We start from the raw sequence: 57,671 nt of genomic DNA, 5'->3' as shown, positions 1-57,671 counted from the left end.
AGCGGGAACATCAGTCGCGGAATACACATGCGACACCTGCCAAGTCGTGTCCGCTAACGGCTCCGACTGCGCACACCCTGATAACACACAAGCCACAGCAGCAATCATGCCCACACGCAGGCGAACCATCACATATTCTCCGAATCTTTCAGTGCGTGCAAAAACGCATTCGCCCACACATTAACATCATGATCAACAACCTGCGTATGCAGTTGACGCATCCGCGCCCGCGCGGAGTCCGGGTCCTGCGCAAGCGCCTTCGTTGAATGCTGCAACTGGCGCTTAATCGACTCCACATCAAAAGGATTACACAAATACGCCTGCGCTAACTCCTCAGCCGCACCAGCAAACTCACTCAACACCAACGCGCCTGAACCATCACCGTGGCACGCAACATACTCCTTAGCCACCAAGTTCATCCCATCCTTAAAGGGAGTCACCAGCATCACATCGGCGGCACTATATAACTCCACCAGCCGCCACTTCGGCAACGACGTGTGGTGATAACTGACCACTGGGCGACCAATCTGGCCGAAACGACCATTGATTCGGCCAACCGCCTGCTCCACCTCGGCACGAGTTGCCTGATAATGATCAATCCGCTCCCGCGACGGCGTCGCAATCTGCAAAAACAACGTATCCGGCTCCAAGGCACCTAACTCATGCATCTCCTCAATGGCATGCAGGCGTTGCAAAATGCCCTTCGTATAATCCAGCCGATCCACACCCAAAATCAGCACACGAGGATTACCCAACTCGGCGCGAATCTTCGCCACATCCACCTGCTGGTTGAGAAACGGTGTCGGATCGATCGAAATCGGAAACGCCCCCACATGCACCCACCGGCCATCACTGGCCTGCACCTTGGCGCCCGCTTGACGCACCCCCACCTGGCCTGCGACCTCAAGGCCAGACACATGCTCAACCACATGTATAAAGTTGCGGGCATTGGATTCCAAATGGAAACCAATGACATCTGACCCCAGCACTCCGCGCACAATCTCTTCCCGCCACGGCAACTGGCGGAACAAATCCGGTGCCGGGAAGGGGATATGCAGGAAAAAACCGATGGTCAGGTCAGGGCGGATCTGACGCAAAATACCGGGAACAAGCTGCAGCTGGTAGTCCTGCACCCACACGGTCGCGCCCTCGGCCGCAACGGAAGCAGTCTCTCTGGCAAACTTTTCGTTGACTTCACGGTAGGCTTCCCACCACTGGCGGTGATACTGGGGTGGAACAATCAGATCGTGGTACAGCGGCCACAGCGTGGCGTTGGAAAAGCCTTCGTAAAAGTTCTCAAAATCTTCCGCGGTCAAAGTCACAGGGTGCAAAAGCACGCCGGAGTCGGTGCGGAAAGGTTCGGGGGCCTGTTCAGTGGTGCCGGGCCACCCCACCCAGCAGCCGCGGTGCTTCTCCAACACTGGGGAGAGTGCGGTAACTAATCCACCTGGGCTGGGGCTCCACGTGATCGCTCCCTCTGGGCTGACGCTTTGGTCGACGGGGAGGCGGTTAGCAACAACAACGAAATCGTTGGTGCCAACGAGTTGGGCGGGTGGTTTGGGCGTTTCCATACTGTACGACGTTAATAGAAAAAGTCGGCACACCGAAAAGGCAATGCCGACGCATCAACAAAGTCTCAGAAAGCTTTAAGCCTTCTTTGTGGTCTTCTTTGTTGTTTTCTTCGCTGCTTTCTTTGTGGTCTTCTTCGCAGCCTTCTTCGTTGTCTTCTTGGCTGCCTTCTTCGTGGTCTTCTTCGCACCACGCTTCGTCGCCTTCTTCGGCGCAGCCTTTTCTTCGAACTCCGCTGATACCTTACGGTACGACAAACCTTCAGGTTCCACGCCGAGCATGCACATCAACGTGACACCATCGAAGAAATCTTCAGAATAGGATGCAACGACTCTACGAGCCGCCGCTGCGGTTTCCGCCTCGACCGCATGCAGGGATTCGGCGGGGGTACGGGTGTCAGTGACCTTTGGTGGCAAGGCCGCCTCCTTCAAAGCAAGACTTGAGACTTTCTGTGCGAAGTTCAAATTGTACGGTATTTCGCACCAAATTTCCAGACACAAAGCTCACAGGTGGGGGTGAAGTTTAAGGCTCTTTCCGCTTCTTCTTCCACTGGCTCTGCCGCATCGGTGCAGGGAAGTAGCGGTAGAAGTTAATGCTTGGCGGGCGGCGCAGACGCCTGGCCATCCATTCACCTAACACCACACCGCTGGCAAGGGCGGCGGCGATCGATAATGCCAGTGCCATATTGGTAAAGCCCACCAGCATTTGCGAGTTCAGCGCGGCAAACATCCCGCGGTAGAGTGCAAGGCCAGGCAGCAGCGGTGTGATGCCCGCGATGGCGGTAATGAGTGGTGGGGTGAGGAAACGACGCGCCATCAAACCGCCGGCGAAACCGATCACTGTCGCCGCGATGGAGGTGGAGATAATCACGCTGATCTCACCTGGCAGTAGCGCAAAATAGTAGATAAATGCGCCCAAGCCACCGGTGAGTCCGGCAACAAAAATACTGGCCCCTTCCGCGTAGCTGGCGACTGCGAAGCTTATCGACGCGCAGGCACCGGCCACAATCTTCACCGAGGCTGAGCTTAAACTCAGCTCTGCCAGGCTTTCGAGCGGTGGGAGGGAAATGCCGATGAATTCACTGGCTTGGATGCCCGCACCCACACCCGCAACCACCGCGGAAGTGAGCAGGAGGGTTTCAAAGAAGCGGGCGCTGGCTGTGACCGGTGCGCCAGTGATCCCATCTTGGATGGATTGGACAAAGGTTAAACTCGCCAGCATTACCACGATGCCTGCGGCAATGATGTGGGAAGGGGTGATGAAAATATCAAAGTGGTGCGCCACTTGGTAGGTGATCGCGGCGGGGACAGTGGCAATGAAGCCACCGAAGATGTTTTGGAAGAAGGGCGGGAGTTGGTGCCGTGCTAAAAATGTGGAGGCGACCATGATCATCACGCTGATGATGAAACTGACTAGTGCCACCAGCACACCTCCGCCGAGCATCACCGATACCGAGGCCCCGAGTCCACCCCAACCCATAAGGGAGGTCTTGAATCCGTAGGAGGCTGGGGAGCGAAACAGCCCGTCGAGGATGTTTTCGGCAACTTCAGGTGGGGTGGCTCCGGATTGGATGGAACGCACCAGCCGGTCGACTTCACTGAGTTTGGAAAAATCGGTAGCCATCCGTGAAACCACTCGAAAAACGCTCACGGGCAATTTCTTCTCGGTGCCGATGGTGGTGAAAACAGTAATGGTGTTTAAGGTGATATCAACGTGGGCGTAGTGCAGGCCGTAGGCGGAGGTGACGGCGTGAACTTGAGCAACAGTATCGCGGTTTGAGGTTCCGGAGGAAAGTAAAATATCGCCAATGCGGGCGGCTAGATCCATCACGCCTGCAACTTGGGCGGGGTCGGTGAGATCAACAGGTGCCAGCGGGGAGGGGGGCGGTGCGGCTTTGACGGCGTCGATGGTGGCGATGCGTCCACTTTTGTTGGTGGTGCTTTTCAGCCAGTGCCACATTTTCACTGTTCGACCCCTTCGCCATGGTAGATGAGTTGTTAGTGGCTAATATACGCAACCGTTGCGATTTCGATGTGTTTGTGCAGGGTGGGGGTGCACGTTGAATTATTGGACAGTTGTTTAGTAAAGTATTCCGCAGTGCTCAACACTAGTAGTGCACTGTGCTGGAGTGGCGCAATCGGTAGCGCACCTGTCTTGTAAACAGGTGGTTGCGAGTTCAAGTCTCGTCTCCAGCTCAAAAATACAAGGTCACAAGCTTTTTGGCTTGTGGCCTTTCGGTATTTTTGGCGGTAGGTGACCGTTTAGTGTCCACTTTTTGAGTGTTGAGAACGTTTTCCGATCAGGCACTCGTGTCAATCTGCGACGAATGGCGGAGTTTGATCGCAACAATCAACCAGCCGACGGCACCACTCATGCACATTGTTAAGCCGGAAATCATAGGCGTTGAATGTAAAACCAACCAGGAAATGGTTGCTGGAACGGCTATGGCGGCGAAACCGCCCGCGATCATAAAAAGAGCCATGACTCTGCCCTGAAGATTGACAGGGGTCAGTGCGAATACATCAGTAAACAGCCCTGCATTGAGGGCAGGCGAGAGAACCATCATCACTGCTGCGCTTAGAACCATCCACACAAGTGTGCCACTACTGAGCATGAATAAGACGCAGCCTACGATTTGCCACAATAGGCCAACCGTAATTAACTGTTGACTTCGGAAACGATCCGTTAATCGTGGGGCGATGGTTGCCCCGACGAGCCCGCCCAAGGCAAAACCAGAGACGACGAGCCCCACGTGTTCGGAGCCGTAGCCGTTGAAGGGGAGAAAATATACCGGCCATGACACAGCAGCAAAGTACATGAAATTAATAAATGGGGTAGCGAGAAGGACTCGCCGCAGCTGTGGGGTAGCGAAAAGAAAGCTCAATGCATCCCTGTACTTAGCACCAGTGGTGTGTTCAGCTGCATGTGGTTGGAGAAAATCTTTGATAGTGCGCAGTATTCCCACAAAAACGAGTGCGCACAGGCTACGCAGGAGAAAAGGCAACCACGGTGCGATTGAAAAGACCAATCCAGTAGCACTAGGTCCTACGAGACTAAGCACGGAGCTTCTGGCCTGTGCTGCGGCAGTCGCTCGTGGAAACTGTTCGGGGGTGATGAGCGATTTTAACGCAGCATCGTTGACAGGTTCAGCCCCAGCGAAACTGATAGCGCTTATCAAAACTAATAACGAAACGATAAGTAGCGATGGGTTGTGGGACAGTGCGGAATAAATTGTGACGCCAATACTTGAGAGCGCAGCAACAGTGACCACGCTGAAGAGCAGCCGAAACCGCGAGTATTTATCAGCCCAGAAACCACAGCACCAAACGGCACACAATTCAGCAGCCGCAACAACAGACGCAATTATTCCTGCAGTGCTCACCGAGCCCCCAACGTGAATAATTAAAAGAGGCACAGCCACCGATGTGGCAGCGCCAATTGAGAGCGCAGTTTCAGCACTAAACCAACGCCGAAAAGTGGCATTTCCAAAAGGATTCTTCGTCAATGAAGAGTGCCTCATACCGCCTCCTTACCGTCACATAATTCAACCCGCAGCTCGTGCCCTGGTTGTGATGAGGCGACGTGTTCTCGTTGTGTTTAGAGGTATCGTGATTGGAAAACACTCGCGTCTTGTGCGCTGGCATCCGATTCAGAATCGGACAATGCCGAGGCGGATTCAACCCAGTACCCCATGAATTTTTGTGCCCACATCGTATCATTGCGCACTAATGCGCACACTAAGGCACATAAGCGTTGGCGAAAATGACTGTGAGGAAGTGCTACAACATAACTCTCAAGTTCGTTCACACAGAGGGGATGGTGTGCGACGATGACCTCGGCTAAATCTATTAATGAAAGTGCATGCGGGGCTGAGATGGTAGCAGCAGTTGTAGTCAACGCAATGCGCACAGCCAGTGCGGGTTGATCATTCCTCCACAACGCATAGGCGGCCAGTAGTGCACTTTGGCTACGCAACCCCCACTCGCCACAAGAATCCGCCCTCATCCATGCCTGCTGCGCATACACACTTGCCTGACGGTAATCCCCGCCCAGTGCCGCCCGGTATGAATGAAGAAGATCGATGAGAATCCTAGGGTGAGCTGAATCTGGGAGATGTGCACACATCTGGCACAAATAATCCAAGGCACCCTCGTAGGAATCAGGCGAGGTATTGCCCAAAGCTTCGTCCAGTTTCTCGCGCGCACTGTGCCACAGACGTCGAACAACCGGTGAGTGGTGATTGTGCGCATGTTCGTCACATACAGTGAACACGGTTGTGAAGCGCTGCTGATCGTGATCGAGCTGTGCAGGTGCGACGGGAACAATCTCACCTACTAGTTGATAGTGGTGCGCAACAAATTGGCTACGACGTACACCACTTAGCCACGCGCTTCGAGCATAGTCTGTGAGCATAGTGGCACAAGCTTCTTGCAGCTGGGCACAGTCATCGTGGTAGCTAGGAGCCACATCATACTGAGTTGCCAGACGCGCGCATTGCTTAAGTAAAAGCTCACTTGTCGCGTGGGAAAATTCACTAACGATGGGATCTGCAATGCTGCACGAACGATAACCAAGCCCCACATAGTAATACGCTTCATTCCACAACACGTCGAAAGCGCAACCAGGATCGCCACTGTTTTCATATTTTTGAGCCACCGTTGCCGCACAATGGCGCAAACCCCGATAATCGTTCAGGCTCATGAGGCTTTCGATGATCGGGGAAATAAGCAACACATCATCAGCGAAATGAACGGAGTCCATCGACACACGCACAGCAGCTGCATGCACAAGTGGCGCTAAAAATACGGCATGATCCGAATCCACACGTCGTGCCAGAGACTCAATCACCTCAGCACTGAGGCCTGAAAAATCCGCTTTCCTACACATTGTGTCAGCTTCTCTGGAGTGGTCGATTAACTGCGAATAAGCGCCTGAATATCGGCAACAGTATGCGGTTGGACAAGCCCTGGGCGGGCGTCGAAACGCTGCGCGAGCTGCAACGCCAACTCCTCACACCATTGGGCAGCCTCACGCACCGTCGGCTCCATCAAATCCGGCATCGAACCCCACGGCAAACAATCACCCTCAAAGCGCACCTTACGCATCCGACGCCCCGAACTACCCACCCGATACAACATACGAGCAGCACACGCAGCAGTCTCCATCAAAATACGCGGAGTCTCCACCTGCGCCCAATGCTTAATATTCGAGGCGAAAAACGCCCGACCCAACCGCAACCCACGATCCTGCTTCGCATCCGCAAAATCCGCAAAAAAACGATAATGATCCGGCAAAAACTCACCCCCCAACGGATCAATCAACGCCGACAACAACAACACCCGATGCCGCTTCTTCGCCAACGATATCTCACCCAAATGCACCCACGCCTGCAACAAACTCATATGCAGATTTAACGGCTGCGACTGGCAAAACTCCTCCGGGCGGGCCAACACCTGCTCACCCAACTCAGCCGCCTCAGCAAACCGCCCCTGATAAGACAACTCCCTAATCTCATGAATCGGCAAACAACTCGGGCACTCCGAAAAACGCCCCTCCTTCGGCTCCACCTGCCACGCAGCAAACGCATCCGCCGCCAACTGAAAATCCCCGAAATCACGGTAAGCATAAAACGACCGCAAATAATATTCCTGCATGCAGCCATCCTGCTCCACCATAAACTCCCGCAACTGCTCCAAACGCGCCACCAACGCCGACACCGGAGTGGCAGGATGATCTGTTTCAGCCAACAACACAAACTTAAAACAACACCCCAAAATCTCAATCACCATCGGCCGAGACTCAAGATGCAAATGCCCCTCAATAAACGCCAAGGTCTCATCAAACAACTCCGGCAACCGGTACAGCATCCCCGAATAGGCATAAGCCAAACACAGCTGTGCCATCGAATACGCAACAGCATCCTCATCACCCAACGAACGCGCCACCCCCAGCGCCTCCTCATGCAACAACACCCGCTGATAAGAAAACTCCTCAGCCTCAGCTTGAAGCATCAAAGACTCAAAATCTTCAAGGGAATACGAAGAATCCTGCATAATACCTCGATCACCACTCCTAGAAAGCTAAACGAAAGATCCGTACACGGAATCTTAAAAGAAAAACCGCACCTATGTAGCCCAAATCACCAGCCAACAGCCGACACTAACGCTCCACAGTCACCCCACGCCACACCGTTTGGGGTTTAGCGAACCTGCGGTGAATCTTCAGGCCCAAACACTCCCCGACGACGCGCCATCATCGTGGCCAAACGCACATAACGACCCAAGCCACGCGGCCGCCGAATCCGCCTAGCCCACCACTCCCCAAAAAACACACCCGCCGACAACGCCGTGGCAGTAGCCAGCGCCACCGTTAAATTAGAAAAACCCACCAAAATCTGTTCATGTAACAACCCATACATGCCCCGATAAATAGACAAACCCGGCAACAACGGAGTCACCCCAGCAATCGCCACAATCAACGGCGGAATAAGATACCGTCTAGCAATCAAACCACCACTGACACCAATAAACACCGCCACCAACGCCAAAGCCGACACGCTGCCAACCCCAGCAGGAAGAAACACATAATAAAACAGCGACGAACCCAAAAAACTCACCACACCCGACACCAGCGTCGAAGGCCAATCAGCCAAACACGCCCGCGCAAACGCCGCCGAAGCCACAGCACCCCCAGCCACACGAGCAGTTGCCGAGGCAAAATTAGGCACCGGCTGGGTCTCCATCGGCGGCAAAGAAAAACCCAAATGCGCCGACAACTCAATACCAATACCCACCCCAGCAACAATCCCGCCAGTAATAATCACCGTGTCAAAAAACCGCGCATTACCCGTCACCGGGGCAAAAGTTACACCATTTTGAATCGCCTGCACCAACGTCAACCCCGCCAACATCGCAATAATACTGGTCGCAATCACCATACTGGGCCGAAGTGTGACACCAAACTCAATCCCCACCCGATACGCCACACCAGCGAGCAAAGCAGCAAAAACACCGCCCAAAACATTGTGGAAAAACACCGGCAAACCCCAGCGGGTCAACAACGAACTCGTACCAATAATCACCGCAGCAGCAACCATGCTCAACAACGCCACCCACACATCACCGCCGAGCAAAACAGACACGGCAGCACCCATGATCGCCCAACACACCAAAACCCCCGGCAACCGCATCGGAGGATCAGACACAGCAAGGGCGTCGAGACGCTGCTGCGCAGCAGCCAAATCCACCCTGCCAGCATGAATATCCCGAATCAACTGATCGGTGATCGTCAGCTGATGAAAATCATTCGGCGGCGAAGAAATCACCCGCACCACCGTCACCGGATCAACCCGACTCCCACCCACCTGAGCAAACAACCGAATCCGGTTATGCGTAATATCCACATGCGCACCCCACACACCAAAACTCTCCATCACCGCGGACACCTGACGCATCGCATCAGAATGCGTCGAACCCGCCGCAATCACAATCTCACCAATCCGCGCCGCAGTATTCAACACCCCACTGACCTGCGCATGATCATGAAAATCCACCGGCGCAACCGGAGCAAGCGGCGGAGCCTGAGCAACATCAATCGTTGCAGACGACGCGACGTGCGAACGCGCCGAAAAACCCAACCTTGATGCTACACGCCTGAGGAAAAAGCCCATGCTTATACAGTCTAGCCCCCTGAAACCGCACACAGCACAAACCCTCCTTGCCAAAAACACCAGGACAAGGAGGGCAAGAAAAATAAGGAGAAGTTACGCCTTCACCGAATCCTCAAAAGGAGCAAGTGCCGGGCGTGGCTCACGCACAAAGATCAACACACCAGCACCAGCAAGCAGCACCAAACCAATACCCAAAATACCGGCACGGTCAGTACCAAAAATCCACACAAAAGCAGTAAACGCAAGCGGTGCAAGCCAGCTCACAGCACGGCCAGTGGTGGCATACAAACCAAACATCTGACCCTCATGCCCTACCGGAGCCATACGCGACAAGAACGTGCGGGAGGACGATTGAATAGGGCCGACAAACAGGCACAGAATCAAACCGAAAATCCAGAAATTCTTCGGGCCTTCCACCACAAACAAAATCCCCGCCGTGACCACCATGGATACCAGCGAGACTAAAATCACCGGCTTCGGGCCGAACTTATCATCCAAATACCCAGCACCGAGCGCACCGAAACCAGCAATGAGATTCGCAGCAATACCAAACACCAACACATCACTTGCGCTGAGCCCAAAGACTGAGACCGCAAGAATCGCACCAAAGGTAAACACCGCGGCCACACCATCGCGGAAAATCGCGGAAGAAATAAGGAAGAACACCGAGGAGCGCTGCTTGCGCCACAACGTGGCAATCGTGCGAAACAGCTCCACATAGCTGGTCTTCACACCACCGGACATGATCGACGGATTCGGGGGAACCTCCGGCACCCGAAACATCACCGGCAGGCAGAAAATAATGAACCACGCAGCAGCGAAAATCGCCACCATGCGCACATTGAATCCGCCCTCAGTAGGGAATGCAAAAAGGCCACCGTCACCGGCAATAAAACCGAAATAGCAGACCGCCAGCAAAATAATGCCCCCGAAATATCCCAGTGACCAGCCGAAACCAGAAATGCGGCCGACGTTTTTCTCCGTCGAAATCTGATTCAGCATGGCAAAGTAGGACACTTCGGCTAACTCGTAGGTCACACTCGCGATCGCCATGATGCTAATACCCACCCAGAAATACATGGGGGCGTCATCGCGGATGAAAAATAGGGTGAGCATGAGTATGAAAGTCACCGTGGTCCAACGCCGCACGCTCTTGCGGCGCGTGCCCCTGGCGTCGGAACGCTGCCCCAACACGGGTGCGAGCAACGCAATAGCGATACCGCCCGCAGCAATAGCGAGGCTGTACCAGGAGGAGGCGGAGAAGCGGGAGTTAATGTTTTCGCCTACCGAAGAAATCAGGTAGACGGAAAACACAAAGGTCACCAGCACAGCGTTGAAGGCGGCGGAACCCATGTCCCACAAAGCCCAACATAAAACGGTCGTTTTATCGGTGCGACGGGTAGCGCTGAAGTCGGGTATTTCCGAGGAAGGAACCTCGCAAGGCTCAGTGGGAGTGCAGCTAGTCATGAGAATACTTTAAACCCTCACACTCGCTTTTGCGCACCCAACTACCCCAAGGGTGCGAAGAAAAATTTAAGATTTTTCTTTGGTTTTCGGTTCGATGTATTCATCAAAGATAGCCAGCGCCCGCTCGATCAGTTGGGTGCGCTGAGTGGGCGAAAGCTTCACACCATTGATATGGTCGTGCACCCACAACCCGTCCGCCAAAATTTGGAACAGATACAGGTCGGGGTTTTCCTCCACCATCTTTACGGGCACACCCCAGCGGTCAAACACTTCCAACCACGGGGAAGACATGGCGGGGTTGGTGGCTGCGTCTAAGCTCATACGCAGCTCAGCACGGGTGGCGGAGGCGGACATGGTGCTAAAGCAGGCGTGCACCCGGGTATGAAAACTCACCTCTTCCGCTCTCCCGCCGGCATAGGCGATCATTTCTTCTTCCCAACACTGAGCTAGGTGGGTGTTGATATCCAGCAGCAAAGCGTCGCGGGTGGGGAAGTGGTAGATCAACCCGGATTTGGAGAAGCCACTGGCTTGGGCGAGGCTGTCGTAGGTGAGGGCGTCGAGTCCTTTGGCTTCGACAATAGCAATGGCAAAGGTGAGCAGTTGGTGTTTCTTATTCGTGCGCATACTCGGTTTCTTTCGGGTTGCCTTTGATGATGATCACAGTCAGTACTGCAGCACTCAGTGCGGCGAGTGCTGCGATCGTGATGGTGCTGAAGTAGGCAGCATCGTAGGCGGGTGCTGATGGTTGTGTGTTGAGGTAGCGGTTGTAGAACCAGGGGCTGAGCGATCCCAAGATGGCAACTGATAGCAGGGTTCCGAATTCGTAGGAGACTGCTTCAACGGAGCTTGCCATGCCAGAGCGGCTGGCGGGCGCTGAGCCGATGATGGCGGTGGAGGTCACGGACATGACTAAGCCTGCGCCGGCGCCGGTGAGGACGAGGCCTGCGATGATGGTGCTTAAGGTGGCTGGTCCGAACGCGATCAGCCCGGTGCCGGTGGACATGACGAAGAATCCGCCTGCGATCAGTGGGGTGAATCCGACGCGGTGCAGGATGGCCCCGCCGAGTACGGAGGTGGGGAAGGCTGCGAGTGCGCCGGAGGCGACAAGCAGGCCGGCTTCCAGTGGGCTGAAGTGTTGGGTGATTTGCATGCGTTGGGTGGTCAGCAGTTCGGTTCCAGCGAGGACGAACATGCCGAATCCGGCGCCCGTGACACCGACCACGAGCAGTCGGTTGTTGAAGATGTCCCAGCTTAAGGTGGGTTGGGCAAGTGTTGCTTGTCGACGCTGAAACAGCACCCCAGCAATCAGTGCGGCTATCAGTGCGCAGCCGAGAACGAGATAGTCGGTGGGGGCGTGGGCGAATTCTTTGATGATGATCACAAGCCCGGCCATGGCGATCATGGCGTAGAAGGAGGAGAGGAAGTCCCACTGTTTGCTTTGGTTGGGTTGGTTGGCAGGGCCGAGTGCGAATGTGGCGATGAGGGTGAAGATGACGACGGGGACGTTGATAAGGAAGACCGATCCCCACCAGAAGTGTTCGAGCAGTAATCCGCCGATGAGTGGGCCGATTGCGGCGCCTAAGGTGGCCACTGAACCCCAAATTCCGATGGCGATATTGCGTTCGCGCACGTCGGTGAAGGTGTGGCGTAACAGGGCGAGGGTGGCGGGCATGAGAGTGGCTGCTCCGATTCCTAAGAGTCCGCGGGCGGTAATGAGGGTGGCGGGGTTGGGGGAGAAGGCGGCGATGGCGGAGGCGGTGCCGAAGATGAGAAGGCCGATGTCGAACATGCGGCGGTGGCCGATTTTATCGCCGAGGGTGCCGGTGCCAAGCAGGAGGGCGGAGACAACTAACGGGTAGGCGTTGATGGTCCACAGCCCTTGGAGTTCGGTGGTGTTGAGTTGGGCTTCGAGGGTGGGCAGGGCGGTGTAGAGGATGGAGTTGTCGACGCCGACCATGAAGAGGCCGAGTGAGAGGATGGCGAGGAAGAGCCATCGTTGTGAGTGTCTGAGTGTGGGTGGTGGGGTGTGTTGAAGCGCCATGGAAGCAAACTATACCGAACGGTCGTTACAGTTACTACTGTGGATTCACAGGCTGCTGGCAGTTGTATCCCAGCCTTCGCAGAGTTGGGGGTGCTTAGATTCTGTGGGAGCCTGACAAAGTAGCGGCTTCGAAAAACTGCGCAGTTTTAAGGAACAATAGAAGAATGAGCGAAAAAAACACCAAAGTCCTCGTTGTTGATGATGAGCCCAATATCGTGGAGCTACTCAGCGTAAGCTTGCGTTTTCAAGGCTTCGAGGTAGCCACGGCACATTCGGGGATGCAGGCGCTGGAAGTAGCGCGTGAGTTTGAACCCGATGCCTTCATTTTGGATGTGATGATGCCAGGCATGGATGGTTTCGAGCTTTTGCCGAAGCTACGTCAGGAGGGCTTTGAGGGGCCTGTCCTGTTTTTGACAGCCAAGGATGCGGTGGAGCATCGGATCCACGGCTTGACCATTGGCGCTGATGATTATGTGACCAAGCCTTTTAGCTTGGAAGAGGTGATTACGCGACTACGGGTGATTTTGCGCAGGGGCGCGAAGGTGGAGCAGCCGGAGGACAATCCGGCGGTGCTGAGCTATCACGATCTGGAGCTCAATGACGATACCCACGAAGTGACGCGGGGTGGTGTGGTGATTGATCTGTCGCCGACGGAATTTAATCTGCTGCGCTATTTGCTGCTCAACGCTGAGGTGGTGCTGTCGAAGGCGAAGATTTTGGATAATGTGTGGCATTACGATTTTGGCGGGGATGGAAATGTGGTGGAATCCTATATTTCGTATTTGCGCCGCAAGATTGACACCACGGATGTGCCGTTGATTCACACTGTTCGTGGTGTGGGTTATGTGCTGCGCCGCCCACGCGGGTAGTTGGGGTTTGGTATTGTGCTGAATCCGTTTTCCGGCAGTTCGTTTGCCGACGCCTCCACCGACTCGCCTGCCCAGTCCGGCAAGAAGCGGGTGACTAGGGCTGGACGGGATACGCGCCGGGGTGTTCCGCTGCGTTTTGGTTTGGTTTTTGTCACCATTTTGATTACCTCTTTTGGTTTGTTGGCCTCGGGTGTGGCGATTCAACAGTCGATGGAGGCTGAGGCATTGTCGCGTGTGGATGAGGAGCTCAAGCAGGGCTTAAATACGTGGGCGAAGCAGGATAGTTTGTATGCGCAGGCGAATTCTGGTTTTTTTAGTTTGCCTTCGGATTTCTTTGTGGGCCGCTATTACCATGATGGCAAGTTGGTGTATGTCAGCCATGAGCCGGAGGAGATTCCGGATACGCGAAATGTCAATGTTGATGGTCAACCCCATACGGTGCGTTCGTGGCAGCGTGACGACAGCACGGAGTGGCGGGTCATTGCCTCGACGCACCGCGATTTTATTGTGGTGGTGGCCAAGCAGATTGATGAGGACCGGGAGTTTTTGAACCGGTTGGCTGCGGGCCAGATTTCGATTGGCATCATCGTGTTGGTGATGGTGGGGTTGTTTGGCCATGTGATTATTCAGAAAACACTGCAGCCATTGCGCAAGGTGGAGGAGACGGCGAAGGCAATTGCCGGTGGGGATTTGGATCGCCGCGCCCCTGTACTTCCTGAGAATACTGAGGTGGGGGCAATGAGCCGTTCGATGAATGTGATGATGGAGCAGCTGCAGTCGGTGATCATTGAACTGCAGGCCAAGGAAGCACAGATGCGTCGTTTCGTTGGCGATGCCTCGCATGAGTTGCGCACACCGTTAACCAGTGTGAAAGGCTATGCGGAGCTGTATCGGTGTGGGGCGACTGACGATGCGAAGATGGTGCTGAATAAGATTGAGGAGGAAGCCGGCCGCATGAGCGTGCTGGTCGAAGACTTACTCAGTCTGACTCGCGCGGAGGAAACTCGTTTCGAGGAAATGCCGGTCGATGTGCTCAGTTTGTCCCAGTCGGTGTTGGGCTCAGTCCAGGGTGCCTTCCCTGATCGTTCGATGACGGTTTCAGGGGAAACGGATGAGCCACCGGTGGTTATTGGTGATCCCGGCCGCCTGCGACAAGTGCTCACGAACCTCGTGGTGAATGCGTTGAAGCATGGTGGTGATGAGGCGAAAGTTGATGTCGTTGTGGGGGCGACGGCGGAGTCGATCACGGTGGATGTGATTGATGACGGTGTGGGTATGACTGCCGAGGATGCCTCTCATATTTTCGAGCGCTTTTACCGCGCCGATACTTCCCGCACCCGCGCCACCGGTGGATCGGGCCTAGGCCTTGCGATTGTGAAGTCGATTGTGGAGTCCCACAAGGGCACCATCACCGTGACAACCGCCCCCGGTGAGGGAACAACTTTCCGCGTGAGCTTCCCGAAGGTGGTGATGAACTCGAAAAAGGGAAATCTTTGAGAATTGTCATAAGGACTGTGGGAGGGCAACGCTATACTAGGTCGTATTCATTATTGTGATCACGAGAGCTGCGAGAATGAAGGGGCGTGACAGATATGCAGGAATATGATCTGCGTGCGTTCATCTATCCTGAGAAGGTTACTGATGTCAACCAAATTTCTCGTATTGCTGAAAAGCTCTATGAAGTGTTTGACCGCCTACCGGAAGATTCTTTGAAGAATATTAGCTTTCTTCCCGATAGTATGCGTATCGAAATTCGCGCCTCGTTTTTGGCTGACAGTGTTGGGAAGGCTATCAATAAAGCCGATTTATTTTTGGAATCTATTACTCGCGAATATCAAAATTCCAATGATCTTGTCTTGACTCAAGGGACCAATCAACTCACCTACGCATAGAGTTTTGTGGCCACAATGCAGAATTACGATCGTGGGTGGGGAAGTGTGCACAAGGGTATTGATTTTCTTGAAGAAAATTGGCCCTCGATGCTTTTTGGTTTCGTCACTATTGAGAGCATAGCGCTTACGGTTTTCCCTTATTTTTCCACCATTGACAGTAGGTGGAGAGGGGTTTTGGTAGTCTTTACAGGCCTTTTTCTTGCTGCGTCAGGGCTGGGTTTCCGTAGAAGAAAAAAGAGCTATAAGCAGGTCGAGGATAAACTGCGGGAATCGGAGGAGCAGGTTCAGCGGTTTATCCAGCAGCACGCTGTTGAAAAAGAAACGTGGAAAAAACTGATCGACAGGTATCAGAAGAGCACGCTAGCTGTTGTCGTTTTTGCTTTGGATAAGTTGGCTCAAGAGTGCGAACTTGTCGATCTGAGCGGAGAAAGAGTTCGTAACGATGTGCGATTAACTGTGTATTGTTATGATTCGGCAGGATGCTGTTTTATCCCAATTGCTCGAACTTCGGGTCATGCTCGATATCGTGAGTTTGGACGAACGCGATATTCACGTGATTACGGAGTGATCGCCGACGGTTATGACAAAGGGCTTTCAATATTTCGGGTGCCTGGCACGGCGAAAAACTGGAAAAATTGCATGATTCAAGATTGTAATATTCCCGCCGACTTCGTCGAAAAAATGCGAATGCACTCACTCGTCATCTTGGCAATTCGCCTTGAGGTTGGAAATAAATATCCTGGTGTGCTCGTTATCGAAAGCATGGAACTTAAAGACTTGCCAGATGACCTGAACGACAAAGTTACATGCGCCAAATGGTTTAAACACGTGATCGCCCTTGTCGAACACGTCCAAGACTCACATGTCAAACAGCGCCAATTGCTGCCTGTTGGCACTTAAAGCGCCAGCCACCCACCCAACGCCGTAGGGTATCAGGGCGTAGGTGGGGGCGTCGATACGCTTAAGTGTTGGCGAGGGCAGCGATGATTTTCTCAGCAGCCTCATCCATCTTCGCAGGATCAGTCTCATTCATCCCCAGTGCGCGGGAGAAATCGTAGTCACTCATCTTCGCAGCAGGGAACACATGGATATGCGTATGCGGCACATCAAAACCAGCAATAATCATGCCCGCCCGCGGGGAGTCGAAAGCAGACACAATAGCCTGACCCACCCGCTGCGACACAGCACACACCTTTGCCCACACAGCAGGATCTAGATCAGTCCACCGATCCACTTCCTGCACCGGAACAACCAACGTATGACCATAAGCAAGCGGTTCGATAGTTAAAAACGCAACCACATCTTCATCGCGGTAGACGAAGCGACCCGGCAACTCGCCGTTAATAATCTTGGTGAAAACACTACTCATGCCTCACCACCCTAGCCCACCACCGTGAGATCCTGCCCCACACACCCACCCCCATCCCTCACACACCCGCCACACACCCGCCACACACCCGCCAAGCAGCTGCTCAGCACCTAGCAACCCGCCCTCTGACCCGCGCCAACACCCGCGCACGCGCAGGCAACTAAAAATAGGCTCTATGCAGGGCAAATGTTAGTCGATGCTGCAAATAGTGCAGGTGGGTTGGCGACAGCAGAAAACAGGCGTGAAATATCAGCTAAAATCTTTAGACCATGCGCATTCTTGTTATCGGATCGGGCGCCCGTGAGCACGCCCTCGCCCTCGGCATCGCCAAAGACCCAGCAGTAACCGAACTGCACGTAGCACCAGGCAACGTCGGCATGGAGCAAATCGCCACCTGCCACCCTGATGCGAAAAAAGTAGACTGCCCCGACACCATGGTCGCACTTGCGAAAAACATCAACGCTGACCTTGTTGTGATCGGACCTGAAATCCCCCTCGTTGCTGGAGTCGCCGATGCACTCCGCGCCGAGGGTTTCGCCGTTTTCGGCCCAAACAAGGATGCCGCCCGCATCGAAGGCTCCAAAGCTTTCGCGAAAGACATCATGGCCGCAGCAGGCGTGAACACCGCCCGCGCGCAGCAAATTATCCCCGGCGCGACCGATGACGAGATCGAAGCGGCACTCGACAATTTCGGCCCCACCTTCGTTGTCAAAGATGACGGGCTCGCCGCAGGCAAAGGTGTGGTAGTCAGCCCTGATCGTACTGTAGCCCGCGCACATGTGGACGCGGTTCTGGCTGCCGGCAACCCCGTGTTGCTGGAATCCTTCCTCGATGGGCCGGAAGTTTCCCTGTTTTGCCTTGTCGACGGCGAAACCGTGATCCCACTTCTGCCTGCGCAAGACCACAAGCGCGTGCGCGATAATGATGAGGGCCCCAACACCGGTGGCATGGGCGCGTACTGCCCACTGCCGTGGCTGCCCGAGAATGGTGTGCAGCGCATCGTCGATGAAGTATGCGTGCCCGTGGCCAAGGAAATGGTTGCCCGCGGCTGCTCCTACTCCGGGCTGCTGTATGCCGGTTTGGCGTGGGGTGAGCAAGGCCCTGCTGTGGTCGAGTTCAACTGCCGTTTCGGGGACCCTGAAACCCAGGCTGTGCTCGCACTGCTGAAAACCCCACTGGCCACCCTGCTCAACGCGGTCGCAACCGGCACTTTGGCCGATCAGCCTGCGCTGGAGTGGGAAGAAGGCTACGCTTTGACCGTGGTACTGGCCGCCCATAATTACCCTGATACCCCACGCGCCGGGGATGTGATTACTGGGGCTGAGCACGAGGCTGTCCGTCACGCAGGTACTGCCCGCAATGACGCAGGTGAGCTGGTGTCGGCAGGCGGCCGTGTGTTGAATGTGGTGGGTGTGGGTGCGACGCTGGCGCAGGCGCGTGAGCAGGCGTATGCCGTGCTTGAGACTATTAGTCTGGATGGCGGCCACTACCGCAGCGATATTGCCCTTCCTGCTGTGGAAGGTCGAATCAGTATCTAAAACACGAGACGCACCCTCACTCAAGCCACGTGCTAGGTGGGGGTGTTTTTGTGTTGTGGGTGGCGCGGGTGTGGGTGCTTGTGTGGATTTGTCAACATATGCGTGAAATATTGATTCGACATAGAGCAAGTGCTACCTGCAAAAGTGCAGGTCGTTTTTTGTCTGGTGTGCTGAAAGTCGAATCAGTTTTTAAAACGGGGATGTGTGTGCCCTTGTTGAAGCTCTGTGCTGTGTCGGGGCGTGACGACGTCGGGGGTGGCGCGGGTGTGGGTGCTTGTGTGGATTTGTCAACATATGCGTGAAATATTGATTCGACATAGAGCGAGTACTACCTGCAAAAGTGCAGGTCGTTTTTTGTCTGGTGTGCTGAAAGTCGAATCAGTTTTTAAAACGGGGATGTGTGTGCCCTTGTTGAAGCTCTGTGCTGTGTCGGGGCGTGACGACGTCGGGGGTGGCGCGGGTGTGGGTGCTTGTGTGGATTTGTCAACATATGCGTGAAATATTGATTCGACATAGAGCAAGTGCTACCTGTAAATGTGCAGGTCGTTTTTTGTCTGGTGTGCTGAAAGTCGAATCAGTATTTTTGGATAAAAATCAGGAAATTAATAGCAATATTCTCTAGCCCAGATTTTTCATGGGGTGGGTTTGGTGGTGGTGGGTTGGGGTGGTGTGTTTGTGGGGTTGGTTGGTTCACCTTCGCCCTTTGATTCGTGGTTTTTAGGGCAAGGTGTGCGTCCATAAAGTTGTGTGGGGTTTGGGGGTTGGGGTGTGCCTGCAGTGTGGCTGCCAGATCGCGTGTGTGGGCCTAGGGGTGTTAGGGTTTTCGTTTCTTCCAGCGTGGCTGTAGAAGGCTCTGGGTGTAGCCAATAAGCGTGACCAGTGTGTGGGTGTGGGGGTTGTGCTGGTCAAGCTGGAGGATGATGCGTCTGCTGCTTGTGGTGATTTTTGATGCAACCGCAACAAACCTTACACGGATAGTCTTCGGCACCCATGTCCACCAAGGCTTGCTTGTTTCTTGGTGTGAATGATCCTTGTGGTGGCAGGCGTCGATGAGTTTCGTCCAGGTAAGAAGTTGGTGGGATAGTGCAACGATCAAACACCAGATTTGGTTCGCCCCGAATTGTTTAAACGGCAGTTTACTAAGGCCTTGGTCTTTGGTGTCTTTGATGTGTTGTTCACATAAAGACCGATTACGGTAGCAGTAGTCAATGTGTTGAATATTCCCAATAAGGTTCGTTACGCACAGTTGGGCGCGAACACCATGTTGGTTGAAAAGACTGTGTTGGCACCCTGGGTGGGGTGGTTCGATTCGTGCGATAACACGCATATCCTCGGGGTAGTCAGCTAGAAGATTCACCAAAGGTTGGTGCTCATCTATATTTGCGGTGCGCAGTAGTCCGGTGATGTCTTCAAGGAAATGGTTCTCATCACAAACCAGATCCCCTGAAGCACGCACAATCGGCACCCGAGTATCCCACCGATCACAGTCTTTGCCTGTGTGAGCACTGGTTCCCAAGTGTTGTGTATCAGCGTTGGTTGTTTGTTGGGATTGAAGGTGATGGTCAAGGGTGATGCGCGCTGTCGGCGGGGCGGAATAACCCAGAACATACCCAAGGTTGTGATCGTTGAGGAAACTGATGAATTTCTTTGTCCCACCAGCACTGTCAGCACGGATGACTAATCGTTTGCCCCAGGGTTGACCATCACTGTGATCAGGCAGGGTGGCAAGAATCTCGTCAACAAGCTGGCAGTGATCACGAATTGTGTTTGCCCCGGCATTTCCTGGTCGAAGCAGGCAGTTAAGAAACTCCCCACCAGGCAGACCGATGCTGGTGTAATCAATAAAGGCACATAACGGGTGGAAACCAAAGCCTTTCTTATAGGTAGGCGTCGCGTTTTCCTTATCGGAATGTGCGGTAATCAACGTGGCATCAATATCGATAACCAGTGGTTGTTCAACTGTTGCCACCCGATGCGGAGCGTGATCACCTAACAAATCCCACACCCTAGTGCGAGCTTGTTTCGCTGCGTGGATAAACCCTTCTCGCACATGCTCGCTGGTATCTGCATATTCTGTGATCCGCCGCCATGCGGTTGTCACTGACGGTAACGATTTTGATGCTAACGCGGTTGAAACAGAAGAAAGCAAGGTGATGTCGTGGACATCATCCCCACCAGCAATCAACGATAAAGCCAGATTCACCCACACATCCCCTAACGTGTGCGTGAGCCCAGAACGCGGCAAAGCGGAATCAAGGCAGTCACTTATTCCCACCAATTCGGCTACGTGAGCAAACGGTAACACCCCCGCACCGGATACAAGATGAGAACAGCTAGCAACCCGTGGAATGTATGTGGTAGTCTTCACCTTGAAAGTGTTTCTTTCTGCCTAGATTATTGACTTCAAAACATCTCTATTCTAGCAGGTCAAGAAGCACTTTCTTTACTTTTTGCTCACCTTTTCACCCCACACCCATGAAAAATCCGGGCTAGTTGGTTTCATGATGCTGTGCCAAGATCCGAGACTATGACCACGCCATCAGAACACCTCTTTGTGCTTCCACGACACGGGAAAATGCGGCACGTGATTCACGAAAACCTCCTACTCGAGCACGGGCCACTTGAGTTTCTCACTTCTACTGTGGCGACCCCATGGCTGATGTTTGATCAGCTTGCATCGTGGCAAAAGCGGTGGCTACGAGCACGCGCATGCTCGTTGTCCTATCCGAAGGCAGTGCTCAGTGGGTGGTCTGCTGCTGATGTTTTGGGGATAGGTGTGCTTGCGCGTCATGATGACTTGGGGGAAGTGTGCCTGACGTATTCTTCGCAGTTGCGTTCTCGAAGCACAAAAAGTCTGGGGCCGGGGATACGGTTTAGTAGTAGAATTCTTCCGCCGGAACAAATAGTGGAAATACGTGGTGTTCGCTGTACATCACTGGTGCGAACTTTCGTTGACATTCAATACTATTATGGCGAACTTGAGGCGCTTTGTTTTATAGAAAGCGCACTGACTGTCGTTAATGGGCTGACAAAAGAGTGGGTGGAAGCGCAGTTGCGATCCTTGGGTGGGATTCGAGGAGTGGTAGGTGCCCAAAAAACGCTGAGTCTCGCCTATTGCGGTGTAGGTAGCGTTATGGAAACGTATCTCCGCTACCTTATTTATCAGGCGTGTCGCAAGTATCGCGGATTGATTAAAACTATTGAGGTTCAGGCACGTATTGCAACTCCGGAGGGGGATCGTTTTCCTGATTTGCTCATTAATGGGTGGTTAATAGTGGAGTTTGATGGGGTGAGTAAATATGGGGAAACGGTTGCGGATTTTAGGCGCGCTAAAAGGAAAGAAGAGCATCGCCAGCTTCTTCTACTTAAGCAGGGGTTTCGGATTGTGCGGTGCACGCATCAGGATGTGGGTCCTGCTGTGATTGAGGTGATTGTGGCGATGCTCGCTGAGAGGCGACAGCTTACTTGATGCGCCAGGTGAGTCCTTTGCCTAGGCGCAGGGTGACTCGGCCGCGGGAGTTGATGGTCAGTGGGCCGATTTTGTGGGTGATGGATGCGCCGGACTTTGACATGTTGAGGTGGGTGTTTTTGCCAATCTTTTTCCTGCGGCGAAATGAAATGCCCATGTGCGGGTGCTCCTTCTCATGTGGGGGTGGGGGAAATGCTCTGTGTCTATTGTAGGTGCTATGAGCTTTGTCAGTTCCCGCGCCCAGGTTGAGCCGTTTCGAGTGATGCAAATTTTAGGCCGCGCCCTTGCACGTGACGACGCCATCTTACTGTGCGTCGGACAGCCCGCGTCACCTGCTCCCGCACCTGTGATTACAGGTGCCCACACCTACCTTGACACCCACACCCTTGGCTACACCGCCACTCTAGGAATCCCCGAGTTGCGCGAAGCGATCGCCGACTGGCATTCGCGCACCTATAATGTGCGCACCGAGGCGAAAAATGTGGTGGTGACCACGGGATCGTCTGGTGGTTTCGTTGCACTGTTTCTTGCCGCACTAGAGCACGGGGATTCAATCGCCATGACCCGGCCGGGCTACCCCGCTTACCGCAACGCCCTGAAAGCCTTGGGGGCGAACGTTGTGGATGTGGTTTGTGGTGCGGATACGCGGTTTCAGCCGACCGTCGACAAGCTAGAAAAGCTCAACCCCACCCCACGTGCTGTGATCGTGACCAGCCCCGACAACCCGACTGGCACCATCATCGACCCCGAAGAGCTGGCGCGGATTGCCAAATGGTGTGAGGAAAACGAATGCCTGCTAATCTCCGATGAGATTTATCACGGCATCACCTACGGTCGGCAGTGCGTAACAGCACACCAATTCTCACCCAACGCCGCGGTTGTGGGCAGCTTAAGCAAGTACTTCTCCATGACAGGGTGGCGCCTTGGCTGGCTCATCGTCCCCGACCACCTTGTCGAACCCTTAGAAAACCTGGAAGCGAACCTCGCGCTCTGCCCACCTGCAATCAGCCAGTATGCGGCGCTGCACGCATTCGGCCAGGACGCACGCGCTGAACTGGAAGGGCATGTGGCAAAATATGCTGCTGCTCGTGACGTGTTGCTCCGTGAACTCCCCAGCCTAGGGTTGGGACGTTTCGCCCCACCGGATGGTGGCTTCTACCTGTGGGTTGATGTTTCCCATCTGACTGAAAACTCCGAACTGTGGTGCCAGCACATTCTCGACACCACCGGCGTTGCCCTTGCCCCCGGCACCGACTTCGACCCCGTCGATGGGAAGAAATTTGTGCGCATTAGTTTCTGCGTCGAGCCCGAACAAGTAAGCGAGGCAGTGCGACGACTGAAAAAAGTTATGGTGGACACCACCACATAAAGGAAGGAGCGTGCATGGTTGCGCACACAGAGATTAATCAGGCGGTTGTCTATGTTGACGAGCAGCCAGCCGCCCTGCTTAGTCGCCACCAACACACCATTTCCTTCGACTACCTACCTCAGTATCAGGGGCCAGAGATCGCCACCACGCTGCCCCGCGACTGCGGCCGAATTGATACTGGCAGTAGAAGAATGCCTGCGTTTTTTAGTGCTTTGTTGCCGGAAGGACACAGGCGTGACCAAGTCCAGCGACAAATAAAGTCAGCTCCTGAGGATGAATTGACCCTCATGGTGCACTTAGGTGCAGAGACAGTAGGGAATGTGCGAATTTTCCCTGCTGGTGGTTTTCCGCACCCCATCAAGTTACCAACGATGGAGCAGTTGGATTTAGCAGCCTACGCCAATTATTCGGTGGTTGGGCTTAGCTGGGCTATACCTGGGGTGCAGCCGAAAGAAGCAGTTGATGTGGAAGGCCCCGCAGTGGTCAAGGTGGCGGGAAAAGGATTCTCAGGGCTGGTGAGTAACGAACAAGTATGCCTTCATCGGTTGCGCACCAGTAGTTGGAGGCATCCGGTAGCAAAGAGCAGTGTCACCAAAGACAGTGAAGGCGTGCAAGCCCTGGTTGTTTCCCGCTTCGATAGGGTAGGGGATCGTCGCTTTCGAGTAGAAGACGCTACGCAAGTCTTGGGGATATACCCTGAAGCAAAGTATTCGGTGAGTTACGAAGACATTGCGTTCGCCTTCGCGAAAGTGTGCTCGGACCCCGTGCAGGCATTAAGATCTGTGGCTTATCAGGTGGCGGTAGCCTGGTTGAGTGGAAACGGGGATTTGCACGCGAAGAATTTCTCGGTGATTGATCGCGGCGTAGGATTCGAACCAGCACCACTGTATGATGTGCCTTCCACCGCCCCCTACGGTGATTCCACACTAGCCTTGACAGTTGGCGGGAAAAACGATGGGTTGAGCCGGAAACGGTTTCTGGCTTTCTGCGCTGAGATCGGTGTAGATCGCCCCACAGCCGAATCCATTGCGTCAGCCGCACTGGGTGTGACCGAAAACTTGTCGCGGGAGCTCGATTATACCTGTGATTTTCACCCGCGGCAGCGCAGGGATTGCCACAGAATACTCCACGCCCATCGCAAACACTGGGAGTAGGGCTATAGCCTGTGGAATAATGACTATTCGTGGCTGAAAAGAAGAAGATTGCAAACGTTTTGTCCAACCGTTACGCTTCCGCTGAGTTGTCTAACCTGTGGAGCCCGGAATCCAAAATCATCATGGAGCGCCAGCTGTGGATCGCCGTGATGAAAGCCCAGAAAGATCTGGGGGTGGACATTCCCGCTGAGGCGATCGCCGCCTACGAAAACGTCATCGACCAAGTCAACCTCGAGTCCATCGCGCAGCGGGAAAAAATCACCCGCCACGATGTGAAGGCCCGCATTGAAGAATTCAATGATCTCGCAGGCTTCGAACACATCCATAAGGGAATGACCTCCCGCGACCTCACCGAAAATGTGGAGCAGCTGCAAATCTACCGCTCCCTCGAACTGGTGATGGGCAAGGCTATTGCTGTGGTTGCCCGCATTGCGGATCGCGCGGATATGTACAAAGACCTTGTGATGGCCGGTCGTTCCCACAACGTCGCCGCCCAGGCGACCACCTTGGGTAAGCGTTTCGCCTCCGCCGCTGAGGAAATGCTCATCGCCATCGAGCGCACTGAGCAACTACTAGCACGCTACCCGCTGCGCGGTATTAAAGGCCCCATGGGTACCGCCCAGGACATGCTAGATCTGATGGGTGGGGATGAAGCAAAACTTGCCTCCCTGGAAACCCTGATCGCTGACCACCTCGGCTTTAGCCGCGTCTTCGATTCCGTGGGTCAGGTGTACCCACGTTCCCTCGACTTCGACGCTGTTTCTGCACTCGTGCAGCTCGGCGCCGGCCCCTCCTCGCTTGCGCACACCATCCGTCTGATGGCAGGCAACGAAATCGTTACCGAAGGCTTCAAGGAAGGTCAGGTGGGTTCGTCTGCCATGCCGCACAAGATGAATGCTCGCTCCTGTGAGCGCGTGGGCGGCATGCAGGTGATTTTGCGCGGCTACCTCACCATGGTCGCCGACTTGTCTGGTCAGCAGTGGAACGAAGGCGACGTGTTCTGCTCCGTGATCCGCCGCGTGGCGCTGCCGGACGCATTCTTCGCCCTTGACGGCATGTTTGAAACTTTCCTCACCGTGCTCGAAGAGTTCGGTGCTTTCCCCGCAATGATTGAGCGTGAGCTTGAGCGTTACCTGCCTTTCCTGGCAACCACCCGCATCCTCATGGCCGCTGTGCGCGCCGGGGTTGGTCGTGAAACCGCACACGAGGTGATCAAGGAAAATGCTGTGGCAGTTGCGCTGAACATGCGCGAAAATGGCGGTGAGCAGGATCTGATCGAGCGCCTTGCTCACGATGAGCGCCTGCCGATGACCGCTGAGCAGCTGGCTGAGGCACTTGCTGAGCGCGATGCTTTCATCGGTTCGGCGAAGTCCCAAACCCAGCGCGTGCTGGCGCGCGTTCATCAGTGGGCTTCCCGTTTCCCTGAAGCTGCGACCTACACCCCAGGCGAGATCCTTTAGCGTATCGACGCCCACAGCCACCCTTCCCCAACACTCACCGGAGTGCGACGGGGGAGGGTGGTTTTTTACTCTGGTGCACAATCAGGCCAGCAGCTAACTTATTTCCCGCCGAAATCAATAGTCACCTGATAAATCCCCTTCATCCACCGAAGCACTGCGAACCTCGCACGAATACCCCACGGCAGAGTTTCATACAGACCAGCGGGGAAATACTTCCACAAATCACACTCCACATCCACCGACGAAATCTTGCTGCTTGCCGATTTCAACGACCGTGGATCTTTCACCTTAAACGGCATCTCACACGGAGTACCCTTCTTCGCAATCATCTTCTCACTCATACGAGTGACAAAAGGCGACTCACTATCGAAACTCAACCGCGCCACCGGGAAAGCCTCGCCGATACGATGCAACAAGGTGCGGACGTCGTCAGGCTGCAGATAATAAAACACACCCGGCGCGACCAAAAACACCCCACGGGAGGAATCCACCTTCTCTAGCCACGCTGGGTCAGTAACATCAAAGGGCAGATCAACCTCATTATCCAACTTCGGAATCCAGCGCGAGCGCATCTTGAGCACCTCGGGAAAATCCAAGTTATACACCGTGGTGTCCAGCTCAAGCGCCAGCTGATCTAGACCACAGCCGATATTGACCACCGACGCGCCGGGGTGATCGGCGAGGAAGCGCTGGGCTTCGAGCACGCTGTTGCGGTGGCGCAAACCGTAGATCACGGTGGAAAAATCATCGAGGGCTTGAGCGGGCGTTTTTTCTTGTGCCGCAATCTCTTCAGCCTGCGCTGCCTGCGGATCGGGGAAGAGCTCTGGCCACTTGCGGGAAGCGCGGGCGCGGCCAAGGAGTGGGAAGAATAGGGTGTGGGAGACGGTATCCATGTGAAACTCCTCAAAATATACGCACAAAGGACAAGAATTATATTTCTGTGATCTGGCTGCGAAACAAGGTTGAAAAACACGTTCCGGGACTGCGCAAGTGCTCAAAAGAACCCTGCTCCGCCACTTTCCCACTTTCAAGGACAACAATTTTGTCCACCATCGAAAGCACGGAAGCGCGGTGCGTAATCACAATAATTATTTTATTAGGTTTGGCAACCCTTAGGGCACAAAAGAGTTGTTCTTCGGTCAAGGCATCAACTGCAGACGTAGGCTCGTCCAGAATCCACACCGGGTGATCGTGCAAGAAAAGCCGAGCTAGTGATAACCGCTGCCACTGCCCGCCGGAAAGCCCCACCCCACCCCATTGCTCGCCTAATTGGGTGGCAAGGCCATGGGGTAAAGCATCAACGAACCCCGATGCCTGCGCCTTCTTTAATGCCTCGAAAATTTCAGCATCGGTGAAGCAAGAACCAAGGCATAAGAAATCACGGACACTAATCTCATACATGCCAAAGTTCTGTGTTTGAATACCTAGCGGAAAAAAGTATTCAACGGGATCAGAATCAAGCAGAATTTCCCCGTCATAATCCAGCGCACCCACGATTGCGTTGATTATTGTGCTTTTCCCTGAACCATTTGCTCCCACAATCGCTGTGATCTGGCCCCGATCAGCGCTAAAGGAAACGTGCTGCACCGCAAGGTTTTCTTGGTCAGGATAGCGCACAGACAGGTCAGTGATTTTCAGGGAATTCCACAACCGTGGCACAACTGTAGGCATCGTTTCACGTGGGTAGGAGAGAAAAGACATCAGGCGGCTTACGGCAGGCCGTGTGGTTGCTAACTCGCCAATTTGGTATCCCACTCCACTTAATGCAGAAATACTAGCCAACAACCCCACAATTCCCGCAGTAATATCAAAAGAACTACCTGGTGCTGCTACGAGCAACAAAGTAGCCCCGATGATCCCCGAGGTGAGAAAACCGCTGATGATGTAGATGCGAATAGCCCATGATTCCATAGACACTTTCAGTGCCTTCCATGAACCGCGTTCCGTGGACGCGTGCATGGCAAAAAGTGATCCAGCTTTAAGCAATGCCAGCTCTAAGGAAGACGCAGGAAAACTCAACTGATCTTCAAAGTAGAAAGCACGACGCTGATGGTCAGTTGCACGCGGCCACACCTGCGCTTCTTTTCGCCCCACCCACATATAGCTAATAATCGTGGGCAATGCAGCGAACACACTACAGAGTGCTGCTGCTGGGCTTAAAGGCCACAGCGCTAAAGATAAAGAAAAAGCAACGATACACGCGGCCACGCAATTGCATACAGCTTGATACAGAGAGGAAGTTTGCGATTCCACGCTGGCTTGGCGCACCGCCCGTATTACCTGTGCGTTAGTGGGATCACGCAGCCAGAAGGGAGAAGCGGTAGCCAACCTGAAGCTTATAGCCTGTGCCACTGAAGCCTCAATGCTTACCGCCACCCGCCGGCTGAGAGAATAACTGATTTGTTGTAGCGCACCAGCGCAGCCAAAAATGATGCTCACACCTACAACAAGACTGGCACCTGTGGATGGGGTAGAACCAAGTGCGCGAATTCCAAGGACTGTAAGCGCAGGATACACGCTCAAAAGCGCGCGAATTGCCCACTCAAGAACAATCCAGAACCTACAGTGCTGCCAGACCCAACGCAGCACAACACTCGAAAGAAAACGTGGGGGAGGAAATGTCGGTGGAAAAGCAGACATCGGTGGGGATCCTATCTGTGTACGGCTTTATTGCATCGCACCACACAAAAATGTGCAGCAAACCGTGGTTGGCATCTTCAAAAGCGCAGGACAACCCCGAAATGCTAAGTGAATGGTAGGGGGAGCCTGCCAAAGGCTTAAGTGCTTATGCGCAAAGGATCATATGAAAATGTTTATCACAAAAATTTGGCCAAGGTCGGCTGAAGGAAGAAAAATGCGATACTCGCAGACACAGGCATAGTGTCAATGAGATTTGCCACTAGAAAACTGATTGTGAAACCCCAACCTTGGGTTATGAGGGCTTGGTGGGTGGAACGTTGGGGCTTAAGCACGCGGGAGTGAGGGGGTGTATTCAGAGTGGTTTGGGATCATCAAAATCACGCTGAACTTCAACACGTGTGTGCTTGAGCTTTCAGCCACACCGGGTAACCCTTACGTTTCAACCACGATCTTCTCACGTGATCACAGTCGCACGCGGTGCGCTGTAAAGATCCTTAGGGGATGATCGCTTTCTCAACGTCTCTGTGGTGAAAAACTACGACCACCTTCGTGGCTTGAAGTTGGCGAGCGTAACCTTCAGCCTCACATTCCTTTGGGGCATGGGGGCTTTGCGGTAAATAAGAGAAATATTAATTCGACATAGAGCAAGTGCTACTCATGAAACCGCAGGTCAATTTTTCACTTGTTTGCTGAAAGTCGAATCAGTATTTTTGAATCAATCCCGACGTATTCATAGGTATGCTTTTTTGGGCACGATGTACAGGGTTTTTCTAGCTTCATCACGTCGATCCGGGCTCAGTGTGCTGTCGGTTCCTGAGTTTTCTTTTCACACTGCATTCTCCTGATGAGAAACCCCAGTGCAGCCCTGCATGCTAGAGCTCATGGCGGGGGTGTTGAAAGGGGACTGGAATGTGCATCAGTGGTGTAGAGCAGCGAGTGTGGTTTTCAATGCCTGCATCTAAAATGTGATCATTCTTCCACTGGGTGGCTTTCAAGTAGCCGAAGGATTTAAAAGAGTCTACTATTTCTCTTTATGCGTCCTGAACTCTCCCAGTACAAGCACATCTCCGCAGGTAAGGTTCGTGAGATCTACGAGATCGATGACAACACCCTGCTGATGGTTGTTTCCGACCGCATTTCGGCCTACGACCACATCCTAGACACCGAAATCCCCGACAAGGGACGAGTCCTCACGGCGATGAGCATGTTCTTCTTCAACAACATTGACTTCCCCAACCACCTCGCGGGCGATATCGACGACGAACGCATCCCCGAAGAAGTCCTCGGGCGAGCAATGGTGTGCAAGAAACTCAAAATGATGCCTTTCGAATGCGTCGTCCGCGGCTACCTCACCGGCTCCGGGCTCAAGGAATATCAAGAAACCGGTACCGTATGCGGCATCGAACTGCCCGAAGGACTCGTCGAATCCTCCAAGCTGCCAGAACCAATATTCACCCCCGCCACCAAGGCGGATATTGGTGACCATGACGAAAATGTGTCCTTCGACCGGGTCGTCGAAAAGCTTGGCGAAGCCCGCGCCAACGAACTGCGCGAAGCCAGCATCCGCATCTACTCAGAAGCAGCAGCGCATGCACGTGAAAAAGGCCTGATTCTGGCAGACACCAAGTTCGAATTCGGCCTTGACGAAGAAGGCAACCTCGTTCTTGCCGACGAAGTTCTCACCCCCGACTCCTCCCGCTACTGGCCAGCCGACGGCTACAAGGAAGGACAAGTCCAGCCCAGCTTCGACAAGCAATACGTGCGCAACTGGCTCACCGGACCAAAATCCGGCTGGGACCTCGACTCCCCAGTAGCACCACCAGCACTGCCAGGCTCAGTAGTAGAAGCAACCCGCGAACGCTACGTCGAAGCATTCGAACGCATCACAGGCGCAAAATTCAACGAATGGATCGGCTGCTGCGTCTAACGCATCCCCCATTCTTTCAGTAAACACCCCCCAGGCACACACAAAGTCTGCGGGTGTTTCGTTTGCTTCCATAAACACGCACGGTAATATCCAACCTTGTGACTACACAACCCCCAATTGCACAGAAAAAGCCAATCACCCGCAGCTTCCACGGATATGACTTCGTGGATAACTACGAATGGTTGCGCGATAAAGAATCCCCCGAAACCATAAGCTACCTCGAAGCAGAAAACGCCTACACACAGCAGCAAACACAGCAGCTGGAAACACTGCGGGAAAACATTTTCCACGAAATTAAATCCCGCGTGAAAGAAACAGACATGTCCATCCCCCAGCGGATGGAAAACTACTGGTACTACTCCCGCACTATTGAAGGAAAAAGCTACGGCATTTCCTGCCGCGTGCCTGTTGCTGAGGGGCAGGATGCGTGGGTTCCACCAGTTATTCCCGAAACTGGGGAAGTGGAAGGCGAGGAGATCATGCTGGATCTCAACGCGCTGGCAGAAGGCCACGACTACTTCCAGCTCGGCGCATCCAGCGTCACCCGCTCCGGCCGCTACCTTGCCTACTCCACCGACGTTGCCGGCGACGAACGCTTCACGCTACGCATCAAAGACTTAGAAACCGGCGAGCTGCTCGATGATGTCATCGAGAACATCCACTACGGTGCCACCTGGGTGGGTGACGAGTACGTGTTCTATACCCGCGTCGATGATGCCTGGCGCGCCGATTCCGTCTGGCGACACAAAGTAGGCACCCCAGCACACGAGGACGTGCGCGTATTCTACGAACCCGACGAGCGCTTCAACGTCGGCATCGGCGGAGTGCGCAGCAAAAAATACCTCATCATCGGTGTAGGATCGCGCACCACCTCTGAAGCATGGATGCTGGAAACCACCGATCCGGAAGGCGAGTTCCGCTGCATCCTCCCACGCACCCAGGGCGTGGAATACGACCTTGATCACGCCGAAGTTGGCGGCCAAGACTGCTGGGTCGTCATCCACAATGCGCACGGCCCCAACTTCGCCATGGGCTGGTCGCCTATCGACGCCGAACTCAACTTAGACGACCTCAACCCGCTGCTGCCACACCGCGAGGATGTGCGTCTCGACGGCGTGGACTGCTACCGCGACTTCATCTTTGTTGGCTACCGCGAAGGCGCAATCGGGCGGGCCGCAGTGATGCGCTTGGGCGACGAGGGATTCGGCGCATTTGAAGAACTCTGCTTCGACGAAGAAATATACTCCGTCGGTGTTGGTGGCAACCCCGCGTGGGATGCGCCAGTGGTACGTATTAGCTACACCAGCTTCACCACCCCCTCCCAACTCTTCGACTACACGGTTGCCACCGGCGAATTCACGCTGCTCAAAGAGCAGGAAGTACTGGGCGGTTACGATCGCGAACACTACACCTCCCGCCGCATGTGGGTGCGCGCCCAGGATGGGACGTTAATCCCTGTGTCGATTGTGCACCGTGCAGATCTCGACACCAGCAGCCCGAAACCAACCATGCTCTACGCCTATGGTTCCTACGAGGCATCCATGGAACCAGGGTTCTCCGTGTTGCGGCTGTCGCTTCTTGACCGTGGCATGATTTTCGCCCTTGCTCACGTGCGTGGCGGTGGCGAAATGGGTCGCGCGTGGTACGACAACGGCAAAATGCTGTGCAAGCGCAATACCTTCACCGATTTCATCGACGTGGCTGACGCGCTCATTGCTGAAGGAATCACCGCCCCAGAAATGCTCGTGGCTAATGGCGGTTCCGCCGGTGGTCTTCTCATGGGTGCAGTGGCCAACATGGCACCAGAGAAGTTCAAGGCGATTGAAGCCGATGTGCCTTTCGTGGACCCGCTGACCACCATTTTGAAGCCCGAACTTCCACTCACTGCCGGGGAATGGGAAGAGTGGGGCAACCCCATCGACAGTAAGGAAGTCTATGAATACATGGCTTCCTATTCGCCCTATGAGAATGTGGAGGCGAAAAACTACCCCAACATCCTGGCAACCACCAGCTTGAATGACACCCGCGTGTACTACGTGGAGCCTGCGAAGTGGGTGGCCAAACTCCGCGATACCGCAACCGGCGGGCAGTTCCTGCTCAAGACTGAGATGGTTGCCGGCCACGGCGGTGTTTCTGGCCGCTACGAATCGTGGCGTCAAGCAGCCTTCGAATACGCGTGGCTGATCAACCAAGCTACCGGCATTACTGAGTAAAATCTTGTACGTTCACACACCCACCGAGCAGGCTATAAGTTCGGTGGGTGTTTTCTTGTGCTCAGCTGTGTCAGTTCCGATGTCTGATGGTGGTTTTGGAGGAAATAAAGCGGCTAAGGAAATTATTAGTTAGAGATAGAGCAGGTGCTACCTGTAAAACCGCAGGTCGATTTCTAGCCGTCGTGCTGAAACTCTAACTATTAATTTTGAATCAATCATGCGGTATTGATAGGCACTCATGTTGGGTGGGTATTCTCCACGTGGGGGAGGGGAGGGGATTTTCGGCCGAAGGTATACGCCTTCAGAGTAGAAAGCTGTGCCTATCGGTGCAGTGTGCGTTGGGGTGAGTGGGAGTTTTGGGGGTGTTTGAGTGGGCGGGCTTTGGCTCCACCTCGGCTGAGATAAGCCTAGGTTAAGTATCGAATCCCCCTAAATGTGGGTAAAGTAAGAACCCTAGTTGTTGCATAAGGATTATTTTCTTTTTCTAAGAAGTGAATTAGGTAGATACGTTTTCTTTGATTTGTCCATTACGGAGTTGTAATGCATTGCCCTTGGGTGCAATGGGATATTTTTGCAGATTTCGCTACTGAAGATTCTCCTGCGTTTCTGGCTATTATGCTGCTTACTTCGGGGTTGTGGCCCATGGGTTGAGTGTGTTGTGGTGTTGGGGTATTTCGCAAGGGGGTGTGTGAGTTTCATTCGCTACTGGGTAGGAAAAATATAAGTGTTGTATATATGTTGGGTGTGGCATTAATGAGCAGGAAATCATTGTGCGCAATTGGTCTTTGGTTTGCCTATCTGACCTCGCCTTTTCTAAATGGTTGTGGCGTCACATAGTGTGAGAAACTGCTTCGTTGCTGCTGGAGAAAGTGTTATCTTCAACTATCGAAGGGGTTAGGAAAAACCTAAACAACATCCTCGGTATTGTTACGATAACCACGAGGTTTTTTCATGCACCCCTTTTTCGCTTCCAGTCACAGGTGGCGTTGCCGCCGTTTTGAGAAAAGTTGTGAATGCATGAACCTAACTAAGCACTGCACCCGCGCATGGGTGGCGATTCTTTCCGCCCTCATGCTGGCATTCGTGGGCCTGACAGTTCCCGGCCACGCACATGCCCAAAGCCTTGGGGAGCAAGTCCGGATCACCACGAGTGATGATCTTGAAGGTCACTCGATCCTTATCAATGACGACTCCACCGCATTTAGGACCCGACTGTTTGGCATTGATTCCGGTGAAATTCGCCTCAGCTACTGCGTGGAACCCTATGTCGAAATCTTCCTCGATGGTCAATCCACCTTCGAAAGCTGGGACAAATTCCCCGGTAATAATAATTTCAAGCACGATAAAGCTACCCGCGAAAAGATCAACTGGATTGTTGCTAACAGCTATCCCACGGTTGATACCGCCACCTTGGCCGCTGCCATTGGGGTCAGCCCCAGCGCACTGAGCGTACGCAGCGCGATCGCCCAAACCCAGGCAGCTATTTGGACCTTGGCAGAACCACACTTTAAATATGGTGGCTTCTATCGACCAGCAGATCAAGGCGGGCGACCGAACCTGCCGACCGCAGAAGAATATGCAGCCGAACGTGCACTGTATGACTACCTGTTGGGCCCTGCGAATGAGGGGCGACCAGAATCCACCAACCACAGCGTGAAGGTAACCTTCGACACCACCGCAGCCACAGTGAATAAGGAACGTGGCGTTGTTGGCCCCTACACCGTGGTGTCTAATACCGATGCGTTTACGATCAGCTCCGAGAACGCTCACTTCGTGACCGAACAAGGTGAGGCTATCGACGCTGCAACTTTGAAGAACGGCTCCACCTTCTATCTAAAGATCACTGAAAAGAAGGGCAACGTGAAGGTGCGTGCCACCGCCCACGCCGACTCCATCAACGGGGCAATTATTGTCACCCACAAGGGTGGCAAGCATGGCCAAACTGTGATCGTCACTCACAGCAAAAAGATCAGCGATTCTGCCGACATGACCGCCGAATGGGAAGGCATTGACGGCACCTTGAAAACCGTAGCCAACGGCGGCGACGCACGCCTGCCCCACACCGGTGGTGAGATCATCGACAAAGTGAAATACAACGGGCTGTTCATCGGCCGCGAATACACCGTCAAGGGCTGGCTGATGGAACGTGGCGAAAACGGCGAAGCCATCGAAACCGGGATTAAATCTGAAGTGAAGTTCACCCCGGAAAGCTCCGACGGCACCGTTGACGTGAAGTTCACCGTCCCAGAAGGATACGAAGGCAAAACCTTGGTGGTCTTCGAGGAGGCGTATAACGCCGAAGGCGAACTCGTAGCTGAGCACAAAGACATCAACGACAAATCCCAAACCGTCACCATTAGCCGTAATATCTTCGGCTCAGCTGAAGGCAACGCGGGTCTGATCATCGGTGCTGTGGTCTTGGGTGGCGCAGTGCTTGTCGGTGCCGGCCTGGCAGCACAGCAAGCACAGGCAGCCCCATTGAAAGCCGAGTTCACAGCACCGGCTGTTGAGGCAAGCCCTGCTGCTGTAACACCTGCGCCTGCTGCAACGAAAGGTGTAGCAAAGGAACCTGCACAGGTAATGCCACCAACCCAAGCGGCACAGTTGGCAAATACCGGTGTTGGATCCGTGGCTTTGGCACTGCTGATCGCAGTTATCGCCGTGGTAATCGGCGGATTGTTGGTCGCACGCGGTCGCCGTAGCTAAAAACTGGAAGAAGAAAATCTGAGGGCCACCTGCACACTGTGTAGGTGGCTTTTAGTACTCTCAAGGGGCAACAAAGGGGGAGAAGACGACGTCGACAAGCAAAAAAGGGCGCGCTATACCTCGCTTAAATATTAGGGTGGGAAAGCATGAGTATTTATGACATCCCCGTAACCCTCAACGACGGCACCGACACCACGATGGGGGCGTGGGAAGGCCACCTGCTGCTGATCGTCAACACCGCCTCCCGCTGCGGCTACACCCCGCAACTTGAGACACTGCAAGAGCTTTTCGACGACTACGCCCCACGCGGCCTGTTCGTGATCGGTGTGCCCTGCAACCAGTTCGCCGACGAAGAGCCTGGAACAGACAAGCAGATCGCCTGCACCTACAGTGAGCAACACGGCGTGACATTCCCCGTGCTGAAAAAGTGTGATGTCAACGGCCCCAACCAGCACCCCCTCTATGAATTTTTGAAGGGTGAGGGGCCCGATATTGAATGGAATTTTGAGAAATTCCTTGTCTCCCCCTCGGGGGAAGTGATCGGTCGTTTTGCCCCTGGCATGGAACCGGATGAAATGCCGATTATTGACCTTTTTGAGCAGCATCTGCCGCTCTAGGAATCCACAGCTTGGGGCATGGTTTCTGGGTGATAAATAAAAACTGCCCCCTACAAGGTATGCTTTCTCACAGGTGGTGTGCCTCTGACACCATGTGGTCCGGAGGATGCACCCCCGCATGAAACGTCCACATGTTTGTTTGAGGAGCTCCCAACGTGGCCCGTGTAGTTGTGAATGTTATGCCCAAGGCCGAAATTCTAGACCCACAAGGTCAGGCCGTGGTGCGTGCGCTTGGTCGAATCGGCGTAGAAGGCGTCGCCGATGTCCGCCAAGGCAAGCGATTCGAGATCGAGGTCGATGAGACCGTCACCCACGAGCAGATCGAAAAGGTTGCGCAAACCTTGCTCGCCAACACCGTTATTGAAGATTTCGAGGTTGTTGTCGAGGCTAAACAATAATGAGCGCAAAAATTGGTGTAATCACTTTCCCCGGCACGCTTGACGACGTCGACGCAGCACGCGCAGTCCGATACGCCGGTGCCGAAGCAGTAAGCCTCTGGCACGCCGACCCAGATCTCAAGGGCATTGACGCAGTTGTCGTCCCTGGCGGATTCTCCTACGGCGACTACCTGCGCACCGGCGCAATCTCAGCACTGGCTCCTGTCATGCGCTCCGTCATTGAGGCGGCTGGTAAAGGAATGCCAGTGCTTGGTATTTGTAACGGCTTCCAGATCCTGACCGAAGCTAAACTTCTCCCCGGTGCACTCACCCGCAACCAGGGATTGCACTTCCACTGTGTGGACACCCACCTGGTGGTTGAAAATAACACCACTGCATGGACCAACACCCTTGAGGTGGGGCAGAAGATCCTTGTGCCCGCGAAGCACGGTGAAGGCCGATTCCAAGCATCTGCTGAAACAGTCAAGATGCTCGAAGATGAAGGCCGCGTGGTGTTCCGCTATACCGATAATTTCAACGGTTCCATCAACGCTATCGCCGGTATCACCAACGAAACCGGCCGTGTTGTGGGCTTGATGCCACACCCTGAGCATGCTGTTGAAACCCTGACTGGCCCATCTGTTGATGGGCTTCAGCTGTTCCTATCCGCTGTTGGCACCATCGCTGCTTAAGAGAGATCTGCTGAAAAACATGACAACTTTCAATGACACCGTTGAGGCAGCTATCGCGAACCCTGACCTCGAACAGCCCTACGCATCACTCGGGTTGAAAGACGACGAATACGCACGAATCAAAGAGATTCTGGGCCGTCGCCCCACCGACGCCGAACTGGCCATGTACTCGGTGATGTGGTCGGAGCACTGCTCCTACAAGTCCTCCAAGGTGCACCTGCGCTACTTCGGGGAAACCACCACCGAAGAAATGGGCTCCAAAATCTTGGCAGGCATCGGCGAAAACGCCGGTGTTGTCGACATCGGCGACGGCAACGCCGTCACCTTCCGCGTGGAATCCCACAACCACCCCTCCTACGTTGAGCCACACCAAGGTGCCGCCACCGGCATCGGCGGTATCGTACGCGACATCATGGCCATGGGCGCACGCCCCATCGCCGTGATGGACCAGCTGCGCTTCGGTGCAGCCGACGCCGCTGATACCTCCCGCGTGCTTCCAGGTGTTGTCTCCGGCATTTCCCACTACGGCAACTGCCTTGGTTTGCCCAACATTGGTGGCGAAACCATCTTCGACGAATCCTACGCAGGCAACCCACTGGTCAACGCCCTGTGCGTGGGCACCTTGAAGGTGGAAGACCTCAAACTGGCCTTCGCCTCCGGCCTTGGCAACAAGGTGATGCTTTTTGGTTCCCGCACCGGCCTCGATGGCATTGGAGGCGTGTCCGTTCTCGCCTCCGACACCTTCGAAGAAGGCGCAGAGCGCAAACTCCCAGCTGTTCAGGTGGGCGACCCATTCGCTGAAAAGGTTCTCATCGAATGCTGCCTCGACCTGTACAAAGCAGGCGTGGTTGTGGGCATTCAGGACCTCGGTGGCGCCGGCCTTTCCTGCGCAACCTCCGAGCTGGCAGCTGCTGGCGACGGCGGCATGGAGATCAACCTCGACAACGTTCCACTGCGCGCGGAAAACATGCGTGCCGCGGAAATCCTTTGCTCCGAATCCCAGGAGCGCATGTGCGCCATCGTGCGCCCTGAGGACGTTGAGCGCTTCAAAGAAATCTGCGCCCACTGGGATGTTCCTTGTGCAGAAATCGGCGAAGTGACAAACGGCAAGCACCTGATCATCCGCCACCGCGGCGAAGTAGTGGTGGACGCACCTGCGCACACCATCGCCCACGAAGGCCCTGTGTACAACCGCCCATTCGCACGCCCTACCTGGCAGGATGAGCTGCAGGTGTTCACCGGCGTCGAAAAGCCAGCAACCGCTGAAGGCATCAAGGACGCACTGCTGAAGATGATCTCCTCCCCAGCACTGTGCTCGCGCGCATTCATCACCGAACAGTACGACCGCTACGTGCGCGGCAACACCGTTCAGGCAAAGAATGCTGACGCCGGTGTGCTGCGCATCGACGAAACCACCAACCGTGGCGTGTCCGTATCTGCGGATGCTTCCGGCCGCTACACCAAGCTTGACCCCAACACCGGCGCACGCCTGGCACTGGCGGAGGCCTACCGCAACGTTGCAGTCACCGGTGCACGCCCCGTGGCTGTCACCAACTGCCTGAACTACGGTTCCCCAGAGAACCCTGATGTGATGTGGCAGTTCCGCGAGTCCGTCCACGGTCTTGCGGATGGCTGTAAGGAACTGGGCATCCCAGTTTCCGGCGGCAACGTCTCCTTCTACAACCAGACCGGCGACGAGCCTATCTTGCCAACCCCCGTGGTCGGCGTGCTGGGCGTCCACGATGATGTGACCAAGAGCATTGGCAACAAGCTTGGCACCGTCGACGGCGCGGAAGAGCTGTATGTGCTGGGCGAAACTTTTGATGAGTTCGGCGGTTCGATCTGGCAGCAGATTTCCGGTGCTGGGCTCAACGGCATGCCACCGGCGATTGATTTGGCCAACGAAGAGAAGCTGATGGAATTTTTCCAAGCTCCTGAACTGGTCACCGCAGCTCATGACCTGTCTGAGGGTGGGTTGGGTGCAGCTGTAGCTGAGATGGCAATTCAGGCTGGCACCTGCGTTCAGCTTGATCTTGACAGCGTGCACGAGGATGCGTTTACCGCATTGTTCTCTGAGTCTGCGTCGCGCGCGATTGTGGCCACCCAGAATGGTGTGGCTGTGCAGCAGCGCGCTGCCGAGCTTGGCATTGCGTGCGTGAAAATCGGTGTGACCTGCGACTGCGGTGATTTTGTGATCCGTCACGGTGATCTGGAGATCGCAGTTCCACTTGCTGAGCTTTCCGACGCCTGGACCAACACCCTGCCGGAATTATTCGGTCATGCTGTTGGCGCAAACTCCGTGGTGGAGTAATTCTTCACGTTTCTGTGTGCGATTCCCCGTGATCCTTCAAGCATAAGGGCACGGGGAATTGTGCTGTAAAGGACGTGTGGCCGCCGGGGGAGTGGTGCATGTGGCACACCGCTAAACATTACGAAAATATGTGCTAAAAACACGGTTGATTTGTGCGCTGAGGTTGCTATGTTTGAGAAGGTACTAACACACAAGCAACGAAAGGGTGCGCGCCATGACGGAAACGGAATTCTGGGAACTCATCGAATCTTTTGATTGGGAGCACAGCGGCGACGATGAAGCGGTGGTTGCCCCCGCCGTCGAAACGCTTGCTGGCAAGACCATCGACGACATCAACGCATTCACCGACCACCTCAGCCGCCTGTTGTTTAACCTCGACACCCGGGAACATGCCCGCTATACCTACCTTGGCGAAGCGAACCCCGACAACGGTGACGACTATATTTCCGCTGATGATTTCCTTTATACTCGCTGCGTTGTCGTGGCTAACGGCGAGAAATATTACACGAAAGTTCTGGCCAATCCACAGCATATGCCCCAAGACTTGGAATTTGAACACCTGCTCTACGTTGCCGCCGACGCCTATGAACGTAAAACAGGCGAAGAATACAACTACTACTGCACGCAGTGGGATATGGAAAGTTTTAGCAACGTAGAAGGCTGGGCACCGAACACAAACACCACCCCAGGTTCAGCCACAGGAAAACACGTTCCCCCTGGTAATCGGCGCCCAGTTTAAAATTTAAGCAGGATTAAGCGCAGCCGCCCCGAAGCTCACACCGAATTGTTCGCACCAAAGATCAACGGTGGGCCACTGGCTTGGGTCGAAATCTTCCGGCAAATCGTAAACCTGATTGCCAATATTGCCCTTAATATCGCCCAACGACAGGTGCGGATGATCAGCTGCAGTAGTCCATCCAGCAACACCTTCAACCACGGGTCCTTGGGAGAACCACACCTTCACATCGGGGCCGTTCGACGTGCTGAGATTTTCTAGCGCCAGCTGGTAATTCCCATTGGGGAGCTGGAATACTAGCGCACGCCCCGTGGTGGTGTGTTCATGGGAAATAAAATCGCCTTGCGCCACAAGAACAGGGGCAGTGGGCGATTGCTCACTAGGTGCCTGCCCTTGGTGCGTGTCTTGGGTGGTCATTCCGGCTACCTGGGATGAAGGCGCAGCAAAGGAGGGGATTTCATCATTGACCTGTTTATCAATGAACAAAAGCCATGGCTTAAACACCACCAGTGCAATTGCGAGCACAACCACCCCAAGTGGAAGGAGGATTTTTAACGCTTTCTTCATGCTGTGACCTTTCCTAGAAATGAAAAATCTTGACTGTAAAGACATTCATCACAACACTGCAGAAAGAACAATTATTCCCATCAAAGAACACCAGTGGTTACGGATGCGGGCTGAACATATGCGATGACTTCGGAATTTCCACTATTGCCACAATTGGAAAATTGATGCTCATCCCGGGTGTCATTTCACAGCACAATAACCCTAGGTGTGATGACGTATCTTTGTCATGCAGCCACGGGAATAATTGTGAAAACAAAGCCTCCTTGGAGGCGAAAGGAATCCTGAGCATGATCAAGGGGATAGCAAAAGCTATCAACGGTTCTTCTTCGGCGTAGCTGTACTATTTTTGCTCTTAGCCACTCCTAGCAGTTGTGGATTTGTGCCCCAATCGCGCGTGATAATTCCGGGAATTTTTGAGCGGCGGGTGTGGCATGGAAAACAACGTCCCAGCCTAGATTGTTCATCGGGGGGTTTTATGGGATGTATTGATCACGGTCTAGGAACGAGTGTGTGCCACATGAGAACCCGAATGCCCATAATTTTTCGGATATTTTTACCAGAAATACGGACCAGTATTCTGATGATCGAATTGCGAAAAGTATTCTCGCATTCCCGGGATGGTGTAATCATAGAATCCGTGTTGAGGTGAATAAACAAGATGCTTCGCTATCAATTTGCGCCCATAATGTGAAACGGTGTCAGATCCTTTACCTAATTCTTCGGCAATGTCACGAGTTCGTTGTGGCCCAGACCCCACCGACAAAGCCACAAGAAAATTATATTCCAATTGTGGTAAATCTTTGAGCACTGGCTCGATCACAAGCCGAGCTAAATCACGTTGCGCTTGCTCAACCGCCCATACAACATGATCCTTTTCAATCTGTTGTCGAGCTGACTTAGACAACCGCACCCAGCTATAGTAACCCACCAGCTGAATCAGAAAAGGGAAACCTCGCGTTGCCATAACGGCACTATCTAAAGCGGCGCTGTCCCATTGCCGATCGACATCGGTGACAGGTTTGTACAGGCCTAGCCGAACATCTTCCGGTGTAACGGCACCTAAATCAACACGCACGGCGCGACGCAAGAATGTGACGCCAGGATGTTGAAGTAATTTGTCCACATTTTCTGGAAGTCCAGCAAACACAACAGCAATATTTCGGCCTTCGCGAAACAAATGTTGAATAGCAGTAGCAATAGCCGCTAATTCCGAAGCAGAATCGAGATGAACTTCGTCGATTGTCACAAGAATGCCGGAATTTTTCTTCTGCAGAATATCAGTAATGTCGTTGAGAACGCTGCGCAGCCCTGGTCGGTGTTCATGCTTGTCGGATACTTCCGTGGTAATCCCACCCAAGCCCGCAGCGCTTATCCCAGTAATTTTTCGCCTGCTCAAAGAATCATCGATGGTGCGGAGAACTCGTGGCGCGTGTTCATAGACGATTCGGTCTACTATCCCCGCCAATGCTGTTTCTGAAATGGTGACCCACCCTTGTTTGTGGGCGGCGTCTTCTAACTCATTGAGCACGACTGTTTTGCCCACGCCACGGGTTCCAACCAAAAATAGTGCCCGTGCAGGCGCACCTGGACCCGCGCGCAACGCATCGTCAAAAGCCTGAATCACCCCCTCGCGTCCCACAGGCACGGCGGGTGTAAGACCAAAAGTTGGAGTGAAAGGATTGGGGATGCTCATAGGCCCAATCCTAACTAAGGCTATTCAATTTGTTCAATATTAAGGCGCTATTCAATTTATTCAATATCGCTGTGACCAGCAGGTACAACCGCACGCCACGGCCAGACTTGACCTGGCAGTGGCGTGAATGGGGGTTGAGTGGAGCTAGTGTTGTGCAGTATTTACAACAACAGCATTGTGCAATCAGGGCAAGTCGCCTCTTATGTTCGCGTGGGTTGCTCTTTTTCTTTCTGCTTTTTAAGGCGCGCAATCAACCACGCACAGGCGAAGATGACGCTAAACATCACCACAGTCGGAAGCCCATTAGCCCACAGATTAGACCAACCTTCCGATACGGCCATGCCAACAGGGTGGCGTTCAAAGACAAGTAGGCGGAAGAAGCGGCTGAAGAAACTGCCTAAAATCCACCCGAGACTCACCGAAGCCCATACCAAACCCCACCGGATGCGGTAGCTAGGAATCGTTTCCATAATCCGACACCACACTTTCTTACAGCTGTAAAAGTTAAGGGCCCTGCTATTAGGTAAAAGTGCCCTTAGCAGCAGTATGCGACGAAAAAAGCACCAAAGCTAGATTTTGTGAGCAAAACAACAATGACGAATCTGCAGCCTAGCTTTTAGGGTGGATAGTAGAAACACATTCCTCAAGATCCGCATCAAGAGATCGCCACGTGCATGAAGGGAGTGGGAGAAGAATGAAAGATTCACTCGGGGAATTTTTCGTGGTCATTTCCATCATCTCCTTCGTCGCCGCGATCATCTACTCCCACCATGTAAGCGCGCTTCGCCCCGGCGTCGATACGCTCCAACCTGTGGGGTGGACAATGGTGCTATGGCACGGCTACACCCTTGCTGTGGCCAGCGTGGGCTTAATCCTGCTGATCGGGGAATTCCGGGCAGAAGAACCGTAAAAATCCTACGCAAGCGTAGGATAGGGTGAGATTTTTCTTTCCACACAGTAAAAGGTGCACAGCTATGTCGAGCGACACAACTGCAGGCGACACTCTCATTCAAAAAACCATATGGCGACTCGACCGCGGCCCCAGGCCCAAAGCACGCGGACTCTACCACCTCATCGCAGCCTATCTCGCCACCATCGCGGGCACAGTGCTGATCACCTTTACCTGGATACATCAAGACTGGCAATCCGGGCTTGCCGTGACCGTCTACGCAGTCGGTGTCGTCGCACTGTTTGGCATCTCCGCCGCCTACCACCGCGGGCCGTGGCTCTCGCAGAAAGCGGTAAAGGCCTGGCGTGCCGCCGACCACGCCACCATCGCCCTTTTTATCGCAGCAACCTACACCCCAATCGCGGTGATCACACTGCGCGGACACTGGATTCTGATCGCGATCTGGGTGGCCGTGATCTTAAGCGTAGGGCTGACATTCTTCCCCCATCCCCGCGTGCTCGACGTCGTAACCTACCTAATCCTAGGCTGGGCAGTAGTCCCCCTCATTCCTGCGATCGTTGATCATGCCGGTCAAGCCGTGGTGTGGCTGCTCGCCGCAGGTGGAATTGTCTACTCCCTCGGTGCGATCTTTTATGCACTGCGCTGGCCGGGTCGCAATGCCCGACTTGCGGGCTACCATGAGCACTTTCATGCAGCAACCGTTATCGCAGCGGTCGTTCACATGGTGGCCATTTGGATGCTAGTGGCCTAAAGCGTGAGAAAATCCACGCGCACGCACATAATTGCCGGTACTCCACTTGTGTTGGGGTATCGGCTTTAAATTTTTTCAGGTAGAAGCGAGGGGCTGAGATAAGGCGTGGGGCAAGGGAATTGTTATGAACACGCATGCCCCATGGGGTTTATTTGGCAAATAAAACCGCAAATTATGAGGAAAAGTTGAGATGCAGTTAGTGATAAAACTTTGAACCCAAAAATATCCAAAGAATTGCGTAAAACCGATTGCCTAAGTGGCCTAGGACACACATAATACGTCTTATGGGCCAAGACACACAGAAAATTGAGTATGACGACGCCCCGCAGCTTCCCACGAAGCGGACATTCTTTGGGCATCCGTGGGGGTTGGCCAACCTCTTCGGCGTAGAGATGTGGGAGCGCTTTAGCTTCTACGGAATGCAAGGCATCGTACTGTTCTACATGTACTATGCCGTCACCGATGGTGGTTTGGGAATTGATAAGACCATAGCAGCCTCCATTGTTGGCGCCTACGGCGGATCTGTATATGTTGCCTGCATTATCGCAGCCTTCATTAGCGATAAAGTTCTCGGCCCCGAACGCACATTGTTTTACGCAGCTATCCTCGTAATGATCGGCCACATCGCTTTGGCCTTCATCCCCGGCGTTGCAGGTCTCGGAGTAGGCTTCATCCTGATTGCCATCGGTTCAGGTGGCGTGAAAACCTGCTCCCAAGTATTGCTCGGAATGCTTTATAGCAGGCAAGATCCCCGCCGCGATGGTGGATTCAGCATCTACTACATGGGTATCAATATCGGTGCTATCGGTGGCCCGTTGATGACCACCTACCTCTGGCACCTGTGGGGATTCCACGCCGGCTTCGGTATCGCGGCAGTGGGCATGTTCTTCGGACTCGCACAATATGTGTACACCCGAAAAAGCTCGTTTGGCACCATCGGATCGGAAGTGCCTAACCCCCTGCCCAAAAACCAGCGCGTTGTTGTCGGGCTCGGTTTCCTCGCAGTAGTGGCCTTGTTCGTGGTGCTGGTGTCCACTGGCATTATCAAGGTTGATTGGCTGTCGAATATTGTGACCGCTGTTGCCTTTGTCGCCGCTGTTGTTTTGTGGTGCCAAATGTACTTCTCCTCACTGGTATCGGAGAAAGAAAAGTCCCGACTTCTGGGCTTTATCCCCCTGTTCATTTCCGGAGTTTTGTTCTTTGCCATCTTTGATCAGCAGTACACGGTGCTGGCCATCTACTCCGATTTCCGCCTCGATCGAGTCGTGTTCGGCGTTGAAGTTCCACCATCACTGATTCAAGCAATTAACCCAATCTTCATTGTGTTGCTGGCCGGTGTGTTTAGTGCAATGTGGCTGAAACTCGGCAATCGGCAATGGTCCACCCCTGTGAAATTCGGCGTGGCCAACATCATCATCGGTATCTCCCTGTTCTTCTTCATTCCATTCGCCGGTGGGGCAGCCAATTCCACCCCAATGGTGGCAATCGTGTGGATTCTCTTCCTGTTCACCATCGCCGAACTGCTGCTGTCCCCTGTGGGTAACTCCGTGACCACAAAAGTGTCGCCAGTGGCATTCCCCACCCGAATGATGGCAGTCTGGCAGATGGCGGTTGCAATGGGCGTGGCACTAGCTGGTTCCCTGGCCAACTACTACAACCCCGAAGATGCAGGTGTGGAACGATCCTTCTTCCTCAACCTAGGAATCGTCTCCATCGTCCTCGGTATAGCACTGCTGGCAGTCTCACGCTGGGTGGTGCGAAAGTTCGTTGATGTTCGATAAGGCAGGAGCTAAAATGCAGGATTCTCAACAACTCGATTGTGTCAGCCGCAGCATTGAAAACGATCGAGAGCGCATCTTCCAACAGTTGAAAGAGCTCGTCGGTTTTCACTCAGTCTTCGGTAAACCAGAGCTTGAAAGCGAGATGGACGCCGCAGCAAAATGGGTGGAAAAGGCACTGGCAGAAGCAGGCCTTAAGGTCAACCCCATTGTCACCGCCGACGGTTCGACCGTGGTCATTGGCACACGCGATGCCCAACCAGGTGCCCCCACAGTATTGCTGTACTCCCACTATGATGTGGTGCCAGTTGGGGATGTTCAGGCCTGGACTTCGCACCCACTGCACCTGACCGAACGCAACGGCCGCTGGTACGGCAGGGGCACAGCGGATTGCAAAGGCAACCTGATCATGCACCTAGCGGCATTGCGTGCCGTGGCCGCCGCAGGCGGAACGGATGTGGGTCTTGTTGTGGTGGTGGAAGGGTCGGAAGAATCCGGCGGTGCGGGACTTTCGGAACTGATCCGAAAGAAACCAGAGCTTTTCACAGCCGACATGATTTTGATCGCCGATGCCGGAAACGCTTGCGTTGGACAACCCTCACTGACCGTATCTTTGCGGGGCAATGCCCGACTGAAAGTCACTGTTTCTACGTTGGAAGCCCCCGTGCATTCAGGCATGTACGGTGGGGCAGCACCCGATGCGGTGCTCGCGTTGATGAGCGTTCTCAGCTCTTTGCAGGACGGGACCGGGCGACTGCAGGTTGAAGGACTCTCCACCCCACCATGGCCAGGTGCACCGTACCCGCCGGAGCAATTCGTCACTGACGCCCAACTGCTGCCTGGCGCACAGATCACCACCGATCCGGCAGCAATTGCTGATGCGGTGTGGGCTCAGTGTTCCTTTGCAGTCACTGGCATTAGCGCAACCCCAGTAGAGCAGGCCTTCAACGTGATTAACCCTACAGCCAAGGCTGTTCTGGACCTGCGAGTTCCGCCGGTTTTAGATCCCACTGAGGTGGCACACAAGGTAGCTGAGCATATCAAAGCCCACACCCCGTGGGGATCACGCGTGGAAGTGGAAATCGATGATATTAACCGGGGTTTTGACACAGATCCAAGCAAGCCGGGCATGACTGCGCTGTCCGAATGCCTCACTCAAGCCTATGGGGTGCCCACCACCCATATTGGAATGGGCGCAACCATTCCTTTGTGTGTGGAACTGCAAGATGCACACCCACAGGCTGAAGTTGCCATTTTCGGCATCGAAGAACCCCTGTGTACCATCCACTCCGTTGATGAATCAGTCAACCCGAAAGAGATTGAAAAAATCGCCATTGCAGAGGCACTCTTCTTATTGCGCTACCACAGCTCCTAGGTAGAATTTTTCAGGCCACAGCCGGAGATGCTTTCCCCTGTGGCCTGAAAGTGCGGGCAGGAGTCTAATCGCGGGGCTCCACTGATGGTCGGGCAAATAACGGCTTTGGCGCATAAGCGGCACGCAGCTCACGCAATGTAGCTGCGTGTTCCGCAAGGCGGATATCTTCCGGGGTTTGGGGGCGGAACTGGCGGGCAGGTAGTGGCATGCCATCAATATCCACACCCACATAGGTTACCGTTGCATGAATCGCTGTCTCCAGCTGTTCCCGACCCCCACGTGGTGCGCCGGATCGCACATGGATACTCATCTGCATTGAGCGGGCGTCGGTACGCATCAGCCGGGCATCAACCTCAATCAAATCGCCAATCTGGATTGGGCGATAGAAGCGAATACCACCTGCATACACGGCAACAGTGTGCTCACCCGACCACTCCATCGTGCACGCAGCACCCGCCTCATCAATCCACTCCATGGCAGTACCGCCGTGCACCTTGCCACCCCAGTTCACATCGGTGGGCTTCGCCAGGAAACGCGTGATCAAACGCGGCGCATCAGAAGGACCAACATAGGTTTGCTTTTCCATCTCCATCTCGATCGCTTTGCGCAACCCGATGCGCGAGGTCGCAGCATCGCGCACCCGCTGCTCCTCCTCGCTACGCGGCTCGAAGGGGGGAACCGCCACCGGCTGCCCAGTGTCGCGGTCTTTCGCCACGAAAATCACCAAGCAGTCACAGGCGCGCGTGAACACACCCTCACGAGGGTCGGCGGACAACACTTCATTAATGATGTGCATCGAACTGCGGCCAGTCATAGCAATGCGGGAACGCACTTCAACCATATGCCCAGAAGGGATGGGGCGGGTGAAGTGGATATGGCCAACGTATGCGGTCACGCAATACGTCCCAGACCAGCCAACAGCGCAGGCATATGCGGCTTTGTCGATCCACTCCAATACGCGTCCACCATTCACACCATGATTGCCTGCCATGATGATGTCGGTGGGGGCTGCCATAAAGCGCAAGGTAACTTCAGGGGAACGAGTAGTCATAGGCTAAACAGTAGCGCTTAAGATGAAACTATGGCTAAAAAGAAGCACGATCCTGCCGCCGCACTCGCTGCAGTCGCAGAATGGATTACGCGTGACGACGCCCCCACACCGCCGCGAGCAACAATTGCGGAAGCCGTGCGCGCAACGCTGCACACGCTAGAAGAACGCGCCCCAGGTGCCAGTGTGGAAGTGCGCGTCCCACCATTTGCCGCAATCCAATGCGTTGAAGGGCCCGCACATACGCGGGGGACACCACCGAATGTAGTGGAAATGGATTCGCGTACATGGCTAAGAGTAGCCGTGGGGTTGGAGAAAGTGGGTGAGAACCCACGAATCGCACTTTCGGGTATTCGTGCAGGTGAAATAGGTCGATGGTTGCCCATGTGGAGCGTGTAAGGCAGGGGTTAATAGTGGATTTTTGCCACTATCGACTACGATCAGTTAAGTGGCACATTACGAGCAGCCTTTGAATGCATTTGATGATCTAGCAGAGCAAGCTCCACGCGAAGAATGCGGCGTGTTCGGTGTTTGGGCACCGGGCGAAGAAGTTTCTAAACTCGCCTATTTCGGTCTTTTCGCCTTGCAGCACCGGGGGCAAGAAGCCGCCGGTATCGCCGTTGGTGATGGCGAGCAAGTGGTGGTGTACAAAGATCTCGGTCTTGTTTCTCAAATCTTCGATGAGCAAACCCTAGAGTCCTTAAGCGGCGATGTGGCGATCGGGCACACACGCTATTCCACCGCCGGTGGGGTTACGTGGGAAAACTCCCAACCCATGTTTAGGGTTGCCCCCTCGGGCACTGACGTGGCATTGGCCCATAATGGCAACCTGGTTAATTACCTCGAACTATTAGACGAAGCCCACGAGCTTCAACTCGTAGACAAAGACAAGCACCCCTCCGATTCCGACGTGATGACAGCCCTTTTGGCCCGCGGCATCACCGAAGGCAGAACTCTTATCGACTCTGCGCGGGAACTCCTCCCACGAATCAAGGGTGCTTTTTGCTTGACCATCACCGATGGTCACACCCTCTACGCCGCCCGCGACCCCGAAGGCGTACGCCCGCTCTGCTTGGGCCGACTAGAAAAAGGCTGGGTAGTGGCCAGCGAAACCTGCGCCCTCGACATCGTGGGTGCATCCTTTGTTCGTGAAATCGAACCCGGTGAATTCGTCTCCATCGATGCCAGCGGTGTGCGATCCGAACGATTCGCCGACACCCGCCGCAAAGGCTGCGTTTTTGAATACGTCTACCTTGCCCGCCCCGACTCCACCATTCGTGGCCGCAACGTCAACGAATCCCGCCTCGAAATTGGGCGTCGATTAGCACAAGAGTACCCAGCCGACGGCGACCTTGTGATCCCTGTTCCCGAATCCGGAGTGCCCGCAGCAGTAGGCTACGCCCAAGCTTCCGGAATCCCATTTGGCCAAGGGCTCGTGAAAAACGCCTACGTGGGCCGTACCTTCATCCAACCCTCCCAAACCCTGCGTCAGCTCGGCATCCGCCTGAAGCTCAACCCGCTGCGGGAGGTACTGCAAGGCAAACGCCTCGTAGTCGTCGATGATTCCATCGTCCGCGGCAACACCCAACGGGCACTGATCCGCATGCTCCGCGAAGCTGGCGCTGCGGAAGTGCATGTGCGCATCGCATCCCCACCAGTGAAGTGGCCCTGCTTCTACGGCATCGACTTCGCATCCCCTGGCGAACTCATCGCCAACGCTGTCATCGGCGACAACGAGGAAGAAATGGTGACCAGCGTGTGCACCGCCCTAGGGGCGGACTCACTTGGGTACGTGTCCACCGAATCTATGGTGGCAGCAACCAACCAACCCCGCGAGGAGCTCTGCTGCGCATGCTTCGACGGGGTCTACCCACTGGGGTTGCCAGTAGGAAACCCCAACGCCGAACTTGTATCCGCACTCCAACGCGGATCTTGCGGCGGCGTCGACTAGCAAAGAACACGCTCAACCGCACAACCACCCCACTTTTCACCGATACACAAAAGGACCAGAGAGCACGAATGTCTGATCATCTTGAGCACCAGCCACAGGAAGACCAAGGCGTGAGCTACGCCGCAGCCGGCGTCGACATCGAAGCAGGCGACAAAGCCGTTGAACTATTTGCACCGCTTGCTAAGAAAGCAACCCGCCCAGAAGTTCGTGGCGGACTCGGTGGATTCGCAGGACTGTTCGCACTCGGCAAATACCGCGAGCCACTGCTGGCAGCAGGCTCCGATGGCGTGGGCACCAAACTCGCCGTCGCCCAAGCAATGAACAAGCACGACACCATTGGCATCGACCTCGTCGCTATGTGCGTTGATGACCTCGTGGTATGCGGCGCTGAACCACTATTCCTGCAGGACTACATCGCTATCGGCAAGGTAGTGCCAGAGCATGTTGCCGAAATTGTCTCCGGCATCGCCGAAGGCTGCATCCAAGCAGGCTGCGCACTGCTCGGTGGCGAAACCGCAGAGCACCCCGGGGTGATGGAACCAGGCCACTACGATGTCTCCGCCACCGCTGTTGGTGTTGTTGAAGCTGACGAACTGCTCGGCCCCGACAAAGTGCGCGCAGGCGACGTCGTTATCGCCATGGCATCGTCTGGCCTGCACTCCAACGGCTACTCACTGGCCCGCCACGTCCTGTTAGAAAAAGCAGGCCTGCCACTTGATGGCTACATCGACGACCTTGAGCGCACCTTGGGTGAAGAACTGCTCGAACCGACCAAGATTTACGCCAAGGACTGCCTCGCACTGGCCGATGAATGCGAAGTGCACACCTTCTGTCACGTCACCGGTGGCGGCTTGGCAGGCAACCTTGCCCGCGTGATCCCAGACGGCCTCGTTGCGGAACTTGACCGCGCCACCTGGACCCCAGGCCCAATCTTCCGCCTCATTCAGAAGGTGGGCAAGGTACCAGTGGAAGAAATGGAAAAGACCTTCAACATGGGTGTCGGCATGGTTGCAGTTGTCGCACCGCAGGATCGCGACCGCGCCCTGGCCATGCTCACCGCGCGCCACATCACCGCCTGGGAGCTGGGCACCGTGCGTGCCGCAGGCGATGAGGATGAGAAGGTTATTCTCAACGGCGCGCACTAAAAACTACTCAAAGGCACAAAAAATCCTGCTCACCTCCAATTCCACCAGTTTGTTTTCCCCACCGCCTAGCAAGGCATGGTGACGACAAAAACACACACTAGCGGAAGGGAAAGGGGGCAGGATTTTTTAATCCCCCACACCTATCATGCGTCGCTACGCGCGAGAGAAATGGGGGATAGTAGGCAGTGCTAAAACCCAGATGTTGAAAACAAGCATCTGGGTCTAAGTAAAGCGTAAAGGGTATAAAACGGGAAGAGGCTACTTCTTGTCGTCCTCATCCCACTCAGCGTACTCGGAGTAGTCATCCTCGTAGCTGGGTTGAGATTTCCCGCCGGATAGCTCGCGCTGCAGCGAGTCTAAATCCATATCTGGCGTGTTGTACTTCAGCTGGCGTGCAACCTTGGTCTGCTTTGCCTTCGCGCGACCGCGACCCATGGCATGACCCCCTTGGTACTAAGCGGAGCACACAACCCGAAGGGGTGGGGGTGTGCTCCATTGGCTTTCAAAATATGTTTTTCCTGTTAGACACAATAGCCGTTTTTTACCCGTTTTGTCGCACTGGGGCGCTGACCTGCGCAAAAACAAAGAATTTTGCCCCCGTTTAAGGGTTGAGGCCGCGTAATTTTTCAATCGCCTTTTTGCCCGCCTGCTCAGTATTCTCCGAAGGAATACTGTCCGGGTCCACACTTAAGGCCACATCGCCAACGGCGAGGGTGGAACTTACAGCAGAACGTTTCACCAAGGCCAACCCAATCGGGCCGAAGTCGAGATCATGCACCACCGTGCCCATCCGGCCTACGGTGCGCCCGCCCGATGAAATCGCATCCCCAGGTTGCGGCTGGGTGGGTGCGAAACCATCAATATGCACGCGGACTAAAATCCGTGGGCTGCGCCCTAAATTCTCTACCCTCGCAACAGTTTCCTGCCCGCGATAGCAGCCCTTATTCAAATGCACCGCCTGACCAATGAGCACAGGAGCCTCGTGAGGAATGGATTTGTGGTCGAAGTCTAGTGTCGCCTCCGGTTGGCAGGACTGCACCCGCAATGCTTCAAAGGCCATCAAACCTACCGGACGGTAGCCAGCCTCCATCAGGCGCATAGACTCCTCCAGCAGCCTATCAGCGGGGACAAACACATCAACCCAACCCCGCGCTAACCTGTGGGGAAATTCGCCCTCATAGCCCCCGAAAACGCTCAGAATGCGATAGTCGGATAATTCTACTTCCACCTGCGACCAAAAAATCATCTTCTGCAAGTACTCCAGAAGATCAATACCCCCAACGGTGTCCAAAAACAGGCACTGGTCGTAGGCGAACACATCCATCTGGTGCAACACCCGCCCCTGACCATCCAGATTCAGTGCTTGGGTGGCTGTGGGGGCTTCGAGAAGCTGCTGAGATAAAAGATTATTCAGAAACGTTTCACGATCAACACCCCTGATCGCAATCACCGTCCGATTTGAGCGATCGACTAAAGCCTTATCAGCTAAATAGCGCTGCTCAACAAGGGGATTGCCGTAGTGCCATGCCACATTCTTATACAGCTGTGGGCACTGCTCGTCGGCGGAAAATTCGGCGGCGCCAGGAAGGGAAAGAAGCGGAGAAACCATCATGCTGACCCATCGTAGCGATTAAAGTAGGCAGTATGGCATTCACCCCGGCGCCCATCATCTACGCCATCGAACCTTTCGGTGGTTCCATCCGCGACCATAACCCCAACCTGCCTTTGGTGTACGCAGACGATGCCGCAGTCACCCGCGGCGACGGAATCTTCGAAACCCTGCTGGTGCGCGGGGGTGAATTAAGCAACTTCGATCGCCACTTCGAGCGTTTCTACGCATCGGCACAGCTGTTGGATCTTCCACTGCCCATCAAGGCAGACTGGCAGCGGGCAAGCAATCAAGCTGTGCAGGTATGGCTGGAACAATGGGCGAATGCTGGGGCCGAGCCTATCGACGGCGCACTGAAGTGGACACTGACCCGCGGGCGCGAATCCACCCAGATCCCCAGTGCCTGGCTATCGGTGCACACAATTAGCCCCACCCAACTACACCAGCGCGAGCACGGGGTTGCAGTGATGACCAGCCCCAAGGGCTATCACATCGACCAACACGCGCAAACACCCTGGCTGACAGTAGGAGCGAAAACACTCAACTATGCTGCGACGATGGCAGCACTGCGCTGGGCGAAAACCCACGGTTTTGACGATGTGCTCTACACAGACGGCGACACAGTGCTAGAAGGCGCGACCTCCACCCTGATTAGCGTCAAGGGGACGAAGATTCGCACCCCACTGGGCAACGGGCAACTGTTAACCGGCACCACCCAGCAAGCACTGTTCGAGCATGCATCCAGCCTCGGGTGGCGCTGTAAACAGAAGGATTTAACCCTCGAGGATCTCTTCCGCGCCGATAGTGTGTGGCTGATCAGCAGTGTGCGCATTGCGGCACGCATTACCAGTATTGATGGCACAAAGCTCCCTACCCCAGAAAATGAATCTGAGATTAGGGAGCTTATTGAGCAGTCCTTGAAGGTGAAAAGTTTAGCCAACGACGCGGCTAAGCTCAGCTGACATGCGGGGGCGAAGCTCCCCATCAACGAGTCGCTCGTCGACCCAGCCAAGATTATTGTTTGGCATCAAGCCATACAGGCGCTTACCAGGCCCCAAATGTGCAGGGCCGGTGGCGGTGACCATGGTGGAGGCGGATTCCAGCTCCCAGGCACGTTCATTCATGGGTTGACCGTAGAGGATTTCTACAGCGCCACTGGAGTGAGTAATCACCGCTTCCATCTCATCGGTCAAGCTAATGCGCCAGAAGCCGGATTCGCGCTGATCGATTCCTGCCACGGCGCCCTCAGCGTTGAGTTTCCAGGTTTTGGATTCGTAGCTGAGGTAGTTTTCGCCGTCGTGGGCGAAGATGATCTGTTGGCCGAAGTTGTAGTGGTTGCCTTCAGCGTCGATGGCTTGGCCGGTGCCGCGCCATACTCCCACCAGCGGGAGGAGGGCAAGCAAGCCGTCGTGCAGGTTGGGGCCTTCGCGGAGGTTGGCGGTGTCGTCGGGGATGGGGAGATCGCCAAGACCGGGAATGTTGCGGTGGGCGGCGTCTTTCCACTGGGCGGCGGCCCGGTCGACTGCTTCGGAACCGGATAGGGAAATCTGCGGGTTTTCTTCGCTCATAGAAAAACACACTACCAAAACAGCTCAAGGGCGTTATTCTGGGTGAAGTGAAAGTCCTGCTTATTGCCAACCCGAATTCCACAACCCAGCATGATGGTCTTTTCCGCATGGTGATTCCTACGCTCCGGTCTGTGCCGGGGCTTCGCTTGCATGCGCAGTTTACTCATGAGGCGGGGCATGCTCGGCGTATGTGTGAGGGCTTGACTCGCAAGCAGTGGGATGTGGTGATCGCGGTGGGCGGTGATGGAACTGTCAATGAAGTGATCAACGGGCTGCTCAGTTCTGGGTTGGATGCTCACAGCATTCCTGCTGTGGGTGTGATTCCAACGGGGTCGGCTAATGTGTTTGCTCGCGCGTTGGGTTTCCCGCCAGAAGCGGTGCAGGCTGCTGAGGTATTGGCCTCGACGCTGGCATTGAATTTACGTCGCACTATTGGTTTGGGTACGTGGGATGAGAAGTGGTTTGCGGTCAATGCTGGTTTTGGTTTGGACGCGGATGTGATTGCGAATATGGAGCGGGCTCGCCGCCGTGGGTTTTCGGCCACACCGTTGCGCTATTTGCGTGTGGCGTGGCGGGCGTGGCGTAGGGTGCGTCAATACCCGCCGTCGATTCAGGTGCATGCGAAAAACCCCTCTGGTGCGGTGGTGAGTGAAAAGCGATTGCCGATTGTGATGGCGTCGAATACGAATCCGTGGACTTTCCTTGGCCCGTTGCCGGTGGTGACGAATCCGCGCAACTCTTTTGATGTGGGCTTAAGTCTTTTCGGACTGCGCAGCGTTGATGGTGTGGTGGGTGTGTTGGCGGTGCTGCAGATGTTGGGGGCGAATTTGATTTCCCCGTTGCGGCGGTGGATTCATAGTCGCACGTTTACGTTTGATGATTCCCATGAGGTGGAGTTGGTCTGTGCCCAGCCGCTGCGTTTCCAGGTGGATGGGGAGTATGCCGGTGAGTTCGATCGCGTGCGTTTGGGGGCTGTGCCTGATGCGATTGAGGTGTTGTGTCCGACTGAGCCGGTGCCGGCGACACCGGAGTCGATTGTGCGACTGATTTTAAGTTTCTTCGATATTCGCATCTAGTGCCCTGCTGGTGCGCTAAGTGACCTGTGTTTTTGCGCGGGTGCTCGCTGCGTTTTCCGGGGGTGGTTGTGGGGTAGAGGTCGTGGGTGTGTACTGTGACGTTGCGTTCGTCGGCTTGGAAGTAGATGGTGCCGCCGCTGGCGCCGACGAAGGTGGCTTGTTTGGGCAGCGGGAGGGTGTTGGTGTTGAAATCCCAGCGAAATGCGTTGAGAATGTCGTGGGTTTTAAGGGTGTTATCGCCGCTATCGAGCACTGTGGTGGGGTGCATGTAAAACTGGTGTCCGCGGATGCGGAGCTCGGCGAGCACGGAGAGGCGCTGCCCAAGCGCCCGGGGGGTTCCTGTGAGTGTGACTTCGGAGGCGCTGCCCCCGGCGGGGGAGATGTCGTAGGGGTGGGATATATCGAGATCGGGGATGTTTAAAGCGTTCCCGATGCTGACTGCATCGAGGCTGACCTGCGAGGTCATCAGTGCGGCGGTGGTGTTGTCGAAGTTGCCGTCGAGGAGTTGCTGGCGGCTAATGGTGACGTCTTTAAGCTCGGTGTGGGTGCGCACGAGTCCGAATTGGGGGATGCGTGCGTCGGTGACAGAGACGTACATGTTGGGTACTTCGAGGGTGTAGAGGTTGGCGGTGAAGGGGAATCCGCCGATATACACTTCTGGGCTGAACCCGAGCTGCGGTTTGATGGTGTCAGCTAGTCGTTTCTCGCTGCGGGCGGCTAGTGCGGTGTCGCTGACCCACAGTGCGCCGAGGATCAGCGCGAATGTTGCGAGGGCAATGAGGGGGCGTCGAAAAGCAGTCACTAGACCATCATGGCAGAAAACTTTGATTAGCATTGGATTCATGTTGACTGTTTCTGAGATTATTTCCGCAGCTTTGCGTGTCGACGGCGTGGCACCGTTGTCAGAATCCTATTTGCGTCGCCTCGATCAGGCGGTCCTGCTTGACGACGCCGGAGTCTTAGCGGGTGTGATGATTACTGATGACGACCAGGTGGCGGAAATCGTGGTGCACCCCGATTACCGCAACCGCGGTATCGCCCAGCGAGCACTTGCAGGTGTGTCGGGGGTGTGGGCACATGGGGATTTACCTGCCGCGCAGCACGTGGCTGCCAAGCTTGGTTTGGTGAAAACGCGCGAGCTTGTGGTGATGAGTATTACCGAGCCTGCGTTGTCTGCCGCGGCTGATGTGAGTATCCCCGAGGGTATGCGGATTGAGCATCTTTCCGGACCGGATAAGGAACTCGATGAGAAGCTGTTGAAGGTCAACAACGAGGCGTTTTCTTGGCACCCGGAGCAGGGCGGCTGGGATATGCAACGCCTAGAGCAGGCCCGCGACACTGACTGGTTCCGATTCGAGGATGTCATTGTTGTCTTTGAAGACGAGGATTTGATCGGATTCCACTGGACCAAACGCCACGGCGATCTGCGCGCCGGGGCGAAAGGTGAAGTGTATGTGGTGGGTTTGGCTGATAGCGCCCGCGGGCGTGGGCTCGGTGGTGTGCTTGTATCCGCAGGTCTTGCGCACTTGGTGGAGCAGGGCGCGCGCGAGGTTATTTTGTATGTAGAAAAAGATAACCAGCCTGCGGTCAAGCGTTACCGCGATATGGGTTTTGAGGTGGTTGAACGCCACGCGGTGTATAGCCGCCTATAGGTGCTCGGGTGCGCCCAGCGGGAATTCTTGTCGCCCATATTCGGTTCCCGCTAGGGGGTCTCGGGCGATGAGGGTGACGGGGGTGATGTCGTCGGAAAGCTCATAGGCGATCGCCCCGCGCACCGTGCCACCGTTTTTAATTTCCTCGAGTTCTAGGGCTTCGAGTGCTGGGTCGGGGGAGAAGACGGCAATGAGGGAGTTGAGCAGGTTCGGATCATTATCTTGGACTGCCTTGAAGTAGCTGAAAAATTCCGACGTTGTCACGATCTTGTCTGAGTGATTGGTCACGTCGTACCAAAACGCGTGCACGGGGGTGGTGCCTAACTCGTTGCCGGGTTCGCCGGGGGCGAGGGTGCGGGAATCGACAATGGTGATGCTGAAATCACCCATGTGCAATGTGCCTTCGGCAAAGGTTGGGTTGAAGTCGGACTGTTCTTCGGCCTCGATGGTGAGTGTTTGGGTA

At 54.7% G+C, this 57,671-nt stretch carries 51 protein-coding genes, 1 tRNA gene and 1 pseudogene (2 of these 53 running past the window's edge); 28 read left to right on the top strand and 25 right to left on the bottom strand.

Annotation, left to right across the window (positions count from 1 at the left end; translation table 11 throughout):
- The 4 genes from CFELI_RS11205 to thrE (CFELI_RS11190) form a co-directional block, all read right to left on the bottom strand.
- A protein-coding gene (locus CFELI_RS11205; protein WP_290259023.1) for a hypothetical protein crosses the window boundary here: on the bottom strand, positions 1-132 show its start. Its footprint begins 345 nt before the window's first position; the window shows 132 of its 477 coding nt (coding positions 1-132); the start codon lies at positions 130-132; its stop codon lies off the left edge, out of view.
- A complete protein-coding gene (locus CFELI_RS11200; RefSeq protein WP_277104887.1) occupies positions 129-1,571 on the bottom strand; it encodes an alpha,alpha-trehalose-phosphate synthase (UDP-forming) in 1,443 nt (480 codons plus the stop codon). The genes CFELI_RS11205 and CFELI_RS11200 overlap by 4 nt, the downstream gene beginning before the upstream one ends.
- Before the next feature lie 75 nt (positions 1,572-1,646).
- The gene (locus CFELI_RS11195; RefSeq protein WP_277104888.1) at positions 1,647-1,985 is read right to left on the bottom strand and encodes a hypothetical protein; all 339 of its coding nucleotides are present in this window, start codon (positions 1,983-1,985) and stop codon (positions 1,647-1,649) included.
- A gap of 106 nt (positions 1,986-2,091) precedes the next feature.
- Positions 2,092-3,534, bottom strand: a complete 1,443-nt coding sequence (gene thrE / locus CFELI_RS11190; RefSeq protein WP_374724705.1) for a threonine/serine exporter ThrE — start codon at positions 3,532-3,534, stop codon at positions 2,092-2,094.
- Positions 3,535-3,691: 157 nt separating this feature from the next.
- On the opposite strand from thrE (CFELI_RS11190), the gene CFELI_RS11185 reads away from it, so the two are divergent.
- A tRNA-Thr gene (locus tag CFELI_RS11185) sits at positions 3,692-3,764 on the top strand.
- A gap of 104 nt (positions 3,765-3,868) precedes the next feature.
- Here the strand turns inward: CFELI_RS11185 and CFELI_RS11180 are convergent.
- The 7 genes from CFELI_RS11180 to CFELI_RS11150 form a co-directional block, all read right to left on the bottom strand.
- The gene (locus tag CFELI_RS11180) at positions 3,869-5,089 is read right to left on the bottom strand and encodes an MFS transporter (protein WP_277104889.1); all 1,221 of its coding nucleotides are present in this window, start codon (positions 5,087-5,089) and stop codon (positions 3,869-3,871) included.
- Between the two features lie 77 nt (positions 5,090-5,166).
- Positions 5,167-6,456, bottom strand: a complete 1,290-nt coding sequence (locus CFELI_RS11175; RefSeq protein ID WP_277104890.1) for a hypothetical protein — start codon at positions 6,454-6,456, stop codon at positions 5,167-5,169.
- 26 nt (positions 6,457-6,482) lie between these two features.
- Positions 6,483-7,622: a hypothetical protein gene (locus CFELI_RS11170; protein ID WP_277104891.1), complete on the bottom strand. Its 1,140-nt coding sequence runs from the start codon at positions 7,620-7,622 to the stop codon at positions 6,483-6,485.
- A 146-nt stretch (positions 7,623-7,768) separates the two neighbouring features.
- Positions 7,769-9,238, bottom strand: coding sequence for a threonine/serine exporter ThrE (gene thrE / locus CFELI_RS11165; protein WP_277104892.1), 1,470 nt, complete (start codon positions 9,236-9,238; stop codon positions 7,769-7,771).
- Between the two features lie 93 nt (positions 9,239-9,331).
- Positions 9,332-10,591 (bottom strand): MFS transporter, encoded by a 1,260-nt coding sequence (locus tag CFELI_RS11160; RefSeq protein WP_374724747.1) that lies wholly within the window; start codon positions 10,589-10,591, stop codon positions 9,332-9,334.
- Between the two features lie 180 nt (positions 10,592-10,771).
- Entirely contained in the window at positions 10,772-11,329 is a 558-nt protein-coding gene (locus CFELI_RS11155) for a TetR/AcrR family transcriptional regulator (protein WP_277104894.1), read from the bottom strand.
- Positions 11,316-12,746 (bottom strand): MFS transporter, encoded by a 1,431-nt coding sequence (locus CFELI_RS11150; protein ID WP_277104895.1) that lies wholly within the window; start codon positions 12,744-12,746, stop codon positions 11,316-11,318. The genes CFELI_RS11155 and CFELI_RS11150 overlap by 14 nt, the downstream gene beginning before the upstream one ends.
- A 164-nt stretch (positions 12,747-12,910) precedes the next feature.
- Between CFELI_RS11150 and CFELI_RS11145 the strand changes: the two genes are divergently transcribed.
- The 4 genes from CFELI_RS11145 to CFELI_RS11130 all read left to right on the top strand — a co-directional run bounded on the left by CFELI_RS11145 (position 12,911) and on the right by CFELI_RS11130 (position 16,407).
- The gene (locus tag CFELI_RS11145) at positions 12,911-13,615 is read left to right on the top strand and encodes a response regulator transcription factor (protein ID WP_277104896.1); all 705 of its coding nucleotides are present in this window, start codon (positions 12,911-12,913) and stop codon (positions 13,613-13,615) included.
- Positions 13,616-13,630: 15 nt separating this feature from the next.
- Positions 13,631-15,112, top strand: coding sequence for a sensor histidine kinase (locus CFELI_RS11140; protein ID WP_277104897.1), 1,482 nt, complete (start codon positions 13,631-13,633; stop codon positions 15,110-15,112).
- An 86-nt stretch (positions 15,113-15,198) separates the two neighbouring features.
- Positions 15,199-15,507, top strand: coding sequence for a hypothetical protein (locus CFELI_RS11135; protein WP_277104898.1), 309 nt, complete (start codon positions 15,199-15,201; stop codon positions 15,505-15,507).
- A gap of 45 nt (positions 15,508-15,552) precedes the next feature.
- Entirely contained in the window at positions 15,553-16,407 is an 855-nt protein-coding gene (locus tag CFELI_RS11130) for a hypothetical protein (protein ID WP_290259022.1), read from the top strand.
- A gap of 61 nt (positions 16,408-16,468) precedes the next feature.
- Here the strand turns inward: CFELI_RS11130 and CFELI_RS11125 are convergent, their stop codons facing one another.
- Positions 16,469-16,876 (bottom strand): HIT family protein, encoded by a 408-nt coding sequence (locus tag CFELI_RS11125; RefSeq protein ID WP_277104900.1) that lies wholly within the window; start codon positions 16,874-16,876, stop codon positions 16,469-16,471.
- A gap of 269 nt (positions 16,877-17,145) precedes the next feature.
- Between CFELI_RS11125 and purD the strand changes: the two genes are divergently transcribed.
- Positions 17,146-18,414 (top strand): phosphoribosylamine--glycine ligase, encoded by a 1,269-nt coding sequence (gene purD / locus CFELI_RS11120; protein WP_277104901.1) that lies wholly within the window; start codon positions 17,146-17,148, stop codon positions 18,412-18,414.
- Between the two features lie 814 nt (positions 18,415-19,228).
- Here purD and CFELI_RS11115 read toward each other — a convergent pair.
- Positions 19,229-20,782, bottom strand: coding sequence for an IS1380 family transposase (locus CFELI_RS11115; protein ID WP_290258967.1), 1,554 nt, complete (start codon positions 20,780-20,782; stop codon positions 19,229-19,231).
- 765 nt (positions 20,783-21,547) lie between these two features.
- Between CFELI_RS11115 and CFELI_RS11110 the strand changes: the two genes are divergently transcribed.
- A complete protein-coding gene (locus CFELI_RS11110) occupies positions 21,548-21,883 on the top strand; it encodes a putative endonuclease domain-containing protein (protein ID WP_277105310.1) in 336 nt (111 codons plus the stop codon).
- Here the strand turns inward: CFELI_RS11110 and CFELI_RS11105 are convergent.
- Complete coding sequence (locus CFELI_RS11105) at positions 21,876-22,040, bottom strand: DUF4236 domain-containing protein (protein ID WP_277105311.1); 165 nt, start codon at positions 22,038-22,040, stop codon at positions 21,876-21,878. The genes CFELI_RS11110 and CFELI_RS11105 overlap by 8 nt on opposite strands.
- A gap of 60 nt (positions 22,041-22,100) precedes the next feature.
- Between CFELI_RS11105 and CFELI_RS11100 the strand changes: the two genes are divergently transcribed.
- From CFELI_RS11100 to purB, 3 genes are read left to right on the top strand one after another with little or no spacing between them, the layout of a single operon-like run.
- Positions 22,101-23,252: a pyridoxal phosphate-dependent aminotransferase gene (locus CFELI_RS11100; RefSeq protein WP_277105344.1), complete on the top strand. Its 1,152-nt coding sequence runs from the start codon at positions 22,101-22,103 to the stop codon at positions 23,250-23,252.
- Between the two features lie 14 nt (positions 23,253-23,266).
- Positions 23,267-24,406, top strand: a complete 1,140-nt coding sequence (locus CFELI_RS11095; RefSeq protein ID WP_277105312.1) for a type II toxin-antitoxin system HipA family toxin — start codon at positions 23,267-23,269, stop codon at positions 24,404-24,406.
- 29 nt (positions 24,407-24,435) lie between these two features.
- Positions 24,436-25,866, top strand: a complete 1,431-nt coding sequence (gene purB, locus CFELI_RS11090) for an adenylosuccinate lyase (RefSeq protein ID WP_277105313.1) — start codon at positions 24,436-24,438, stop codon at positions 25,864-25,866.
- A gap of 98 nt (positions 25,867-25,964) precedes the next feature.
- Here purB and CFELI_RS11085 read toward each other — a convergent pair whose 3' ends face one another.
- Positions 25,965-26,759 (bottom strand): class I SAM-dependent methyltransferase, encoded by a 795-nt coding sequence (locus CFELI_RS11085; RefSeq protein WP_277105314.1) that lies wholly within the window; start codon positions 26,757-26,759, stop codon positions 25,965-25,967.
- A gap of 37 nt (positions 26,760-26,796) precedes the next feature.
- The gene (locus CFELI_RS11080; protein WP_290259021.1) at positions 26,797-28,305 is read right to left on the bottom strand and encodes an ATP-binding cassette domain-containing protein; all 1,509 of its coding nucleotides are present in this window, start codon (positions 28,303-28,305) and stop codon (positions 26,797-26,799) included.
- 1,234 nt (positions 28,306-29,539) lie between these two features.
- On the opposite strand from CFELI_RS11080, the gene CFELI_RS11075 reads away from it, so the two are divergent.
- The 8 genes from CFELI_RS11075 to CFELI_RS11040 all read left to right on the top strand — a co-directional run bounded on the left by CFELI_RS11075 (position 29,540) and on the right by CFELI_RS11040 (position 40,088).
- Positions 29,540-30,433: a phosphoribosylaminoimidazolesuccinocarboxamide synthase gene (locus CFELI_RS11075; protein WP_277105316.1), complete on the top strand. Its 894-nt coding sequence runs from the start codon at positions 29,540-29,542 to the stop codon at positions 30,431-30,433.
- Between the two features lie 86 nt (positions 30,434-30,519).
- Entirely contained in the window at positions 30,520-32,646 is a 2,127-nt protein-coding gene (locus CFELI_RS11070; protein WP_374724746.1) for a S9 family peptidase, read from the top strand.
- A 1,017-nt stretch (positions 32,647-33,663) separates the two neighbouring features.
- On the top strand, positions 33,664-35,352 hold the full coding sequence (locus CFELI_RS11065; protein WP_277105318.1) for a VaFE repeat-containing surface-anchored protein: 1,689 nt from the start codon (positions 33,664-33,666) through the stop codon (positions 35,350-35,352).
- Between the two features lie 146 nt (positions 35,353-35,498).
- Complete coding sequence (locus tag CFELI_RS11060; protein ID WP_277105319.1) at positions 35,499-35,969, top strand: glutathione peroxidase; 471 nt, start codon at positions 35,499-35,501, stop codon at positions 35,967-35,969.
- 155 nt (positions 35,970-36,124) lie between these two features.
- Entirely contained in the window at positions 36,125-36,367 is a 243-nt protein-coding gene (purS, locus tag CFELI_RS11055; RefSeq protein ID WP_277105320.1) for a phosphoribosylformylglycinamidine synthase subunit PurS, read from the top strand.
- Positions 36,367-37,038 (top strand): phosphoribosylformylglycinamidine synthase subunit PurQ, encoded by a 672-nt coding sequence (gene purQ, locus CFELI_RS11050; protein WP_277105321.1) that lies wholly within the window; start codon positions 36,367-36,369, stop codon positions 37,036-37,038. The genes purS and purQ overlap by 1 nt, the downstream gene beginning before the upstream one ends.
- Before the next feature lie 19 nt (positions 37,039-37,057).
- Positions 37,058-39,349: a phosphoribosylformylglycinamidine synthase subunit PurL gene (gene purL / locus CFELI_RS11045; RefSeq protein ID WP_277105322.1), complete on the top strand. Its 2,292-nt coding sequence runs from the start codon at positions 37,058-37,060 to the stop codon at positions 39,347-39,349.
- 214 nt (positions 39,350-39,563) lie between these two features.
- Entirely contained in the window at positions 39,564-40,088 is a 525-nt protein-coding gene (locus tag CFELI_RS11040) for a DUF4240 domain-containing protein (protein ID WP_277105323.1), read from the top strand.
- A 3-nt stretch (positions 40,089-40,091) separates the two neighbouring features.
- Here CFELI_RS11040 and CFELI_RS11035 read toward each other — a convergent pair whose 3' ends face one another.
- From CFELI_RS11035 to CFELI_RS11025, 3 genes are all read right to left on the bottom strand, one after another.
- A complete protein-coding gene (locus tag CFELI_RS11035) occupies positions 40,092-40,652 on the bottom strand; it encodes a DM13 domain-containing protein (RefSeq protein ID WP_277105324.1) in 561 nt (186 codons plus the stop codon).
- A gap of 553 nt (positions 40,653-41,205) precedes the next feature.
- Positions 41,206-42,345 (bottom strand): ATP-binding protein, encoded by a 1,140-nt coding sequence (locus CFELI_RS11030; RefSeq protein ID WP_277105325.1) that lies wholly within the window; start codon positions 42,343-42,345, stop codon positions 41,206-41,208.
- Between the two features lie 200 nt (positions 42,346-42,545).
- A complete protein-coding gene (locus CFELI_RS11025) occupies positions 42,546-42,815 on the bottom strand; it encodes a hypothetical protein (RefSeq protein WP_277105326.1) in 270 nt (89 codons plus the stop codon).
- A gap of 224 nt (positions 42,816-43,039) precedes the next feature.
- Between CFELI_RS11025 and CFELI_RS11020 the strand changes: the two genes are divergently transcribed.
- The 4 genes from CFELI_RS11020 to CFELI_RS11005 all read left to right on the top strand — a co-directional run bounded on the left by CFELI_RS11020 (position 43,040) and on the right by CFELI_RS11005 (position 47,159).
- A complete protein-coding gene (locus CFELI_RS11020; protein WP_277105327.1) occupies positions 43,040-43,255 on the top strand; it encodes a hypothetical protein in 216 nt (71 codons plus the stop codon).
- A 64-nt stretch (positions 43,256-43,319) separates the two neighbouring features.
- On the top strand, positions 43,320-44,006 hold the full coding sequence (gene trhA, locus CFELI_RS11015) for a PAQR family membrane homeostasis protein TrhA (RefSeq protein ID WP_277105328.1): 687 nt from the start codon (positions 43,320-43,322) through the stop codon (positions 44,004-44,006).
- Positions 44,007-44,290: 284 nt separating this feature from the next.
- On the top strand, positions 44,291-45,787 hold the full coding sequence (locus tag CFELI_RS11010; RefSeq protein ID WP_277105329.1) for a peptide MFS transporter: 1,497 nt from the start codon (positions 44,291-44,293) through the stop codon (positions 45,785-45,787).
- A gap of 13 nt (positions 45,788-45,800) precedes the next feature.
- Entirely contained in the window at positions 45,801-47,159 is a 1,359-nt protein-coding gene (locus tag CFELI_RS11005) for a M20/M25/M40 family metallo-hydrolase (RefSeq protein ID WP_277105330.1), read from the top strand.
- Between the two features lie 64 nt (positions 47,160-47,223).
- Here CFELI_RS11005 and CFELI_RS11000 read toward each other — a convergent pair whose 3' ends face one another.
- Positions 47,224-48,210, bottom strand: a complete 987-nt coding sequence (locus tag CFELI_RS11000; RefSeq protein WP_277105331.1) for an acyl-CoA thioesterase — start codon at positions 48,208-48,210, stop codon at positions 47,224-47,226.
- Positions 48,211-48,240: 30 nt separating this feature from the next.
- Between CFELI_RS11000 and CFELI_RS10995 the strand changes: the two genes are divergently transcribed.
- From CFELI_RS10995 to purM, 3 genes are all read left to right on the top strand, one after another.
- Positions 48,241-48,606: a sterol carrier family protein gene (locus tag CFELI_RS10995; RefSeq protein ID WP_277105332.1), complete on the top strand. Its 366-nt coding sequence runs from the start codon at positions 48,241-48,243 to the stop codon at positions 48,604-48,606.
- Positions 48,607-48,655: 49 nt separating this feature from the next.
- Complete coding sequence (gene purF / locus CFELI_RS10990; protein WP_277105333.1) at positions 48,656-50,158, top strand: amidophosphoribosyltransferase; 1,503 nt, start codon at positions 48,656-48,658, stop codon at positions 50,156-50,158.
- Between the two features lie 68 nt (positions 50,159-50,226).
- Complete coding sequence (gene purM, locus CFELI_RS10985; protein WP_277105334.1) at positions 50,227-51,303, top strand: phosphoribosylformylglycinamidine cyclo-ligase; 1,077 nt, start codon at positions 50,227-50,229, stop codon at positions 51,301-51,303.
- A 258-nt stretch (positions 51,304-51,561) separates the two neighbouring features.
- Here the strand turns inward: purM and CFELI_RS10980 are convergent, their stop codons facing one another.
- Complete coding sequence (locus CFELI_RS10980) at positions 51,562-51,738, bottom strand: DUF3073 domain-containing protein (protein ID WP_277105335.1); 177 nt, start codon at positions 51,736-51,738, stop codon at positions 51,562-51,564.
- A gap of 166 nt (positions 51,739-51,904) precedes the next feature.
- Positions 51,905-52,915: a CAF17-like 4Fe-4S cluster assembly/insertion protein YgfZ gene (gene ygfZ, locus CFELI_RS10975; protein ID WP_277105336.1), complete on the bottom strand. Its 1,011-nt coding sequence runs from the start codon at positions 52,913-52,915 to the stop codon at positions 51,905-51,907.
- 32 nt (positions 52,916-52,947) lie between these two features.
- On the opposite strand from ygfZ, the gene CFELI_RS10970 reads away from it, so the two are divergent.
- Entirely contained in the window at positions 52,948-53,874 is a 927-nt protein-coding gene (locus CFELI_RS10970; RefSeq protein ID WP_277105337.1) for an aminodeoxychorismate lyase, read from the top strand.
- Here CFELI_RS10970 and CFELI_RS10965 read toward each other — a convergent pair.
- Entirely contained in the window at positions 53,845-54,480 is a 636-nt protein-coding gene (locus tag CFELI_RS10965) for a heme-binding beta-barrel domain-containing protein (RefSeq protein ID WP_277105338.1), read from the bottom strand. The two genes, CFELI_RS10970 and CFELI_RS10965, sit on opposite strands and share 30 nt — an antisense overlap.
- Before the next feature lie 47 nt (positions 54,481-54,527).
- Here CFELI_RS10965 and CFELI_RS10960 point away from each other — a divergent pair, with 47 nt between their 5' ends.
- On the top strand, positions 54,528-55,556 hold the full coding sequence (locus tag CFELI_RS10960; RefSeq protein WP_277105339.1) for a diacylglycerol/lipid kinase family protein: 1,029 nt from the start codon (positions 54,528-54,530) through the stop codon (positions 55,554-55,556).
- 136 nt (positions 55,557-55,692) lie between these two features.
- Here the strand turns inward: CFELI_RS10960 and CFELI_RS10955 are convergent.
- A pseudogene (locus CFELI_RS10955) lies at positions 55,693-56,391 on the bottom strand (LmeA family phospholipid-binding protein); the annotation flags it as partial.
- Between the two features lie 7 nt (positions 56,392-56,398).
- Here CFELI_RS10955 and mshD point away from each other — a divergent pair.
- Positions 56,399-57,208 carry a mycothiol synthase gene (gene mshD, locus CFELI_RS10950; RefSeq protein ID WP_277105340.1) on the top strand — a complete coding sequence of 270 codons (810 nt, stop codon included), beginning with the start codon at positions 56,399-56,401 and terminating at the stop codon, positions 57,206-57,208.
- Here mshD and CFELI_RS10945 read toward each other — a convergent pair.
- A protein-coding gene (locus CFELI_RS10945) for a DUF5067 domain-containing protein (RefSeq protein ID WP_277105341.1) crosses the window boundary here: on the bottom strand, positions 57,203-57,671 show its 3' portion. Its footprint extends 98 nt past the window's final position; only the last 469 of its 567 coding nucleotides appear in the window; the start codon falls outside the window, past its right edge — the gene reads right to left on this strand; it ends in the stop codon at positions 57,203-57,205. The genes mshD and CFELI_RS10945 overlap by 6 nt on opposite strands.

The organism is Corynebacterium felinum (assembly GCF_030408755.1).
In the GTDB taxonomy this organism is placed as follows: domain Bacteria; phylum Actinomycetota; class Actinomycetes; order Mycobacteriales; family Mycobacteriaceae; genus Corynebacterium; species Corynebacterium felinum.
This window is presented reverse-complemented; position numbering and strand designations above follow the sequence as displayed.

What these genes read in the sequence shown, in the direction of transcription:
- CFELI_RS10980 (WP_277105335.1), bottom strand. Translation starts at nt 51,738, where the DNA reads ATGGGTCGCGGTCGCGCGAAGGCAAAGCAGACCAAGGTTGCACGCCAG.
- CFELI_RS11020 (WP_277105327.1), top strand. Translation starts at nt 43,040, where the DNA reads ATGAAAGATTCACTCGGGGAATTTTTCGTGGTCATTTCCATCATCTCC.
- CFELI_RS11060 (WP_277105319.1), top strand. Translation starts at nt 35,499, where the DNA reads ATGAGTATTTATGACATCCCCGTAACCCTCAACGACGGCACCGACACC.
- CFELI_RS11030 (WP_277105325.1), bottom strand. Translation starts at nt 42,345, where the DNA reads ATGAGCATCCCCAATCCTTTCACTCCAACTTTTGGTCTTACACCCGCC.
- CFELI_RS11025 (WP_277105326.1), bottom strand. Translation starts at nt 42,815, where the DNA reads ATGGAAACGATTCCTAGCTACCGCATCCGGTGGGGTTTGGTATGGGCT.
- CFELI_RS11170 (WP_277104891.1), bottom strand. Translation starts at nt 7,622, where the DNA reads ATGCAGGATTCTTCGTATTCCCTTGAAGATTTTGAGTCTTTGATGCTT.
- mshD (WP_277105340.1), top strand. Translation starts at nt 56,399, where the DNA reads ATGTTGACTGTTTCTGAGATTATTTCCGCAGCTTTGCGTGTCGACGGC.
- purD (WP_277104901.1), top strand. Translation starts at nt 17,146, where the DNA reads ATGCGCATTCTTGTTATCGGATCGGGCGCCCGTGAGCACGCCCTCGCC.
- CFELI_RS11200 (WP_277104887.1), bottom strand. Translation starts at nt 1,571, where the DNA reads ATGGAAACGCCCAAACCACCCGCCCAACTCGTTGGCACCAACGATTTC.
- CFELI_RS11155 (WP_277104894.1), bottom strand. Translation starts at nt 11,329, where the DNA reads ATGCGCACGAATAAGAAACACCAACTGCTCACCTTTGCCATTGCTATT.
- CFELI_RS11065 (WP_277105318.1), top strand. Translation starts at nt 33,664, where the DNA reads ATGAACCTAACTAAGCACTGCACCCGCGCATGGGTGGCGATTCTTTCC.
- CFELI_RS11000 (WP_277105331.1), bottom strand. Translation starts at nt 48,210, where the DNA reads ATGACTACTCGTTCCCCTGAAGTTACCTTGCGCTTTATGGCAGCCCCC.
- CFELI_RS11105 (WP_277105311.1), bottom strand. Translation starts at nt 22,040, where the DNA reads ATGGGCATTTCATTTCGCCGCAGGAAAAAGATTGGCAAAAACACCCAC.
- CFELI_RS10970 (WP_277105337.1), top strand. Translation starts at nt 52,948, where the DNA reads ATGGCATTCACCCCGGCGCCCATCATCTACGCCATCGAACCTTTCGGT.
- CFELI_RS11085 (WP_277105314.1), bottom strand. Translation starts at nt 26,759, where the DNA reads ATGGATACCGTCTCCCACACCCTATTCTTCCCACTCCTTGGCCGCGCC.
- CFELI_RS11125 (WP_277104900.1), bottom strand. Translation starts at nt 16,876, where the DNA reads ATGAGTAGTGTTTTCACCAAGATTATTAACGGCGAGTTGCCGGGTCGC.
- purQ (WP_277105321.1), top strand. Translation starts at nt 36,367, where the DNA reads ATGAGCGCAAAAATTGGTGTAATCACTTTCCCCGGCACGCTTGACGAC.
- purL (WP_277105322.1), top strand. Translation starts at nt 37,058, where the DNA reads ATGACAACTTTCAATGACACCGTTGAGGCAGCTATCGCGAACCCTGAC.
- CFELI_RS11145 (WP_277104896.1), top strand. Translation starts at nt 12,911, where the DNA reads ATGAGCGAAAAAAACACCAAAGTCCTCGTTGTTGATGATGAGCCCAAT.
- CFELI_RS11075 (WP_277105316.1), top strand. Translation starts at nt 29,540, where the DNA reads ATGCGTCCTGAACTCTCCCAGTACAAGCACATCTCCGCAGGTAAGGTT.
- trhA (WP_277105328.1), top strand. Translation starts at nt 43,320, where the DNA reads ATGTCGAGCGACACAACTGCAGGCGACACTCTCATTCAAAAAACCATA.
- CFELI_RS11010 (WP_277105329.1), top strand. Translation starts at nt 44,291, where the DNA reads ATGGGCCAAGACACACAGAAAATTGAGTATGACGACGCCCCGCAGCTT.
- CFELI_RS10965 (WP_277105338.1), bottom strand. Translation starts at nt 54,480, where the DNA reads ATGAGCGAAGAAAACCCGCAGATTTCCCTATCCGGTTCCGAAGCAGTC.
- CFELI_RS11160 (WP_374724747.1), bottom strand. Translation starts at nt 10,591, where the DNA reads ATGGGTTCCGCCGCCTTCAACGCTGTGCTGGTGACCTTTGTGTTTTCC.
- purM (WP_277105334.1), top strand. Translation starts at nt 50,227, where the DNA reads ATGTCTGATCATCTTGAGCACCAGCCACAGGAAGACCAAGGCGTGAGC.
- CFELI_RS11100 (WP_277105344.1), top strand. Translation starts at nt 22,101, where the DNA reads ATGAGCTTTGTCAGTTCCCGCGCCCAGGTTGAGCCGTTTCGAGTGATG.
- CFELI_RS11150 (WP_277104895.1), bottom strand. Translation starts at nt 12,746, where the DNA reads ATGGCGCTTCAACACACCCCACCACCCACACTCAGACACTCACAACGA.
- CFELI_RS11110 (WP_277105310.1), top strand. Translation starts at nt 21,548, where the DNA reads ATGGAAACGTATCTCCGCTACCTTATTTATCAGGCGTGTCGCAAGTAT.
- CFELI_RS11095 (WP_277105312.1), top strand. Translation starts at nt 23,267, where the DNA reads ATGGTTGCGCACACAGAGATTAATCAGGCGGTTGTCTATGTTGACGAG.
- CFELI_RS11180 (WP_277104889.1), bottom strand. Translation starts at nt 5,089, where the DNA reads ATGAGGCACTCTTCATTGACGAAGAATCCTTTTGGAAATGCCACTTTT.
- ygfZ (WP_277105336.1), bottom strand. Translation starts at nt 52,915, where the DNA reads ATGATGGTTTCTCCGCTTCTTTCCCTTCCTGGCGCCGCCGAATTTTCC.
- thrE (WP_277104892.1), bottom strand. Translation starts at nt 9,238, where the DNA reads ATGGGCTTTTTCCTCAGGCGTGTAGCATCAAGGTTGGGTTTTTCGGCG.
- CFELI_RS11005 (WP_277105330.1), top strand. Translation starts at nt 45,801, where the DNA reads ATGCAGGATTCTCAACAACTCGATTGTGTCAGCCGCAGCATTGAAAAC.
- CFELI_RS10995 (WP_277105332.1), top strand. Translation starts at nt 48,241, where the DNA reads ATGGCTAAAAAGAAGCACGATCCTGCCGCCGCACTCGCTGCAGTCGCA.
- CFELI_RS11175 (WP_277104890.1), bottom strand. Translation starts at nt 6,456, where the DNA reads ATGTGTAGGAAAGCGGATTTTTCAGGCCTCAGTGCTGAGGTGATTGAG.
- CFELI_RS11035 (WP_277105324.1), bottom strand. Translation starts at nt 40,652, where the DNA reads ATGAAGAAAGCGTTAAAAATCCTCCTTCCACTTGGGGTGGTTGTGCTC.
- CFELI_RS11040 (WP_277105323.1), top strand. Translation starts at nt 39,564, where the DNA reads ATGACGGAAACGGAATTCTGGGAACTCATCGAATCTTTTGATTGGGAG.